Raw genomic sequence first — 57671 nt, forward strand, 5'->3', positions numbered from 1 at the left:
TTCACCACTCTTACCTTGAAAAACATTGAGGAAGAAAGAGCCCGGGAGTTTATCTGGGAAGGCCACCGCAGACGTGACATGATCCGTTTCGGGAGCTATTTCAACGAAACCTGGACCTTCAAAACCACCCAAACGCCTACCTGGCGCGGGATCTACCCAATTCCGGCAGAACAGATCGTGGCGAACCCGAACCTGAAGCAGAATCCTAACTACTAGAAGATACCCCAGCGGGCAGAGTACAGAAGGTGAAAAGCATTCTGTATTCTGCCCGCTACTTTTTACCGCAACCTTGAATGGAGAAAAGACTACTTACCCATAAAATCAGCACCGTAACCAAGACCGTTTTCAGAGGTGTCCTGCTTTTAGGCCTGCTCGTTTTGGCCTCCTTTTCCATAAACAAGCCCCAAAACAAAGTTAAGGTGTACCTCATCGGGGATTCTACGGTGGCGCATTATGAACCCCAACGTTACCCTATGCAGGGTTGGGGAATGCCATTTTCCTACTTCTTTGATTCAACCGTGACCGTCCAGAACAAAGCCCGGGGCGGCAGAAGCACCAGAACCTTTCTCTCCGAAGGGCTGTGGAAACCCATCACCGATAGCCTCAAAGAAGGAGATTACGTGTTCATGCAATTCGGGCACAATGACGAGGCCAAGGAACCACAATACGCCGCCCGCTACACGCCCGTGCCCGATTACCGCAAGAACCTGATCAAATTCATTTCCGAAACCAGAGCCAAAAAAGCCATCCCGGTTCTGATTACTCCTGTCACCCGGATGGTGTTTGATGCCTCGGGGAAAGCGCAAGAAACGCACACCGAGTATTCACAAGCCGTGCGGGAACTGGCCCGGGAACTGAAGGTTCCCATGATTGACCTGGACCGGAAAAGCCTGGAACTGGTACAGAGAATGGGACCGGAGCACGCGAAGGATTTGTTTAACCAACTGGAACCCGGCGAACACCCCAACTACCCCGAGGGCATCAAAGACAACACCCATTTCAGCGAGTTCGGCGCCCGCAAAATGGCCCAATTGGTTTTAGCCGAAATCAGAGCCCTGAAGTTGCCCTTAGCGGATAGAATTGTAAAGCAAACCCCTAAGTAACCCAAGTTCGCTTCTTGTTGGGTGCATTGAATTAGGTGTGTTTTCCGGAAAACAGTCTCTAAACTGAATAGCTGGAAGAGTCTGAGTTTTGCCTTTTCTCAGTTTTTGTTTTATAGGGTTCCTGGATCAAAGGGTTTCAATCATTCCATGCAGGTTAAGTCTTCGTAAATGAGTCAAGAAAGAATATGAAGAGCATTTTCGGGATCGTCGGTTTTTGTGCCGTTTTCTGGTTTTTAGGCCCAAAATGCTTTGCCCAAAATGCACCAGGGATTGACTCTATTGCCGCAAAAATTGACTTCTCCTACGCAGGATTCCAGGCTGGTAGCAGAGTTCCGCCCAGGGTCCCGGCAGTCCTACAGGTACGGCCCAGTGAGGGAGATGATACCCGCTTGCTTCAGGCCGCTATTGATTACGTAGAAGCTCTGCCCCTTCAGAAAAATGGATTCCGGGGAGCTATCCAACTCATGGAAGGCCGATATAAAATAGCAGGCCAACTGCTAATCAAAAAGGCTGGGGTTGTGATCAGGGGAGGAGCCAATCGATCCAAGGTAGTGTTGATAGCTACCGGAAAGGGGAGACGAGCCCTGATCAAAGTAGGTGTTGAAGACACCGCTGCGGTTATTTCTAGTGCCTTGCAAGTGAAAAACCTGGTGCCTGCGGGTGCACGGGAAGTAACCTTAGAGAACATCCCTGGGTTGCTGGTAGGAGATCATGTATTGGTAACCCGCCCCAGTACTGCCAATTGGATTGCTGACCTGGGCATGACCAAAGCCGAGGGGATGTTTGTGGCGGTTCGAGGACTTCGATGGCCCACCGGCTCCCGCGATCTCACCTGGCACCGAAAAATCACCCAGGTAGATCCGAAGACAAACCATATCACCCTGGATGGACCCATCACCATCGCTCTGGAACCGCAGTATGGCGGAGGCACGGTGCAAAAAGTAGTCTACCAGAATCTGGTGCATTCCGTTGGGCTGGAGGGGTTCACCATTGAAAGCGAATACAGTAAGGCCAATCCTCTGGATGAAGATCACGCTTGGATAGGCATCCATATAAACCATGCCCAGGATGTTTGGGTGCGCGACGTTACGGCGCGCCATTTTGTAAGCTCGGCCATCAGGGTAGGGGACCAGGCTCGGCAGGTAAGCCTTCTCAATTGCAGAAGTGAACAGCCAGTCTCAGAAATAGGCGGCTACCGGCGGATGAGTTTCCTGGTAGATGGCCAACAGGTGTTAGTGGAGAACTGCACTTCTGACTCGGGGCTCAATGATTTCGCGGTGGGTTTCTGTGCGGCGGGCCCAAACGCGTTTCTGAACTGCAAAGCGACCAATGCCTTGGGGGCGAGTGGTTCCTTTGAAAGCTGGGCCTCAGGGGTATTATACGAAAACGTCACCATTGAAAAGGCAGGCTTAAAACTGACTTATGATGAAGACCGGGCCCAAGCGGGCGGCTGGACCGCGGCTAATTCTGTCATCTGGAATTCCAAAGCCAAAGCGGTTGAAGCCTGGGGACCTACCAGTTACCAGAACCATGTGGTGCAAGCCAATTACTCGCTATACCAGACGCAACTCGCCAAACGATTAAGTAAAGCTAATACCGTTGCTAACAAAAAGACGATTGGTTACGGGAAGCAATCGGGTTCCCTCAAGGAATTCACTTTAAAAGAAGTAGGGCCCGAACCTGCTGTGGTGAAACCTGAAACGCATCCGCTTCAAATTGTGAATGGTCGTTTCGTGATAAATAGTAAAGTCATCTGGAGCGGAACCGTGGGCGACCAGTTCTGGCGAGGACAGGCATTTCCGGGCGGCGAGTTGAATTCGGGCGTTAGCCTTACCCGTTTTGTGCCGGGGAAAGACGGACCCGGTTTAACCGAGGTTTTGCCAAAACTAGCCCAAAACATGGTACAGCAGGATACCCGGTTTCACCAGGCCATGACCGGGTTGTGGTATGACCGGCGGCGCGATGACCATTCAATTAAGCCAAGGGAGGACGGGAATGTATGGGCTCCGTTTTACGAGATGCCCTGGGCCCGCAGCGGAAAAGGCAAAGCCTGGGACGGCCTCAGTAAGTTTGACCTTACTACCTTCAACCCCTGGTTTTTTGCGCGTTCTAAAGAGTTTGCCCGTCTTTGCGATGAAAACGGATTGGTGCTGTACTACAGCCTATACAACACGCATAACCTGCTGGAATATGTCACCCACTGGGTAGATTATCCGTGGCGCCCCACCAATGCCGTCAACAAAATCGATTTGCCGGAGCCACTTCCGGCAGAGCCCTGGGCCCGGTTGCACTTGGGCAACGAGTTCTATGACGCCACCAACCCAACCCTGCGCGACCTCCACCGATCGTATATTTTCCATGTGCTGGATGAACTGGGGACATCCCAAAACATCATCTTCAACCTGGGTTTCCAGTTTGCCGGACCCTTGGCGTTTCAGCGGTTCTTTTTGGAAACCATTGCCGAATGGGAAACCAGGAACCAGCGAAATGTACGGGTGGTCCTGACGACGAGCAAAGACATAACCGATGCTATTCTTGCTGAGGCTGTCCTGGCAAGACAAGTGGACGTGATCGATACCCGCTACTGGCAATACCGCCCGGAAGGGCTTTTCTCCAACGGTGATTCTCTGTGGGCACCTCCTGGCGGAAACAACCGGTCTTACCGCGAGATGGTGGGGGAAGCCTTTTTGCAGGCCAGTGATTACCCCTTGCCCACCACCCAGGAGTTGCTCTACCGTCAGGTACGGGAATACACCCGTCGTTTCCCTGACAAAGCGGTGGTGGCTATTGCCAATGACATCAGCCCTATTCCTGCCTTAATGGCTGGGGGAGCACAAGTGGTGATGGGCAGTTCTCCAAAAAGAGGCAACTGCCATGTTTCCTTCTCTTCCTTTGTGCAGCAGCATCTTGCCGAGGAGTTGATGAATTTAAAACCAAACGATGTGTTTCTTCAACGTTCTGAGCAGAATTGGTGCCTTGCCAATCCAGACAATTCCACACTGCTCCTTTACTCCCTTTCGGGAGCAGATATCCAGTTTTCTGAAGGTCTGCCTGATGGCGCTTACACAGGAACCTGGTATGACCCACTCTCCGAAAGCCTCCTGCCGAAGACCGAAGTGCAGCTGCTGCGGAGGGGAACATCCCTCAAAAAGCCTTCAAAGGCGAACTGGCTATTGCTCCTGAAAAGAAAATAGAAGCAGTTGCAAACCAACCTATTCCTGTTTCAAGCAGTACCTATTCCCCATTCCTAACATTCGTTAGCGGGTCCTTCCTAGAGAAATGAGTGTGTTTTTGAAAAATTTTCAATTTTAATCTAATTACTCATTGTGTTTTGTTAAATTAACATTTAACTTTAAGTTATAAGTAAAAATGGAAAGCAGGTGTTAAGCCTCTTTTTTTTACTTAATTGTGCAATCGTTTGCTCAAAGGGTGTGGCCTCAAGGAGACAAATAACACCTTTTTATATAGTCCGATTGCCTTAGATTTCACGGGAATGTCAGTTACAGGGAAGCCTTACTTGTGGAGTTCCTGATTACTCAAGGATATGAATGATGGTATGGCTATCTACTGACAGGAGATTTGAAGCGTATTTTTGATTGTGAGTTTTATTATTCAAACCCCCATGAACAATGAGTCACGTTATGCTCCCTTATTCTCAACTTAAACCCCCAACTGTTTACACCTTCAGAATTGTTTCAGTAAAAGCTTCACCACTAAGGCCAACCACATAAAGGAGGTATACCCTGTTAGAAGGTAGAACTTACTTTAGTACTATTACTTTGCTCTGCTTTTGGATTTCCTGAAGTATAATTTTCTGGAAAATTCCCTACTCTATACCCCTGCTAACCAGTCGTTATATATTATAAAAATAAGTAATAGAAATAACACAACAGGTTTTAAGGGCATCTTGTTGAATTTTCAGTAAACCAATTAGTTTATATTTATTCAATCCCCTTTTTGAAGGTTCTGGCAGAAAAGCTTTATTGAATTTATGCATTTAGTCATATTCCCCAAAGAAGATTTTGAATTGATAATGTTGTGCAAACGATTGCATTGTTAAGGTTTTTTTTGTCCAAACTTGATAGATCCTGTGAAAGAAAATCAGGTAAAACATTTCCCTTCACCGTGATCAAATGAATTGCTTACATCAATCACTTAACTAAGATTACCTATGAGAAGTATTCTACTTAGGCTACGGTATTTACTCGTGTTCTCACTGGTATTTGCCTGCGTTACTTCCGTCACTGCCCAAAGCCGAAGCGTTCAGGGAAAAGTTGTAGATGACAAAGGGGAAGCCCTGATAGGGGTTACCGTTCTCCTGAAAGGAACGGCTACGGCCGGGGCCACCGGGGTTGATGGTACGTATACCTTAAATGTGCCGGGTGACGCCGGAACCCTGGTTTTCTCTTACGTTGGGTTTAAAACCCTTGAGGTACCAATAAACAACCAATCTACGGTAAACGTGACGCTGGTTTCAGACACCAAAACCTTTGATGAAGTGGTGGTAATTGGATACGGCACGGTTAAAAAGTCAGATGTAACGGGGTCTGTGGCTTCGGTGCGCGGAGAGGATCTTACCGCTATCCCGGTTACCAATGCTCTTGGGGTAATGCAGGGTAAAGTACCAGGACTTGATTTAACGACTTCTAGTGGGCAGACGGGAGCCGCGTTGAACCTGAGCATCCGGGGGAACAGATCAGTGAATGCCAGTAACCGGCCATTGGTGTTGGTAGACGGCATCCGGTACGATGGCCCTTTGGATGTGAACCCGAATGATATTGCTTCTATGGAGGTGCTCAAAGACGCTACTGCCACTGCCATCTACGGTTCCTTGGGAGCCAATGGGGTTATCCTGATTACCACCAAAAGCGGGGCTGCCGGTAAACCAAAGGTGTCGTTTAATTCTTATTATGGCATCCAGAGCATAAACGGCTACGCCGATATCATGACCGGGCCAGAGTGGGTGCAACTGAGAAGAGAAGCCCGCAGGACGGTGGGGGAGTGGAGCAGCCCTTCCGATGACGAGAAAATTCTTCCGCCCGCTCAGTTCGAAAACTTCAGAAACGGTATTTGGACAGACTGGGCCGATGAATTGTTAAGTAATGGCAGTCAGCAGAACCACCAGATAGGGATTTCCGGGGGAACTGAGAAGTTGACCTATTATCTCTCCGGAGAGTATTTCAATGAGAAAGGCCTGCTTAAAATGGACCAGTTACAACGGTACAGCGGTAGGCTGAACATTGGCTACCAGTTATTGGATAACCTTAAAATCAGCACCAGCCTTTTGTATGCTCAGAGAGATCAGGATCTCAGACGTGATCCTTTGAACCAGGCGAATAAAATGAGCCCGCTGGGAAGGCCCTATGATGACGCTGGCAATTTCCAGATTTTTCCGGTAGGAGACGCCTCCACCCTGAACGCCTTGGTAGACGAACAGCCCGGCGCCTTTGAAAATAACGAGATTAACCGGCGATTCTTCGGGAATGTTTCCGTGGATTATACCCCCATTAAAGACCTCACCATCACGTCTCGGTTCGGGATTGATCAGTCCAACAACCGGATGGGTCTGTTTGCCGCTACCAATACCATTGATACCGGTCCTAACGGCCTATCCCTGGCCCGCGCTGATTTGGGTACCTTCTCCAGATTTACCCTGGAAAACTTTGCCAACTACACCAAGGCCTTGTCTGAAAACCATGAGATCTCAGTTTTGCTGGGAAGCAGCCTCTGGGGCGAAAGAACTGAAACCTTCGCTGCCCAAGGAAGGAACGTGCTGTCCTCTACCCTGAAATTTTATAACCTGGGCGCCTCTCAATCAGCGTACCAACTGGAGAGTAACCTGGTGGAAAGAAGCATGGCTTCTTTCTTCACCCGCCTCAATTATAAATTGATGAATAAGTACCTGCTCACCCTGGTAATGCGGACAGACGGAGCCTCGGTGTTGGCTACCGGTAAAAAGTGGGATTATTTTCCATCCGCCTCTCTCGCATGGATCCTGAAGGAGGAAAGCTTTTTGCAGAATGTGAATGCTATCACAGATCTGAAACTGAGGGTAAGTTATGGAGTTTCCGGAAACAGTCAGATTAGTCCTTATATGACTTTGGGCGGTTTAGGCAGATCTACCTACGCCTGGGATGAAACTCCTGCCTACGGGTACTATCCGGGTGCGCTACCAAACCCTGCGCTAAGCTGGGAAACAACGGCTACTGCCAACGTGGGGCTAGACTTTGGTTTTTTCAATAACCGCATTAACGGAGCCTTAGATATGTACCAGCAAGACACTAAAGATCTTCTGTTGGAACGCTTGCTGCCTACTACTTCTGGATATGAGCGGGTAATTGACAACATTGGAGAGGTGCGCAACCGGGGAATTGAACTCCAGTTGAGCACTGTGAACCTTGACAAATTGGACGGCTTTAACTGGAGCACAGATTTCAGCTTCTCAAGAAACAAAGAAGAGGTCCGGTACCTGGGAGATGGCGTGGAGCGGGACTTGAGCTTTGGTACCTTCGGGTTGCACGTAGGCCAACCCATCAACAGTTTCTATGACTACGAGAAAATAGGCATTTGGCAATTGGGCGAGGAAGAGGCTGCTTTGAAAAACCAGCAGAAGCCCGGTGATATCAAAGTGAAAGACCAAAACGGCGATGGAGTGATCACGCCAGATGATCGGAAGATTATTGGCAATGGGGTTCCTGACTGGACCTTGGGTGTGACCAACCGGTTCAGCTTCAAAAACTTTGATCTATCTGTGATGGTCTATGCCCGAGTTGGTCAGACAATCATCAGTGAAGCCGCCGGTTCTTATAAGGTAGATGGCTTGGAGAATGGCCCAGTAGTAGATTACTGGACACCTGAGAACCCTACCAATGCCTATCCTAGACCCAACGCCAGCACCAGCCGGGCCAGTACACGTTACTACACCACCCTGCAGTATGTAGACGGCTCTTTCGCGAAAGTGCGGGATCTGACCTTGGCGTACAATTTCCCCAAAACCCTGATCAGCGGTCTAAAACTTTCCCGCTTGAGAGCCTATGTGACGGCTAAGAACTACTTTATCCTGTACAGCGAAATCAAGCCTTATGACCCAGAAAGGGGAGGAGCCCTGAGCTTCCCCATGACAAGGCAAATGGTTTTTGGTTTGAATGTTGAATTTTAAGAACCGGAGGGTAAATCATGAAAAAGTTATTGTATAAAATTCTGTTACCGGTCAGTTTACTGGCGAGCCCTTCTTGTGATTCTTTCCTGAAGGAGGAAAATATCTCCGGCCTCACTGCAGACAGTTATTATAACACCGTTGAAGGGATTGAGAGCTTGGTGAACTCGCTGTACACGCCCATGCGCTTTTGGTACGGGAAAGAGAATGGCATTGCCATCACTGAACTAGGCACCGACATATTTACCCGTGGAAGCGGGATGGAAAGTCCGCCGCTGGCGCTTTACAACTCTGACCTTACGGGTGCTAATGCGGCCCTCAGTTTCTATTGGACTCGCTTTTACGCAGCCTTGAATGCAAGCAATGCGGCAGTAGCCAGAATTCCCCAATCGCCGCTGGCAGATAACCTTAAGCTGATCAGAGAAGGGGAGGCCCGTTTCCTAAGGGCTTTTTACCTGTGGCACATTGTGGAGACTTGGGGCGGCGTGCACCTTTCCACCACTGAAACCATTGGTGTGCAAACCACCGCAAACCGCACACCGGTGGAGGCGTTTTACTCCCAGATTTTCCAAGACCTAGAGTTCGCCGTAACGAATCTTCCGGTTACCTCCAATCAATATGGCAGGGTGACCAAACCCGCCGCCGAAGCCTTTAAAGCCAGAATGCACCTGTACCGCGGCCAATATGCAGAGGCAGCTGCCCTCGCCAAGAAGGTGATAAGTGACTACGGCTTCAGCCTGGTGCCCACCTACGCCGGACTTTGGGACATTGCGAGTATCAAAAACCCCGAGGCCATTTTTGTGGTGAACTTTACTGCCGACCTGATTCTAAACCGTGAGTTTGATGGATTAACCAGCTCTACCGCAGATGATATCCTGCTGCGTGACGGGGGAAACAACTCCCACCTGATGTTCCTGATGACCTATGACCAGTTGCCTGGCATGCAGCGTGACATCAGATATGGCCGGCCGTTTGCCCGCTTTATGCCTACCGCTTTCTTATTGGATCTTTTTGATGAAACCAAAGATGCCCGCTTCCACGCTACCTTTGAAACCGTTTGGTATTCCAATAAGCCCGGGAAAGCAAACGTACCTACTTCTACCGGTGCGGTAAAAGAAGTTGTTTTCAAAGCCGGAGATACCGCCATCTACGCTACCAAGTACGTAGTGCCAGCCGATGTGAAAGATGCCAAACCCTATACCATCATAGACCGCAGCCGGACCTACGCCCCAGATGGCACACCTATGGTGCGTGACAGGTACATGTCATTGAAAAAGTTCCTGGATCCCTTACGGTTGACAATTTCCCAGCAGCAGGGTCGCCGAGATGCGTTTGTGATCCGTTTAGCAGAAATGTACCTGATTGCGGCCGAGGCTGATATGATGCGGGGTAACACCAATGACGCTCTGCAAAGCATCAATGCCGTTCGTAGAAGAGCGGCCTTGCCCGGGAAACAAGCTGAGATGGAAATCACCGCAGACCAACTGACCATAGACTTCATCCTGGATGAACGGGCCCGTGAATTTGCCGGAGAACAACAACGTTGGTTTGATCTGAAGCGAACAAACAAGTTGGTAGAACGAGTGCAGGCCCATAACCCCGATGCCGCCCCTAATATTCAGGCATTCCACATGTTAAGGCCAATTCCGCAAGCCCAGCTAGATGTAATTACTAACCCAACGGAGTTTACCCAGAACGAGGGGTATAACTAAAAGGATTATAAAACTCTTTTAAAGCAAAAGGGAGATATCTCTATCTCCCTTTTGCTTTAAAAGAGTATACCTCTCAGAAAGTCCTTATTGGTTACCTTGTTTCTGCTTCACCAAACCAGAAACAAGGGAGAGCTAGCAGGTTTGCAGAGGTTGATTCTACAGATTTTTACACTAAAGTACCTGTATAACCACGCTGCTGGCCTACTTTACATAAATAAAATCAAAAATAATTTGTATTTTGTAAAAGCTAGAAAGCCATTCATAAGGTTTCTACTGCACCTGCCCGCCAGAATCTGAGATGACAGGACGTTTTCCTTTTTCAGATATAGACTTTGTCTTTTTGTTGAATTTGCAAGAGTCGAATATCCTGAGCAGAGGAGGAAACAGGTATGCATTACAAGCTATACGCACTTCTAAACATCAAGCCCTCTGAGTACAAGATAGTCCGGCAGCTGTTTTTGGTTCAGTTCTTTTTGGGTATTGCCACCGCTTTCCTGTTCACCAGCACCTTGACCATGTTCCTGCAGGCGTTCAAGGTAGAGCATATTCCGGAGGTCTACATTTTGGCGGCTTTCCTGTTACTGCTGGCCAACTGGGGCTATTCTAGGCTGGAGCACCAGGTTACCTCGCGCAAACTGCTGCAGAAAATCATTTTGTTTTCGGCCGGTTCCCTGCTTTTTACCTGGGTGACCATTTCTTTCCATGAGTTCAAATGGTTGCCTTTTCTGCTTTCCGCCTGGAACATGGTGGTGTACATGCTGGTAAGCTATGCCTTCTGGGGAATGGCGGCCATCATCTTTAACGTACGGGAAAGCAAGCGCATCTTTGCCGTAGTGGGCTCGGGTGATATTCCGGCTAAGTTGATGGGGTATGCCATGGTTCCCGTTTTAACCCCGCTCATTGGCGTCAACAACCTGCTCTGGATCTCGGTTTTTGCCTTTCTAGGGGCTTACTACTTTTTGGGCAGGTTCCAGCACCGGGTCATTGACCGGCCGGTGCATGCTCCTCACGCAGATTCTGTGCCGCCTTCCTCAGAAAACCGTTACTTCAGTTCCTCTCTGATTACCCAAATTTTTTATAACAAACTTATCTTTTCCATTGCGCTGTTTTCCCTGATTGCTTTCACGGTTTTCTCCCTCATTGATTTCACGTTGTTGGGCGAGGTAAAAGCCAGGTTTGCGAATAGCCCAGATCTGGCCATTTTCATCGGGATGTTTTTTGCCATTGGTCGGGTGATGGCCATCTTCTTCAAACTCCTGTTCAGCAGCCGGGTAATTAGCCGGTTGGGGTTAACTAATTCCTTGCTGCTATCGCCGGTGGTGGTTTTGATTTTGACCAGTGTGCTGTTGCTGCCTGGCGAAAGCCCTAATACCATTCTGTATGTCTTCGGGGTGATGGTGTTGCTTTCCGAGGTGTTAAAATCTGCCGTGCAGGAGCCTGCTTTCTTTATCCTTTTTCAGCCGCTGGAACCCCACGTAAGGCTTAAGGGGCATTTGATAGCGAAAGGGTACATGCTGCCATTTGCGCTCTTGGGAAGCGGCCTTTTCTTGATGCTTTGTTATCACCTGCGTGGGGGCATCAGCATTCAGTTTATCGCCCAGGTGCTTTTTGTCCTTCTGGTGGCTTGGGTGGGGTCGGTTTTCCTGGTGAAGAAAGAGTACTTCGGCACCTTGGTCATGGCTATCAAAAAAGGGTGGTTTACCGGCTCTGAGCTTTTCCTGAGTGACGGCCCTGTGCAGCAATTGCTTTTAAACAAAGCAACCAGTGCCAATCCCAAAGATGTTTTGCTAGCCTTGGAACTGTTGGAGAGATCGGGGTACCGCAGGTTGGAGCAGCTCCTGGAGGAACAATTTTACAGCCCGTTTTATGAAGTGCGGCGGTTTGTGTTGGGAAGCCTCATTCGGTTGCAGGGAAGGAACGTGCTGGGTTTGGTGCAGCAGCAACTGGCTAAGGAAGGAAACGATCCCCTGAAACCCGACTTACTGAAAGCCTACTACAGCCTAATCCCCGAAGTCACCGCCCCTAACCAGGAAGCGCTGCAAACCCTGGATGCCGAAGCGTACCAGGCCGCGTTGGTAGGCCTTCTGCAACGCCCTGAGGCAGAAACCCACAAAGTGGTGCACCAGGAACTGGAACCCTTGGTGAAGGACTTCGGGAATGTTCGGCAGCAACAATTAGTACTGGACATCCTTTCAGAGGCGTCTGCCACCGGCTTTCAGGAGGAATTGGCCCAATTGCTTGCTTCTGATTATGAGCAGATTTACAAAAAAGCGATCGAAACCATTGGCAAGGTGCAGGAACACAGCTTGTTGGAGTTCATGGTAGAAACGGCCAAGGCTCGGGAGGCCTGGCACGCCCTCCAGAAATCATTGGTGTATTTCGGAGACACGGTCTTCTCCGCGGAGGTTCTCCACGCCAGGGCACCGGCCGGCTTTGTGCGGGCGGTAGTTTTGGCCGCCGGCAAAGTTAGAGGAGAGCAATCCACGGAATTCCTGCTTGATTTGTTGACGGAAGAGGAAGGCCCAACCCCTGACGTTATTGAGGCACTTTGGCAAAAACAGGCTGAATTGACCTCCGAGGGCAAACGAACCCTGGAAGCCTGGCTTACCAGAACTCTGGCAAGCTGCCTGCAGAAAACCTCGGCCTGCCGAGACATCAGGCGGAAGGCTGTTCTCCAGCTTTTAGCCACCACGCTCACCCGCGAAATAAACCAGGAGGTGATGCTGTTGCTGAAAGGGTTTGCCCTTAGATATGACCGGCGGCAGATAGGCCGGGTGATGAATCTTTTAAAACTGCATGACGAACGCCGCATGGCCAACGCCATTGAGATTCTGGAACACCTGATTCCCAAACCTTACTTTCTGGCATTGGATAAGATCCTTGATTTCACCTTTGATGTGCCAGACGGAGGCAATGACCCCTACGTGAAAATCAAAAACGAAGTACCGGCTTCGGCCATGGTTGCGTCCATTATCCAGAACAGCCAGATGCAGTGTTCGGCCTGGACAAAGTCAGTGGCCTGTTACCTAATCCCCAAATTGGGCGGTCCCTCGGCTAGAATGATCCTGGCCGATGAGGAAATGCTGCCGCAGGATCATCTGTTTCAAGAGACGAAAGAGTATGTTTTATCCGCTGTTAAATAACCCGTTTTATGCTGCTGATTGAAAAGGTGCTGACGCTACGGGCCTCAGAGATATTTAGCGAAACCCCCGAGCCTGAGTTGGTTGAACTGGCCGGAGTGCTGGAAGAGATCCATTTGCCGCCCGGTTCCAATCTGTTCTCCAAAGGAGAGATGGGCGACTGCATGTACATTATTTACAAAGGGCGGGTGAAAATCCATGACCAGGAACACACCTTTGCCGAACTGGAGGAAAACGAATTGCTGGGGGAACTCTCCATCCTGGACACGGAGCCCCGTTCTGCGAGCGTAACCACCCTGGAAGACACCATTCTGCTGAAACTGGCACAGGAGCCGTTTTACGAGATTCTGCTCAACAACGCCGAAGTGCTCAAAGGGATTCTGAAAACCCTGTGCCGGCGCCTTCGGCAAATGGATGCCCGAATGGTTTCTACGCCCCTTTCCTCAGAAGTTGATTTGTACTAACCTTCAGCGCCTGTAGGTTGGCCTGTTTTCCTGCTTCGCGGTGCAGGCGGCTATACCGCGTAAAATAGCGGTGTTTCTCCAGAAATTTTATTTGAACCTGCCTCCATTCTTCCTCGGTCTCCAATAACCCCATGGCCTGCATTTCCAGGTAAAGCCGGTGCGCGATAGGGGAATAATCTTCCCGGCCCAGGTAGTCCAGGTCGGCGTCACAGATGACCTGCTCTAACATGGTACGGGGGCTCTGGGGGAGCTTAGTGGCCATGATCAGGCGGCAAATCACCTCGGTTTCCTCGGGGTTAAACCCAAAGCCGGGCAATTCACAGCGCGCAATGTCGCAGCCTTTCCTTTCATGGTCCTGGTAGGTTTCCAGGAAACCGCAGTCGTGGTAGAGAACCGCCACCTTTAACAGGAGAAGGTCCTGGGGAGATCTTATCTTTTCGGCGAGGGCAATGGTTTCTGAGCACCTCAGCACATCCAAGGTGTGGGCCAGGCAGTGGTACGTGAGGTGGGGGGAAAGCCCGTTGCGTAATTTGTGTTCTACGTGCTGCTGAATCTCCGGAAATGAGGTGTGCGCCATAGGGGTTTAAAGGTTAGTGCTGCAGAAGACAAAGGGGGTTTATAAGCCAGTTTCAGGAAAACAGGCCTAAAATGCTTTTAGGAAAGAAAATATCTTTTGGTTGAGGGCAGAAATTCACTTCCTCTATTCTCTTCTGTTCAACTTGGTCTGCACGAAATACATGTTTACCTCTCCTTTGTTTTTGGCGGGCACCTTGCCTCGGTAGAGACAACTGAACCACTCCTTGACGGCTTCAAACGTGGTCTCTGAAATGTTGATTTTACCGCCTTCGCCGCTTGATTCTATCCGGCTGGCCAGGTTCACGGTATCGCCCCAAATGTCGTAGGCAAATTTCTTGCGCCCCACCACGCCCGCTACCAGAGGACCCGTATGCACCCCAATGCGCAAATCCCACCGAACAAGCCCCCGGGCGGCCCTTTCCTCGTTCAGTCCATACATGTAGTCTTGTATTTCTATCGCCGCTAGAATGGCATCTACCGCGTGGGTTTGGTTGGAGACGGGAACCCCGCCGGCGCACATGTACGAATCACCTATGGTTTTGATTTTTTCCAGGTTGTTTTTCTCAATGATGGAGTCAAAGGCCATGAAGCAGTTGTTTAGCTCAGAAACCAGTTGGTTAGGAGAAAGGCCCTCGGCAATGGATGTGAAACCAACGAAATCAGTGAAAAGGACGGTGGCGCTTTCATAAAAGCGTGGGGTGGCTTCCCCTTTTTCTTTCAGTTCGTTGGCAACCTCTACCGGCAGAATGTTCAACAAAAGCTTTTCTATTTCTTCCTTTTGCCTATTCACCTGCTGGGTGCGTTCCTCCACCTTGTTCTCCAGTTCCTCGTTTGCTTCCTTGAGCTCATGGATCAGGTGTTTGTTGGTGCGGCGCAACTGAAACGCCTCAATGGCGTTGTCCAGGGTGATTTTGAGCTCTTCCTTGTCCCAGGGCTTTACAATATAGCGGTATACCTGCCCGGTATTGATGGCCTCAATGATGGATTCCATGTCGCTGTAGCCCGTCAGGATCAGCCGGATCATGTCCTTGTCATCGGGTAGGTTTTTAAGGAACTGCACGCCCGTCATGCGGGGCATTCGTTGATCGGTGATGACCAGGCTAGCGTCCAGTGATTTCAGGATCTCCAGGCCTTCCTCGCCCGACTTGGCCGTATGGACCTGATAATGCCGCCTGAACGCCGATTTGAACACGATCAGGTTATCCTCTTCATCATCTATGTATAGAATGGAAGGTTTTTCCGAGACTTCGGTGGGTGGCGAAATAACTTGTTCCAAGGTGAAGTTTTCCATGAGGATTTAAAGGATGGTCTGTTTTCAGGCTGTTTTATTCAACTGTCTCTAATTTCAGGTTCTGGGGGGCCGGGGAAAATTGTAAAGGGATTCTGATGGTAAACTCGGTGCCCTGGCCGGGTTGAGACTCCACCTCAATTTTGCCTTTGTGCTTCTCTATGATCCCGTAAGAAATGGAGAGGCCCAGGCCCGTGCCCTCGCCCACGTCTTTGGTGGTGAAGAAAGGTTCAAAGATGTGTTTTTTGACTTCTTCAGACATGCCAACCCCTGTGTCTCTGATTTTGATGACGGCAAAATCATCATCTGCGTAGGTTTTGATGGCAATAGTACCTTCCTCCGGGATTGCCTGGGCGGCGTTGTTCAGGATGTTCATGAAAACCTGGTTCAATTGGCCGGGGTAACAATTTACTTCCTGCAGGTCACCGTAGTTGCGCACAATCTTGATGCGGTTTTTCAACTGGTTGTTCAGAATGACCAGGGTAGAGTCAAGGCCTTCGTGCAGGTTGGCTTTTTTAAGGTTATCCTCATCAAGGCGGGTGAAGTTTTTAAGGCTTTTCACGATTTCCTTCGTGCGGGTGGCGCCATTCTTCACGCTGGAGAAAAGCTGCTCAGATTCCTGGATGAGTTCCTCCACTTCTATCTCTTTTTTGAGCTTTTCCAGCTTCTGCAGTTGCTGGGTGTTATCTGCGCCAGGTTTTAGCTGAAAGTATCCGGTGGCCACTTCCATGATATCGGTGAAGTTAGCACGCAGCGATTCTATACCTGCCGAAACGAAGTTGATAGGGTTGTTGATCTCGTGGGCCACCCCAGCCGTCAACTGACCCAAAGAAGCCATTTTCTCGGATTGCACCAACTGATCCTGGGTATTAAGCAGGTTGTTGTACGTTTTCTCCAAGTGGTCCCGCTGGGTGGCTAATTCTTCTTTCTGGGCATTAATCTCGTCATTTTTGTGCTGGAGCAGTTGGTTGGCCTTTACCTTGTTCCGGATGTTAAAGAACAAAACCACCGCTATGATAAGGATGAGCCCCAATACCGCTAACAAGGCATTCCTGAAAACCTGCTGCCGCTCCAGACTGGCTTGTTTCAGCTGGCTGTCTTTGGTGAGGAGGTCAATCTGGTTTTGCTTTTTCTCACTTTGGTAAGCGGCTTCCAGGTTGTTTATTTTCTCTTTGGTCTCGGCGTTGTACAGGGTGTCTTTGATGCCCAGCAGCAGCGATTGGTATTGATACGCTTTCTGGTAATCGGAGAGCTTCTGATAAGACTGCGCCAGCCCCGCGTAGGAATCTTTCAACTCATGGTTAGCCCCTAGGTCAGTAGCGATGCGCTTGGATTGTTGGAAAGTGGCCAGCGCCTGATCGGGTTTGTTTTGCTTAAGGTTGATCTGCCCGATGTAGTTCAGGGCCTGCGTTTCCTCTAGTTTGGCTGCCACCGATTTCGCGATGACTCGGGCTTTCTGGTGCTGTTCCATCGCCTTGGCTAAATCTCCCCGGGCGGCATACACTTTCCCGATGTTGTTCAGGGTATAGGCGACTTTGTCTTTACTTTCGGCCGCATTTAAGATTCCCAGGGCCTCCTGGAAATAGGCAAGGGCTTTCTTGTGATTTCCCTGGGCAAAGTAGATCTCCCCGATGTTCCCGGTGAGGGTGCCTAACATGCTTTGATCGCCAATCTCTTTGCTCAGCGGTAAGGCTTTTAAATAATAGGTGAGGGCTTTATCTAGAGTAGCGGGGTTGTTCCCGTATTCTACCCCTATGTTGAGCAGGGCGGTAGCAATACGTAATTTATTTCCGCTTTCTTCCCCTTCTTTAAGGGCCTTAAGGTAAAACTCGATTGCTTTGGCCTCCCACCCCTGAATGGAGTAGATAACCCCAATGTTGTTGAGCATGTTACTAGCCCCCACCTTATCACCCAACTGGTTGAAGATAGCCAAAGACTGTTCCCAATAACGAATTACCTCAGGGTAGCCTCCTTCGTTTACGTACGCCAACCCTAGGCTTTTCAGGGCATACGCTTCGCCTTTGGGGAAATTATGAGTTCGGGATTCCTCCAGCGCCTGTTTGGCAAAAGCAATCGCTTTGGCCTGATCAGATCCGTTGTGGGCTTTGCTTAACTCAAGTAGAAGATTTACCCGAGAAGTATCCCTGGCTGTTTTGAGAAGGGCCTGCAGACTGTCCTGAGGAGCCGTTTGGGCAAACAGCACCTTAGACAGTAGAAAAGCAAGCAACAGCACCATTGACTTTTTCATACCTCATGCTTTTATGTGCTTTTTGGAAAATCAAGCCTGAAACGTACCATAAGTGATGCCTCAAGCTCCGTTTTTGCCAGAAGTAATTACTCTCTTTTCACCAACCTGATGGATCTTACCGCCTCACCGGACTCTATTTTCAGCAGGTACACCCCAGAGGCCAGGTGCCGGGTGTTTAAGTGGTGGAGAGAAGTTCCAGAGGGTAGCGTTTGCCGTTTCAGGGCCGTTTTCCCTAAAACATCAGAAATAGAGATGGTTACCTCTGTGCTTTCCAAACCGCTTACATCAAGGGATACTTCGTTCCCGATGGGATTCGGAAATACCTTAATGGCGTCTGCGGTTTGGTCAGGAATAGCCTCCAAGGTGCGGGCGGTTACGCCTTGTAAGGATGTGGTGTTGCAAGGAATAGTTATAGGAGTAATGGATTTGCACCTGCCCGAAGTTGAACTGGCTTGGGTAGCGACAGCGGTTTTTTTGGTGACTTGGTAACTACTTACCTCCCAGATGACCTTAGTGCCGTCAAACTCTACCGAGAAGGCGTAGTTTTTGCCTGGCAGAAAGACCCTTGGAATCTGGGTTCCGTTTACAAAACAAGGGGGTTGAGAACCGGCGTAAGTCAGTTTGTTTTCACTGTTAAGCGGTAACCCCACGGTTTTGGTATTTGGGTTCTCATACCAGAAGTGGGCGATGTAGTAACCGGGTCTGGACGATACCTGCACGCATTCAAGGATGGGTTTCACTGCCCTCACGCCGGTTCCTATGGGGTTCACATATAAGTTGCCGGGTTCTCCGTAGGTCACGTTTACGTTAGGGGATAAAATAGATGCGGGAGCCCAGCGGTGCGACCCCAGGGTATATCCCGTGATCAGGTTAATGGAATAAAGTTTTGAAATAAGCTCGTCTGCTGCGTTCAGAATAAGAACCGATTTCTCATTGTTAGCTGGGCCAATGGTATTGCTATTGAGCACCCGGCTGCCATTCAAGATCCTGCTCCCATTCATGATTCGGCTACCGTTCATGATCCGGCTCCCGTTCAGCAGGAAGGTAGAATTGATAATGGAGGTGGCTTCTAAATCATTCGCATTCAATTGGTTCAATAAGGAACTGCCAATGTTGAGAACTCTGCTGCCGTTTATTATCCTGGAGCCGTTGATTTCCGCTAATTCACTGACCAGAAAACTCCGGTTCCTGATAGATTCCAGGTTCAGCAACTCGGGCTCGGTCACCAACGCCACCTTGCTGGTCTGCAAGGCCAGATGCGTTTGGGCCAGGCTGTTCCGCACCAACTCAATCCGGTCTGTGGTGTTCCTGACGGGCGTAGGAAAATTGAAGTTGTAGGAAAAGCCGGTGAGCGGAGCACCTTCGGCAATGGCGACATCGCGGGCACTTAGTTCCAGGGCAATTTTCTCTATCTGCAGAATACCTTGTTCAAAAACGAACTCATAGGTGTTCGTCTGCGCCAGAATAGGATGGCCCGCCACGATGGAGGGTGTGATGATGTAAGCGCCAACATCGCTTAGGTCGGTAGCCAGGGTGGTGTACCTGATATCACTGACGGTTAAGCCTGGTATGGCAGGAGTAAGCGTTGCTGTGAAAGTGGGCATTTCATCTCCGTAGGGTTTGGTGAGGTTTCCCGCCTTAACCATGATGACCGTTTTGGGGAAGAGGTACAGGGGCTTGGAGCAACCGCCGTCTCCTCCCTTGATGCTAGTGGAAGGGCTGCAGACCTGGATGGAGGGATTTCCGGTATAGGATGGAATGACTGCCTGTAGTTCAGTTTCGTTGACAAAGGTGGTGGCTAGGTCTGTGCCGGCAAACTTAATCTTGGAGATGCTCCCTTGGGCGGTTCCCTTGAAATAATGCCCTTTCACCACCAGTTTCTTCCCGGTTGTCACTCCTTCTGGGGTAGAGACGCTGAGGGCAATGGGCGTGGGGGTAGCAAAGGTGGAAATAGCATTGTCTGGCCGGATAAACCCGCTCCCGCTGGAGAGATCGGGTCCGGTTGGACCCATGTCCAGAGCCGAAGATTTCAGCAAGTTCCTGACGGCTGTTGGGGCCAGGGTTGGGCCAGAGAATTTCACATGCGCCTCCAGCAGCAACGCCGCCGCCGCCGCCGCATGAGGAGCCGCCGCAGAAGTCCCAAAAAAGTTAAAAAAAGAATCCCCGTCTCCGTACTGAACCCCTATTGGGACGGTGGTATTGCCTCCATTGGGAGCAACAAAATCGGGTTTACTCCGGGTAGCCCCACCCGCATCTAGAAGGGGAGTGCCCCCTCTGGAAGAAAAAGAAGCGATGGTTGGCAGGGGAGTGTTAAAGCGGGGGGTGTTGGAGAACAAAACCGCTCCCACCGTCATGGCACCGGCAGCATTGGCGTGGCCCGTGATGGTGGAGGTACCCGTGCGATACTCGGCAATGCCCGCCGGCCCCCTGAAGATGATGTATTTGAAGATTACGTTTGCCGCTAGGGTAGGGCTGGCATTCTCCACCACTATATTCGCCATGGCGCCTCCCGCGGATACTTCAAAGGACATTTCCTCAAAGGGGAACGTACTGGCTCGGTTATAGCCTACAATGATGCTCCCATTATCATCGGTGAGGTAAAAATCCAGATCCTGGCCGGTAGAACTAATCCACTGTAACCCCAGGGTGTAAGTTCCCTCGGGCAGGAAAAGTCGTTGCCGTACGTCTCCTCCGCCAAAATTATGCTTCTGGTTGGTGGCCGGGTCAACAGGGGTGTACACGCCTTGGTACGACAGTTCCCCAAAATTTCCGGCTGCGGAGAAATAGGCTACACCCTGGGCTGCTACCTCGTCTACGGCCTGCGCCACAATGCCGTCTTTGAAGAAGGGGTCATCAATGTAGGTGATATCATCTACAATGATGTTGCACCCAGCCGCCTTCAACTCCCTAATGCCTTGCGCCATATCAATGGGCCCATCAAACCCAGTCCTGAAGGCAAGGGCCGCCATAGGGGCCACATCGTGGAGAATCTGCAAGATGGCCCGACCCTCGTCTGTTCCCAGGCCTGAGCTGGGAGCAAGGTCTTTGAGCACCTGGACTGGCACGGAGTTAAGGATATTCCCCACGCCTGGTAAATCGCCTTGCCTTACGTTGAGTAAGGCCTCGTTGCCCAGCCGGGCATTGTAACTGTCAGACAGCACGCCAATCTTATTCCCAAGACCTTGTACACCAAAGGCGGTGCGGAGCAGATCGGTTCGTTGCGCGAGGTCTCCCTGAGTAGTAGTGGCTCCTCCGTTGATGATCGGGGTGAATACCGGCATCGCCAGGTTCAGGCTTGCCAACCCATTCAGGTTGGGAATCTGAGAAAAAGGAAACCAACCTGTGATATGAAGGTCCTTTACTTTAGGGTCTATTAACCCCATGGTCTTCAGGGTAGTCAGTAAAGTAGACACGCCTCCCTCCACGGCAAAAAAACTGATCAATACGTAATTTTGACCGTTAAACTGGTCTATTTGATAGATTTCATTGCTTTTCAGGAGCCCGGAGGCCGGCAGGATGCTGAGTTCTGACCCAACCTTGGTGAAATTTTTTCCCGGCGAGCTGATGATGGGTGTGATGTTGCCATTGGTGGCGCAAGCGGTGGAACTGCTGCTGGCCGAAACCGATCTGGGTTTACCATTTGGCCCTATCACCGTCCAGACAAGCTCCGGGCAATCAAACTTCACGGAAAATGCTGAGAAAACCCGACCGGGCTTAAAGACGGTGGGGACCTGTCCGGCAATAATCTGGGCGTCGCAGGAAAGTGAGCTGTTGGTGGGCGGAACCGAAATCTCTGTTTTGCTGGGGTTGTTGTACCCAAAGACAGCTTCAAATTTACCCTCGGCCGGTACCCACCTTACGCACTCCAGCATAGGTATTATTTCAATTTCGGTAGTAGGGGTTTGGGCGATACTTAGAAAAGGTAAATAAATGAGGAAATGGAAGAAGGTGAACACCAGAAGAGAGGTCCTGACGGACGCAAAAAGTTGCCGTTTTCTGATTTTGACCTGAACAGGTACAGTATTGGTAGCTATCATGAAGTGTTTCAATAAGATAATGAATGGGGGACCAATCAAGAATTGAAAACGCCTTCTGATTGCAGGGGGAAGGAGGGCGTAACCTGGAGGGAAGGAAAACGGGAGAGCCAACGAAGCCTTCGGCTGCGTAAAAAAATTAGATAAAGGATCAGGATGAAGGGACAGTATTACTGCCAACGCTTACTAGCTGAGGGTTCTTTTACAGGAACCTTAACTCTTTAAACAGGAGTATTTTAATAGGTTCTTTCCTGAAATGTGCTTAAAACCGTATCCAAAGAGGAAGAACAGTAGTGGAGGTTCTTGATATCTTTAAAACCTACTTAACTAAAAAGCAGGAATTTTATAAAATGACATGACAATGTACTAAATAAATAGGCTACTTCTAGGGGAAAGCCTTAACAAAATAGGGGTGCTCGGTTTCTTCTGACTCTATTTGCAAATGAGGCAACTACAGACCGGCTTAATTCCAGGTAGATAACCTAGTTTAGACCTGGTTTTGCGAAAAGGAGCCTTAAACATGTCTTTAAACAGAATCCTTTCCCATTGAACTTCTTCCAGGAATGCTTTACCAATCTAGGTAAACGCTACAGCAAACCTTTAGGCAACCTCCGCTTTTTCCCTTCTTTTAATTCCCAGCGCATCTAGGTTGGCGGTTTTAAGGAACTCCTTCCCGTAAGAATACCCAATGGCATTGATGGCGTCAAAGTTCTTCATGTCCAGCAGGCTGAAGTTGGAAAGAGGCGGATTCATGAAAAGCTCCAGGTCATTGATTTGCTTTCGCTGGTGCTCCATGCTGGAGAGAATGGTAGATTTCAGCATAATGGCCGAGATGCTGGGGCTTCTGTAACGCTTCAGGAAGGGAAAGAAACGGGAGAAGAAAAGATGCCACCCACCCGGCAGGTTGGTGTAATCCAGTTTGTATTCCTTGTCTTGTTGAAGGTTGACACCGATGAGTTTGCCCCCGTATCGGGCTTTCATGACATCTACCGGAAAATTGTTGAAAGAGGCGCCGTCTATGAGCAGGTTGTTCCCGTCCACCACCGGCGGCAGAACGCCCGGAATGGAAACGGAGGCGGTCACGGCCTTCCAAAGCGGACCCCGTTCGTGCACCACCATTTCTGAGAGAGTATAATTACTGGAAATGCAGAAGAAGTTAAGCCACAAATCCTCTATGTGGTTCTCCCCAAAATATTTGCGGTTGGTGTTCTGCAACTTATGGCCTTTGATGAGCGAGAGAACCGGCAGGGTGTAATCACTCAAGGGTTTATCGGTGACAAAGGCGCTTCTTCCTTTCTGGTAAATCACCTCGGGGGACCACTCATGGGCCACCGCCGCTGCAAAGATGGCGCCTATGCTGGTGCCACAGACCATGTCTATGGGAACGTCTGCCTCCTGCAAGGCCCGGAAAACCCCAATATGGGCAAAACCTTTGGCTCCACCGCCACCCAACACCAAGCCTATGCCTTTGTTCATGAGCATGCGGGCCAACCTATGCAAGTGACGTTGGTCCTGCAACCGGATGTTGTAGTGGCGGGACACTGGCCGAAGCGCTAGCAAGTCATGGGTTTGGATAGGGTGCTCCGTGCTGTTTGGGTAAAGAAACGCTACCTCGGTGGCTTTATGTAGTTGCTGGTCCCCGGTGGAGAAAAGGAATTGCTCCAGGTCTGAGAGGGCGGGTTCGGGGGAGGCTTCCGTCAGGAGCAGGATTTTATCGGCTTGGCGCAGGCAGTGCTCTGTCCAATTCAAGTCTTCGGGGTCAGCCTCAAAAATGACGTATCCGCGTTCCACTTCCTGCTCCGCCATCCAGTTGTGGATTTCGTAGAAGCGTTCCTCTTCTGGCAACGAACCGTTCTGCAAGTGCAGCGGAAGTAACTCTTTGTGGACATGCCGGATGTGGTACTGCTCGTTTAAGACTTTCAATAATTGGCTAATGAATACTTTGGTGACCGCACTGGAAGCAGCGGGTAGCAAGACAAAATTGGTGTTTTTGGCCGGTACCCGGGTATGATGCATGGTAAAGGTGAGCCGGTCAATGATGCGTTTAGATAAGGTGACGGCTACCTCGGGGTGCAGGGCCACTAAGTCATCGAAGTCTGATTTTAGCAATTTGGCCAGCATGCAGGTGCGCATAGCGGTGATGGTGGCAGTGCGGGCTTCACCGGTAATCAAGGCCATTTCGCCCACGCTTTCGCCCTGGGCAATCTCACCTACCTCTCTGGCTTCACGGGTATTAAAATTTACCCAAGCCTTCAATCTGCCGGAGACCAACAGGTACACGCAATCTCCTACCTCCCCTTCATGGCACAGGATTTCTCCCCGGTTTAATTCTACCCAACTGAATTTCAGCAGCAATTCGTCAATGACAGGTTCTTTCAATTGGCTGAACTGAGTACAGATGAGGTGCTTCAATCTAGCCAGCCGAGACCCTTGAGGTTGTTTCTCCTGCAGTGGCTCTGAAATATAGGTTTGGTCCATAGAAGAAGGGCTTAGAAGATTAAAATATTGAAATAAAGCTAGTTAAAATATAATAGGAATAATAGCAGTGGTTAGGGATTTAACATAAACCGCAGTAGGATCTACCTACAAGTTTTGTGTTTTTAGAAAGTAACTTCCTTTCTGGGACTATTAGGAAGAGGAGATCTTAGGCAGATTCCTAGAAAATAGGCCTAAAACAGGTTTAACTGCGGAGTTGAAAAGCTAAGAAAGTGCTCCAATAAACCCATCTGCTATTTAGCAGTGACGAACCAAAGGGAAGCCGAGACGTTAGGGCTGGTAGTTTCCGGCTCGTTTTTCCCAATCCATCCCAAAAACTGGTTTAATAATTTGCTTTTGCTGAGTTGTATGTCCATATTTAAGTACTAGGATAGAAAAGGAGAAAAGCACTAGCAGTGCTTTTTTTAGAGGTGGATGCGCAATCGATTGCATTTATAAGTAAAACACCTGTCATGTAGGCAGGAAAGCTTTTTACTAGTTGATGAGGCCTGATTCCTTGAAGTCTGGTAGAGTTTCGCTGATAAATAAGAGCCAGCCTTTATAAATTTAAAAAGGACCTCCTAATAAGAGATACTGTATGAAATTAGAACACTTAGCACTGAACGTAGAAGATCCCCAGGCTATGGCTGATTGGTACACCCAACACCTGGGCATGCGGGTAGTGCGGAAACAGAAGGAAGCCCCATACACAACTTTCATCGCCGATGACAGCGGCCGTATTCTGGTGGAGATCTACCTTAACCCCGCCTACGAGGTACCGCCGTACCGAACCATGAACCCCTTGCTGGTACACCTGGCCTTCGTGTCTGAAAACCCTACTGAAGATATGGAACGGCTCTGTGCCGCCGGGGCAACGCTGGTGTCTGACCAACACCTGGAAGACGGCTCGCATTTGGTTATGCTCCGCGATCCCTGGGGCTTGGCGCTGCAATTGTGTAAAAGAGCTACCCCCATGCTGGCCCGGGTAGATTGGTGACCAACTTTGTTTTACGCCTTTATATTAGAAAATGACCCTTAAACCCTACCTGTTAAAAGCTGTACTGGCCCTTATAATAGGAGGGATGGCTGCCTGCCGAAGTAAACCTATGACCCAAAGCCAAACCGCAGTTGAGACAGATCCGTGGGGGTACGTCCAGAAAGTACTGCAGGAGATCACCCCGCCCACTTTTCCTGAGAAGGACTTCAACATCACGGCTTATGGGGCAGTAGGAGACAAAACCACCGATTGTTCTTCGGCCATCAAGCTAGCCATAGAGACGTGCCACAAAGCCGGCGGCGGAAGGGTGGTGGTACCCGCGGGTAACTACCTTTCTGGGCCCATTTACCTGAAAAGCAACGTAAACCTGCACCTAGAAAAAGGCGCCACTATTCTTTTCTCCACCGATCCGGAGAAGTACCTGCCCATGGTGCATACCCGTTGGGAAGGCATTGAACTGATGAACTACTCGCCGCTCATTTACGCGTTTGAGGAGAAGAACATCGCCATCACCGGTGAAGGAACCCTGGACGGCCAAGCCTCAAACCAGAATTGGTGGCCTTGGGCCGGCAGCGACTATTACGGCACCAAAGAAGGCATGATCACCCAACGGAGCCCCGGTAACCGAGACCGCTTGTTCCAACTCGCTGAAGAAAATGTGCCCGTAGCCGACCGTAAGTTTGGCCGAGGCTTTTTCCTGCGCCCTCAGTTTGTGCAGCCATACCGGTGCCAGAACGTGTTGATCCAAGGCGTAAAGATCCTCAACTCGCCCATGTGGGTCCTGCACCCGGTGCTGTGCACGAACGTGACCATCCAGGGCGTGACTGTAGAGAGCCTGGGCCCAAACTCAGATGGCTGTGACCCGGAGTCAAGCCGAAATGTGCTCATCAAGGACTGCTACTTCAATACCGGCGATGACTGCATTGCCATTAAATCGGGGCGCAACGCCGATGGAAGACGCCTCAACGTGCCCAGCGAGAACATCATCATCCAGGGATGCACCATGGTCAACGGGCACGGTGGCGTGGTGATCGGGAGCGAGATTACCGGTGATACCCGCAATGTCTTCGCCGAGAATTGTACCATGAACAGCCCGCTGCTGGACCGAGCCCTCCGCATCAAATCGAACTCAGCCCGGGGCGGAGTGGTGGAGAACGTGTACCTGCGCAACATTGAAGTAGGCCAGATAAAGCAGCAGGTGGTGCAGGTGAACATGTTCTATGATCCGGGCGAACCCAAGGGAAATAACATTCCGGTGGTGCGCAACATTGAGGTCCGGAACATGACCGTGCAGAAAGGCGGACAAATAGGCGTGCTGCTGGAAGGCTATGAACAGGCTCCGGTAGAGAACCTTCGGCTGATCAATGTGGAGATAAATGGGGTGAAAAAGCCCTACTCCTTCTCTAATGTAAAGAACATTCAGTTTGAAAATGTGCGGATCAACGGCGAAAAGGTGTCGTTGCCGAAATGAACTCTTAACCTCAATTGTATATGACATTTAAATCCATTCTCCTGCTTCTGGGTCTGGGCTGTCTGGGGCTCATGTCTTTTCTCTCGTTTGAAAAGCAACCCGTGACCGTGTACCTCATCGGGGACTCCACCATGTCTATCAAGGAAACCAAGGCTTATCCGGAGACCGGATGGGGAATGCCCTTCGTCTACTTTTTTGATAAGACGGTGAAAATAGAAAACCATGCGAAAAACGGGCGAAGCACCCGCACCTTCATTGAGGAGAAACTCTGGCCACCGGTCGCCACCAGCATGAAAGCCGGCGATTACCTGTTCATCCAGTTCGGGCACAACGACGAGGTAAGCACCAAGAAAAGCTATACCACCGAGGCCGACTACACTGCCAACCTGGAGCGTTTCGTTTCAGAGGCCAGAAAGAAGAACGTCAACCCGGTGCTCATCACGCCCGCGGCCCGGCGCAAGTTTGACGCTTCTGGCAAGATCGAAGAAACCCACGCCGTCTACTCCAACCTGGTGCGTTCTGTGGCCAAAAAACAAAAAGTAGCCCTCATTGACCTGGACCGAAAAAGTCAGGAACTACTTCAGAAACTAGGCCCCGAGAGCTCCAAACTTCTCTTTCTGCATCTTCGGGCGGAGGAGCACCCCAACTATCCGCAAGGCAAAGAAGACGACACCCACTTCAATGAACTAGGTGCCCGCGAAATGGCCCAAATTGTGTTGGCCGAACTCAAAGCCCAGAAACTTGACCTGGCAGACCGGATTGTGAAACCGCAGGTAAAATAAAGTCTCTGAACCTTTCTGCCGCCCAAAGAAGCCAAAGGAAATGTACCCACGTAAAATAGAAGGAAACGCGGGAGGGGAATTTGCCATTTTTTTGGCTGCCTTTTTCAGAAAATAGCCCTAAAATGAACGCCTTCAAAAACCACCCCTGCTAAATGAAAAAACCTGCCTTTCTGCTAAGTTGCCTGGTGACGGTGGTGCTTTCTTCCTGTGCCTCTGTAAAGCCCGTGTCCTGGAACTTGAACAACCTGGCACTGGTAGGCGGGCACCCGACTACGGTGGTGGGAAACCCCGCCCAAATTCAAGGAAAAAGGGGAATTCAGGTGTTGGGATTTGATGGGGTAGATGACGGGCTTTTGGTAGATCATAATCCACTCGCTGGGGCCGAGGAGTTCACCATTGAGGTTGTCTTCAAGCCTAATGCCGCCTGGCCCGTAAACGTAGAGCAACGATTCCTGCACCTGGAAGATATGGCCACCGGGCAACGCCGCATTCTGCTGGAACTCCGCCTGAACAACCGAAACCAGTGGTACCCCGATTTCTTCCTACGTACCGAGAAGGCTTCCCTCACGCTCATTGATTCCACCAAAACCCACCCGGTGGGTGAGTGGGCCACCATGACGCTCACCTACAAAGACAAGCAGCTGAAAGGCTATGTCAACGGAAAACTAGAGCTATCCGGAGAGATTGAGTACCTGCCCATTCCTTCCACCGCCAAGGTTTCCCTGGGTACCCGCATGGACAAACGTTCCTGGTTTAACGGGGAAATTGAAAGTGTGAGGTTCTGGAAAACAGCCCTGCAGCCTAAGAAGTACTCAGATTTCCTGTAAACTTTTGGGTCTAGGTAAGACCAATGGGAAACGAGTTAAAACAGAAAGCCGCTTTGGGGGTGTTTTCCGGAAAACACCTCCAAAGCGGCTTTCTGTTGTTAAGGTAATAATTTAAAGCGTCATGTACTTCCGCACTTTCTCAATCATTTCTGATGACCCAATTACAAGCGGGCAACGCTCGTGCAAGGCCGTTGGGGTCTTGTCCAGGATTCGCTCGATGCCATCGGTGGCCTGGCCGCCAGCTTGTTCGGCAATAAAGGCCAGGGGGTTGCACTCGTAGAGTAGGCGTAGTTTGCCAGTTTGGTTTTTGGCCGAGGCTGGATAAAAGTAGATTCCTCCCTTCAACAGGTTGCGGTGGAAATCAGCGACCAGGGACCCAATGTAGCGAGACGAGTATTTCTGTTCGCGGCAGAAAGCCAGGTAGTTCTGGATGCCTAACGGAAAATTACTCACGTTGGCATCGTTGCAGGAATATTGTCTTCCGCCCTGGGGAATTGTGATATCTGGGTGCGACAAAAAGAACTCGCCCAGTGAGGGCTCATACGTGAATCCGTTTACTCCCCGTCCGGTGGTGTAAACCAGAATGGTAGATGCGCCATAAAGAATATAGCCCGCCGCCGCCTGTTGCGTTCCTTTCTGCAGACAGTCTTCTAAGGTTCCGTCTTGCCCACCATCAGACAATCGCCGGTAAATGGAAAAGATGGTGCCAATGGGAATATTCACGTCAATGTTGGAGGAGCCGTCCAGCGGGTCCATAGCCACAATGTACTTGGCGTTCCGGTTACCGGTATGGATGATGTCTTCCTCTTCCTCCGAGACAATGGTGCAAACCTCGCCGCCGTTTCTCAGGGCTCTAATAAACCGGATATTCGCGATCAGGTCCAGTTTCTGCTGGTCTTCTCCCTGCACATTCTGCTGCCCGTAACTTCCCAAAGTGTCCTGGTCGGCCCGGCTGATTTCCCGACTCACAATCTTGGCGGCCAGCGCCATGTCACGCAGCAACTGAGACAATTCACCGGTGGCGTACGGGAAATCTTCCTGTTTGCGCATGATAAACCGGTCCAGGGTGGTGCCAACGGGGAGAGCTAATGCATCATTCATACAGGTAAGGTTAGTGAAAAGGGTTAGCTGAAAAAACAGGAAAGAGAAAGGCCCTGCGCCTTCTCCCGCGGTTGCCAGCAGGGCGTAAGCGGTGTTAAGGAGCAGGGCCTTCGGGTACTGCACTGGCCCGAAGGCCAATCTTCTATTTCAATCTTCTTACAAAGACACGCCCCGTTTCCAAGGAATAAAGTCGTCTTGTTGCAGGATCTTTTCTTTGGTCTCGATACGGCCGCTGGCTACCTCAATAATGAAATCTAGCACGTCTTCGCCCATCTCTTCAATGGTTTTCTCGCCAGAGATCACGGCACCGGTGTCAATGTCAATGATATCGGGCATACGCTGCGCCAACTTGGTATTAGACGAAATTTTGATTACTGGCGCAATGGGGTTTCCGGTAGGGGTGCCCAGGCCGGTAGTGAATAGCACGATGTTGGTGCCCGCACCTACCAAAGCGGTAGTACACTCCACGTCATTGCCAGGGGTGCACAGCAGGTTCAAGCCTGGCTTGGTGGCATATTCTGGGTAATCCAGTACGTCTACGATAGGAGAGGTACCACCTTTCTTGGCCGCACCCGCCGATTTAATGGCATCGGTGATTAAGCCGTCGCGGATGTTGCCGGGGCTGGGGTTCATGTCAAAACCGGAGCCAACCGCCTCGGCCGAGGCCGCGTAGGCGCGCATCAACGAGGCAAACCGCTCGGCTGCTTCGTTTGATTCGCAGCGGTTGATCAGTTCCTGCTCCACGCCGCACAACTCAGGGAACTCAGAGAGAACCGTCTTCCCGCCCAAAGCTACCAGGATATCGGAGGTATGCCCAATGGCCGGGTTCGCGGAGATTCCGGAGAATCCGTCTGAACCGCCGCACTCCAACCCAATGGAAAGTTTGCTTAATGGCGCTGGTTGTCTTTTAAGTTTATCTGCTTCAATGAGTGCCAGGAACGTCTGCCGGATGGCCTTTGACATCATTTCTTCCTCGGTGCCTTCTTTCTGCTGCTCCAGTACAATAACCGGTTTAGAGAAGTTGGGGTCCAGGGCTTTAATCTTGCTTTCCAGGATGCTCACCTGCGCGTTCTGGCAACCCAGGCTCAACACGGTGGCACCCGCCACGTTAGGGTGGTGGATGTAATCGGCTAGGAGGGCGCACAGCATGTCAGAATCTTGTCTGGTGCCGCCGCAACCGCCCTGGTGCGTCAGGAATTTGATGCCGTCTATGTTCTCAAAGATGCGGCGCTGCGCCGGAGCCGTGGCCTTTTGTAAGGTAAGCGTCTGGATGGCCTCGGTGTTGCCAGACTGGTACAGGTCTACCATCTGCTGCACATACGACTTATAGACATCGCGCTGACCAAAGCCCAGTTCGTCCAGGAACGCCTGTTTGATGATGTCCACGTTTCTGTTTTCGCAGAACACCAGCGGAATCACCAGCCAGTAGTTGCCGGTGCCCACCTGCCCGTCTGGGCGGTGATAGCCCATGAAGGTGCGGTTTTGCCATTTAGACACATCGGGGGCTTGCCAGCCAATGGTCTTGGTTTTGCCGGTAAAGCCGTTTACCTGGTGCTTTACGTTTGCCGTGGTTAAAACACCGCCCACGGGAATATCATACACGGCTTTGCCCACCAGAGAACCGTACATGAGAATCTCGTCTCCGGCCGCCAAAGGTCTATGGGCAAACTTGTGTTTGGCTTGAACGTCGTCAACCAAAACAATGGCCTCACCGTCAAATTCAACGGTGTCGCCTTTCTTTAAATCCGTGAGTGCTACCAGCACATTATCATTCGGATGGATTTTCAATAATCTGTGTAACATAGCTATGGACGGCTAGAATGTGCAATCGATTGCGCAAGATATCAATATTTACGAAACATTGAAAAATTCTGAAACAAATATTCTTGAAAATTAAAGTTTTAGAATAGAAAGAACCCAAATTAGGGCTGCTTTTTCATTTTCGGAAAACCCGGTGGTAGCCTAAGCCCCAATTTTGGTGTCTTTAGACCAAGTTCTTCCTCCTTGTTTCACTTAAGGTTGCCCTTGCATACTTCCTGAACTATAAGGATGGGCAAAAAATTCCGGCGGCTGGTTTTGAGGTGGTTTTCCTGAAACAAGCCCAAAACCAGCACCGAAATAAAAAAACTAAATTTATTTACCTACTCACTATCTGGTCCATCACCCAAGCCGTACGAGCCCCTGATTCACCGGTGCTGGGGCATTTTCCCTGGCCGGTAAGTTCCTCCACTATGGTTTGGATAAACGGTTGCTGGACGTGGGGTGGGGGCGGAAGAAAGAATTCCTCATGGCCAACTTCTGTCTCCAGTCTGATAGGTTCCAGGGCAAAACAGGGAAACGTGATACGGTCTTTGCTCCCGATGAGCTCTATCTGGTCTTGAAACTGGGAGGGAAGTACCGTGAAGCACCAAGTGCCCGTTCCCAAAGCGCCATTGGCAAACTTGAACTGTGCGGTGACAATGTCTTCGGCAGGGTAGAGGCCAGCCTGGTTGGCGGTTTGCCCAGAGGCAGCCGTGATGGGGCCCAGCAGGTAGTCCAGGTAATCTAGTTGGTGGGGTGCCAAATCAAAGAAAAGTCCACCGCCGGCAATCTCGGGCTGGACCCGCCAGGGAAGATCGTTTTGGTTCAGGTTTTCCTGCGCCGGATGATAAAGCCGGATGTTGACCAGTTTCACCTCTCCAATGGCTCCAGCGTCCACTAATTCTTTTACTTTAAGGAAAGAGGGGAGCCGGCGCCGGTAATAGGCAACAAACAACGGGACTTGGGCTTGCTGGCAGGCTTTTACCATTTCCTGGCACTGCGCGTGGTTCAAGGCCATGGGTTTCTCTACGTACACCGGTTTGCCCGCCGCGGCAACCTGCAGGGTATACTCGGCGTGGGAGCCGGGAGGGGTGGCAATGTAAACCGCATCTACCTCGGGGTCATGGATCAGAGCCTGGGCATTGTCATACCACTTGGGCACATTGTGGCGCTGGGCATAATCTTTCGCTTTTTCGCCATCGCGGCGCATGACGGCCACGAGCTGGGAATTAGGTACTTTCTGAAAAGCCGGTCCGCTTTTGACTTCGGTGACGTCGCCGCACCCGATGATGCCCCACCGGATGGTTTTTGTAGGTGCTTCTGCCATTCTGTTTTAAGCCGGTTTTCTAAAATCCGGCCCTTAAATGTAGGAGAGTTTTCATTGAAAGAGAAGCACAAAAACTATAAGGTAATTTGAATGTTAACCGCGAAAGTAATGGTCCTCTTTTCTCTCTTTCTAAGGAGTTAAGACTATCTCTACAGAGGGGTTGGCGCTACTGACGGTTACTTCCTTGGTCGTAAACCCGGCTTTAGAAACCATCAACATTGCCTGTCTTTTTTGAAGATCCAGGTAAAATTCTCCCTCTTCGTCCACCAAAGCCTGAACGCCAGAACCCTTCACAATTACGGTAGCGTTGGACAAAGCCTTTCCCGAGGCATCTACTACCTGGCCTGTGAGGCGCCAAGTACCAGTGGTTTCGGTTGATTGCCCCTTTTGGCTTTCTGGTTTGGCAAAGTACTGGTGGTAGACCACTTCGCCAATGGCAAATAGCAAAACCAATATCACCGCAGCCGTCTGCCAGATGGGCCATTGGAAGACCCTTCTTTTGCGCTTTTTCTGGGCCAGCAGGTCTTTCAGCCGTCCACGGGTTTCTCGTACCGCCGACTTCACGCGGGTAGGTTGCGATAGGGACATGCCTTCCACTAAATCAGAGCAGAGTTCGCAGGAAACCAGGTGCCTTTCAATCTGGTGGCTGAGGTGAGCGGAAAGGTCACCGGTTTGGTACTGCCGCAGCACGTCCAGCGAAGGATGCTCTTCGGAGTCCCAGGTGTCGGAGAGGTTATTCCTGCTCATAGTTTTTGGTCATGTAGTTTTTAAGGTTTCGTTTGCCATTCTGGATGTGGCTTTTCACTTGTCCTATGTCATAGCCGGTAAGATCGGCCACTTCTTTGTAGCTTTTTTTCTGAAGGTAGAACAGCTCTACGCAGGTGCGCTGCTCGGGTCCCAGGGTGGTAAGGGCTTTGGAAAGAAGCTGCAGTTCCATTTCCTGGTCAGTTCCGTCAGAGGAGTAAGACGCGGCCGCTTTCTCCACCAACGGCAAAGACTTTTCATCCATCAGGTCCACTCCCCGGCTTTTCTGGGTTCTTAACTGCATGAGGCAGTAGTTCTTGGAAAGCACGTGCAGCCAGCTTTTGAAATTGGCTATCTCATGTTTGTGCAGCGCAGAGATGAGGTGCTCAAAAATATGCATGGTGGCGTCTTTGCTCTCATCCTCATTTTTCAGATACTTCAGGCAAACCAGGTACACCATCTCTGTGTAGCGCTCAAACAGCTGCCCAACCAATGCCACATCGCCGGTCTCCCGATACTGTTGTATCAGTTCCAGGTCTTGCGGAGGCTTAGAGCGGGAGAATAGCTTTAAAAACATGCAGCGGAGTCAGTGAGCGTGTATAAATAAAGGAATTTTAATCTTCTGGTAAAACATAAGGAAAGCGTCTATTTTCTTCTTTGAAGAGAAGATGCAGAACTCGGGCGAAATCCATAAAACCCAAAGTAAAAAACCTGGGAAAAATTTGTGCAGAAAAGGCCCTGCAGTCAACTAGGGAGATAATCAACTGAAAATCAAGGGTTCCTTTTAGGGCTCCATTTTGGAAAAAGGGCTTGAAAATAAATCGATGTTTCAACAAAGGTTCCGGATGTTTTTGGAGGGGCGGTTCACCCATCTGGCAGAAACAACCGTATTTATTCGCTCAGAATCAGGGTAACTCTGTTTAGTCGCCTACGCGTATTGCAGAAGGTTATGAAAAAAGAAGAGATCTATTTCCCGGATTGGCAGCGTCTCCTGATCGGAAATACCCCCTGGGAGTTTATGTTGGAGGTGTTCATCCGGACAATCATTATCTATGTGGCTTTGCTGATTATCCTGCGCCTGATGGGCAAACGGATGAATGCGCAGTTGACCATCTCTGAACTAGCCGTGATGGTAACCCTGGGGGGGATAGCCTCGGCACCCATGCAGTTACCAGACCGGGGCATCTTACTGGGCATCGTGATTTTCATCTGCGCCTTGTTTTTCCAGCGGGGCCTGAACCTGTGGGCTTTCCGGAACCCTAAAATAGAAAAGCTCACCCAGGGGCATTTGTCGTTGGTAGTAAAAGAAGGCGTGTTGGTTATTGGCGAGATGGAGCGGGCCCGGCTTTCCAAAGACCAGGTGTTTGCTGCCCTCAGGACCCACAACATCCGGCAATTGGGGCAGGTGAAACGGGTGTACATGGAGGCGTGTGGCTTGTTTAGCGTCATCAAGGAAAAGGAGCCCAAACCAGGCCTTTCCATTCTGCCGGCCAAAGACAAAGCCTTGGTAGAATCCCTCCCGGAAGATAAAAACCACCTGGCCTGCACCCGATGCGGTAATCTGGCCGAATCAAACCAGGCACAAGGAAACACTTGCCCCAACTGCTCCTGCGACGAGTGGATTCCCGCCACAACCTAATCAGAAGAACATGAAACCAGAAGATATTCAAATCACCGATTGGCTCCGCATTGTCTTGGGCGAGGTGCCCTGGAGTTTCCTGTTTGAGGTAGTCATCCGGATTGCCATCATTTACTTTATCCTGATGTTTGCCATGCGGGCCATGGGCAAGCGGATGTCCTCCATGCTAAGCCGCACCGAAATGGCCGCCTTGGTTTCGTTGGCCGCCGCCAACGGAGTAGCCCTGATGGACCCTTCGCGTGGGGTTCTGCCCATCGTGATCATTGCCGTGGTAGTGGTAGGAGTGGAGCGCATTATTGCCTGGCGCAGTACCCAGGACGCAAGTTTTGAGCGCAAGCTGATGGATGACATGGACATCCTGGTAAAAGACGGAGCCCTGCAACTAAGCGTGATGGAACGTACCCGCATTACCCGGGAACGCCTGCTCGCCCAGTTTCGGCACGAAGATATCTTCAACCTGGGCAAAGTGCAGCGCACCTACATGGAAGCCAACGGCTCCTTCACCATCATGCAATTCCCAGATGACAAGCCTGGTCTCTCCTTGATTCCCGAGATTGACCAGGAACTAAGGCAACAGCAGAAAGTAGAACCAGACACGTACGCCTGCGCTACCTGTGGCCACCTGGAAAAGCAAGCACAGAAGCCCCAGATAGAATGTCCTAACTGCGGAAACGAGGAATGGAACCAGGCCGTGCTTTCCTGATTTAAGCCTGATTTTGGGAAAAGGAGCCTAAAGCATCAGGCGGATTCTCCGTTTCCAGATCCTGAATTCTACTTGAATTTTAGATGGCTGCTTTCTGAGGAACGGGGCGTTTGTTCAGGTCCTGGTAAGAATTTGCCGGCAAGGTTAACAAAGGGACGAAGGCCTTCAAGGCTAGCTGTTTTGTCACGCTGTGGTGGAAAAGGCTTTCCAAAAAGTCCCGGTCCTGGATGGAGACCGCTAGAACATCCATGTGGTTCTCCTGCACAAATTCTTTCAGGCCGGCCACCACATCCGGGTGTTTAAGTTGCGCAATGCTGTACTTCTGTTGCGGGAAATGCTTTTGAATGCTGGTCAGAATCTGGGCATCGGGCACAATGTTAAGGGTTTGCTCACTGCTGATATTGATGATGTTCACCTCAGAACCCAGGTGGGAAGCCAACTGGAAAAGCTGCTTCAGGTAAGAGGTTTCCTCGGTTTCTAGGTCAGAGGCATAGGCTATGTGCTGAATAGGCCGGAATGAGACCTGAGCTGGCACTACCAACACCGGGCAAATCGCTTCTTTGATATAGGTGGAGGTATAGGTTCCAATCAGGCGGTCCAGGTAATTGCTTGCGCCTTTGGTGCCCATCACCACCAGGTCCACCGCCTGGGTTTTCACCTGTTCGTTCAGCAGCGGAATCAACGGCCCGAAGAGGCAGAACGTCTCCACTTCAAACCGAAACCCAAACTCATTCCTTAGTTCCTGGGCAAGCGAGTCTAGGGCTTCCTCTGATTCTTCTATCAAAGGAGCCTCCACTGGGAGCAGGGGCACACCTTCCGGCGAAACCGAAACCGTGTAATCAAGGGTATGTACCAAAAGTAACCTCCCGCCTTTTTGCTGAATAAGTGAGGCCGCATAGTGTACCGCATGGATGGCGTTGGGGGAAAAATCGGTGGGTACTAAGATCGTTTTCATGAGAGCTGAGCGGTTAAGGAATCTAATGGTAAGGACCTGAATCTGATACAAAACTACCTGCTCTTTCTAGCCATTGGAATGACCCGCGTCAAAGTCGGAAGTGACTTTCGTCAATAGGCTTCTACCCGAGGAAAGGAGCCCAAACCTTGGCTGAAGGGAAAATTCAGTCTACTCCTATTAAGAAAGGATTCCTTTTGTGGCCATTTTCCTGAAAACCTGCCTAAAACCACGGCGTACTTATGCTTACTATCCAGAGAAGTGATGAAAGTCATTGAAAAAAGAACTCCTAGTTCCTACTTTTATAAAAATAACTTGATTTGGAAGAATCCTTGCAGCCCTCCTCCCAGCAGAACCTGGATGACCAGGCCCGCCTGAAAGCCATCATTGATACTGCTATTGACGGCATCATCACCATTGACCAACGCGGGACCATAGAAACCGTGAACCCCGCGGCTGCCCGTATCTTTGGCTACGAACCTGCCGAGGTCATCGGGCAGAACATCAAAATGCTCATGCCGGAGCCCGACCATAGTCGGCACGATGGGTACATTGAGAATTACCATCGTACCGGCGAGCGAAAAATCATTGGCATTGGTCGAGAAGTGATGGGCATGCGCAAAGACGGAAGCGTTTTTCCGTTTCTGCTCAGTATCAGTGAGGTGAAGCTGCAGGACAAGATTATTTTCACGGGCATTATCCATGACATCTCCCAGCAGAAAAAAGCCGAGCAGGCCCAACGCGAAAGCGAAAACAAAATCAACTCCATTATCCAGGCGGCTGTAGACGGCATCATCACCATTAATGACCGCGGCATCATGGAGATGGTGAACCCCTCGGCGGCTAGGTTGTTCGGGTATCAGGAAGAAGAACTCCTGGGCAAAAACATCAGCCTGCTCATGCCGGAGCCAGACCACAGCCGGCACGATGGGTATATAGAAAACTACCACCGCACGGGGCAGCGCAAGATCATTGGGATTGGTCGGGAAGTGTCAGGGTTGAAAAAAGACGGCACCATTTTTCCGCTGTATCTGAGCATCAGCGAAGTGCAACTCACCGACCGCAAGGTGTACACCGGCTTCATCCACGACATCACCAAACAGAAAGTAAGTGAGGAACGCTTGCGCCGTTACGCCGCCGAACTGGAGCGCAGCAACCGCGAACTACAGGATTTCGCCTACGTGTCGTCGCATGATTTGCAGGAGCCGCTTCGCAAGATTCAGGCCTTCGGGGACCGTTTGAAAATGAAGGAGCAGGCCAATCTTAGCGACCAGGGCAAAGACTACGTAGACCGAATGCTCAATGCTGCGGTGCGCATGCAGAACCTCATCAATGACCTGCTCACCTTCTCGCGCGTCACCACCAAATCAAAGCCTTTTGAAAAAGTAAACCTGGATACCATCCTTGACGGGGTGTTGTCTGACCTGGAAATCACCATTGAGAAAACCGGTACCGTTATTGAACGATTCCCGTTGCCTACCCTGGAAGCCGAGCCCACCCAAATACGCCAGCTTTTCCAGAACCTCATCAGCAATGCCATTAAATTCCGGAAAGAGGATACCACGCCGGTGGTGCGCATTACCTCGCGCAACGGGCAGCGCAGGGCCCACCTTACCTCAACTCCTGGCGATGAGCACGTAACCATAGAGATATCTGACAACGGCATAGGGTTCGATGAAAAGTATCTTGACCGGATTTTTAATATATTTCAGCGCCTGGAAGGCCACAAATACGAAGGCTCAGGCATTGGGCTGGCTATCTGCCGCAAAATAGCCATCAGGCACGGCGGTGACATCACCGCCCGCAGTAAACCCGGCGAGGGAACCACCTTTGTCATTACCCTTGCCACCAGACACCTTCAGGATTAAGCCTTAGAAAACTATGAGCCCAAACAAAAGAACCATTATCATTCTCATTGCCGATGACGATGCCGAAGACCGCATGTTGGTCAAGGATGCCCTGGAAGAGAACAGGTTAACAAATCAGATCCAGTTTGTAGAAAACGGCGAGGAACTGATAGACTACCTGCACAACCGTGGCAAGTTCACCGATAAAGCCAAGTATCCTACGCCAGGCCTAATCCTGCTAGACCTGAACATGCCCAAAAAAGACGGCCGTGAGGCCCTTAGGGAAATTAAGTCTGATGAGCACCTGCGCGTGATCCCCGTGGTGGTACTCACTACCTCCAAAGCCGAGGAAGACATCCTGCGCACCTATGATCTGGGCGTGAGCTCCTTCATCACCAAACCCGTGACCTTCGCAGCCCTGGTAGACGTGATGAAAACCCTCACCAAATACTGGTTCGAAATTGTGGAGCTGCCCAAGCCTTGAAGAGTGAGTGAGTGAGTGAGTGAGTGAGTGAGTGAGTGAGGCCATTTCCCTTTTTTGTCATCCTGAAAGGATCTTGTGGGCGAACTGGAAAGGCTGGAGGAAACAATACAACCGCTTACGCACAAGAGCTTTCCAAGCTGACAAATGCCCAGGTTCATCTCATTATCTCAAGAGAATACCTACACCTGTTTCTTGCCCGTTTTTCAGAAAACAGACCTAAAACGTTACCAAGTTGCCGCCGAAAGTGGCGAAAAGATAAACTCCGATGCCTGATAAAATCAGAATTTTGTTAGTGGATGACGATGAAGATGACTTCGTGATTACCCGCGACATCATTCAGGATATTCCGGGCCGGCAATACCACCTAGACTGGACGCCCTCTTTCCCGGAGGCGCTTTCCCTTATCCGGGAAAAGAAACACGATGTCTACCTGGTGGATTTTTTCCTGGGTGCCCATGACGGACTTGAACTGATTACCCAAGCCGTTGCGGAAGGTGCCGCCGGTCCGTTTATCCTGCTCACTGGCCAAACTGATCGCGAAACTGATGAGAAAGCCATGCGGGCCGGGGCTCAGGATTACCTGGTGAAAGGCACCTTCAACCCTTTTGACCTGGAACGGTCCATTAGGTACAGCATTGAGCACGCCAAGAGCCTCGCCGAGATCCAGTCTCTAAATGCCCAACTGGAGCAACGGGTGGAAGAAAGAACCCAGGAACTGGCCGAGGCCATCCAGAAACTGGAGAACACCAACCGTATTCTCTACGAAGCACAACTGGATATTGAGAAGGCCCTGCAGAAAGAGAAAGAACTCAACGAGCTCAAATCGCGGTTCGTGACTACGGCCTCCCATGAGTTTAGGACGCCCTTGAGCACGGTGCTTTCCTCGGCCTCTATCATCGCGCGCTACAAAACCACCGAGGAAGACGACAAACGCCTGAAGCACGTAGACCGCATCAAATCTGCGGTGCAGAACCTGACGGTGATCCTCAATGATTTTCTGTCCATCAGCCGCATTGAAGAGGGCAAAGTGTACAATATTCCGTCTACCTTTAACCTAGTGGCGTTTGTGAAGGAAAGCGTGGAAGAGATGCAGGCGCTGGTGAAAGAAGGCCAGAGAATCATCTACCAGCACCAGGGCGAGCAGGAGTTGGTGGAACTGGACAAGCAGTTGCTCAAGAACATCCTAATTAACCTGCTCTCTAACGCCAGCAAATATTCTGCCGAGGGGAGAACCATTCATTTGGCTACCATCATCACTCCGGAAACTGTGACCATTACCGTGCAGGACGAAGGCATCGGGATTCCGGCGCAGGACCAGACGCACTTGTTTACGCCGTTTTTCCGGGCGCAGAATGCCACCAATATCCAAGGCACGGGCCTCGGGCTAAATATTGTCAAAAGATACGTAGAAGTCATGGACGGCACGCTTGATTTCCAGAGCGTGCTGGACAAAGGAACCACGTTTACCATCACTTTCCCGCAAACACTGTAGCTATGAAGAAAATACTGCTGATAGAAGACAACCAGGAAATAAGGGAGAATACCGCCGAGATCCTTTCCCTCGCCAATTACGAGGTAGTGGAAGCCGAAAACGGGAAAGTAGGCGTAGACCTGGCCCGCAAAGAACAGCCGGACCTTATCATCTGCGACATCATGATGCCCCAACTGGACGGCTACGGCGTGCTGCACCTCCTCAGCAAGAACCCCGATACTTCCAGCATTCCGTTCGTGTTTTTGACGGCCAAATCTGAAAAAGAAGACTTCCGGAAAGGGATGAAACTGGGTGCTGATGACTACCTCACTAAACCCTTTGATGACCTGGAACTGCTGGATGCCGTGGAAATGCGCCTCAGGAAAAACGAGATCCTGAAAGCCGAGTTCCAGAAAAGCGTACAGGGCCTGGACGAGTTCATCCAGGAAGCCAGAGGCTACGAAGACCTGAACAAACTGATCTCAGACGAGCGCCGCGTCACGGTGTTCAAGAAGAAGCACAACCTCTTCCTGGAAGGCAATTATCCCAACGCGCTGTATTTCCTGAGCAAAGGCAAGGTAAAAACCTACAAAGCCAACGAAGACGGCCGTGAGTACATCACCAATCTCTACAAAGATGGTGACTTCATCGGCTACCTTGATCTGCTGGAAGAAAACGCCTACCGCGAATCTGCCATGGCGCTGGAAGACTCTGAGGTGTACCTCATCCCCAAAGAGGACTTCTTCACACTCCTGCACCAGAACCGCGATGTAGCCAACAAGTTCATCAAAATCCTCTCAGACAACCTCGCCGACCGTGAAGACCGTCTCTTGAAACTTGCCTACAATTCTGTGCGCAAGCGTGTAGCCGAGGCCCTGATTCTGGTAGAAAAACAATACCAGCAAGACGGTAACAACGTTACTGAGATGTCCATCTCCCGAGAGGACTTGGCCAGCATTGTGGGCGCCTCCAAGGAAACTGTCATCCGCACCCTCGCCGACTTCAAAGATGAAAAACTCATTGACACCCGCGGCAGCAAAATCTTTATCCTCAACTCCCAGAAGCTCGCCAAAATGAGGAACTAGGTAGTTGAGTGAGTATTTTAGCTGTTTTGAGAAAAGAGGGCTGAAACCAGGTATTCTGGTAACAAGCCAACTTACAGTGTAAATTATTAATAAGGATTGTTTTTCACTGGAGCGAGCCTCTGGCTGGCGTCTTCGCGCATTGCTGAATGCTCCACACTCTTTTGTCATCCTGAAAGGATCCTGTAGGCAAACGGTAAGGTGTTTCTTCCATGCTTTTCTAGCTCGCCCACAAGATCTATTCAAAATGACAAATGGGAAAATTTCAAATGGAATCAGCTAGGATACCTGAACTTTAAAATCTAAAAGCTTTCGTGTGGGTGCGGACAGCCAGAGGCTCGCGCCAGCGTGAAAGCTATTCACTTCCGTTCGTATCAAATCTCTTACATTCGCAAGTTGTAAACTTGCGCCAAAGTAGCTCCAAGGTGCAAACTTGAAGCATGAATCTATAAGCGAAGCAACGAAAAGACGCCTGCTCAAATGAACTTGTAGTGTCCGAAGGGCCTACGAGCGTCTCTCCCAAAACCGTTTCCAGGCCATTTTCCGCAAACCGCCTCCAAAACCATCCTCCAGGTACTGACAAATCACTGCTCCAAAACTGACCTGCATCATATTTCCAAAACCAGCTACTGCCGAGATTTGCATTGGAATAAAGTCAAGACGATGCAGACATCTTTCAAAGCCCTCACTCTTTCATATAAACATGCTCCCATTGCGGTGCGGGAAGCTGTGGCCTTAAATGAAATCGGGTGCCGGAACCTGTTAGATAAAATTAAGGAATTCACTTTGGCGCAGGATGTGCTCGTGCTGTCCACCTGCAACCGTACCGAGGTGTATTATGCCGCTGAGCAAGACTACTCCAAAGAAATCATCAAACTGATTGCCCTGGAGAAAGGCTTTATTGCCACAGGCGAGATTGGCCCATATTTCATGCACCTGGACGAAGGGCAGGAGGCCGTGCAGCACCTGTTCAACGTGGCCATTGGGTTGGAGTCACAGGTGGTGGGCGACATGCAGATCATGAACCAGGTGAAGAACGCCTACCAATGGGCCGCAGATGCCAACATGGTGGGCCCTTTCCTGCACCGCCTGCTGCACACCATTTTCTTCACGAACAAACGCGTGGTAAACGAAACCGCTTTTAAAGACGGAGCTGCTTCGGTCTCTTATGCAACGGTAGAATTGGTGGAGGAACTCACCCGCAAGATTGAGAACCCCAACGTGTTGATGCTGGGGGTAGGGGAAATTGGCGCAAACGTCTGCGATAACTTCCAAAAATCCGAGGTCCGGAACATAACCATCGCAAACCGCACGCACCATAAAGCCTTGGAACTGGCGCAGAAATGCAAGGCCACTGCTATTTACTGGGAAAACGTGTGGGAAGCCATGGCAATTGCAGATGTGGTGATCTCCTCGGTACCCGGTGACTGTTTCTTTGTCAGTAAGGAAGTGGTGGAGAAAATGGGGGAGAAGCGGCCCGCGTATTTTGTTGATTTGTCCATGCCTCGCAGCATTGACAGCGCCCTGGAAGAACTGGCAGGCACAAAAGTGTTCAACGTTGACAATATCAAAAACCGGGCGACTGAGGCCTTGGGAAATAGATTGGCCGCCATTTCGGCTGTGAGAGAAATCATCACCGAAGCCATGGACGAGTTCCAGGCCTGGACCCGTGATATGGGTATGTCTCCTGCCTTGCAGCAGTTCAAGAATCGCCTGGAGGAAATCAGGCAGCGCGAGTTGGCCCGTTACATGAAGCAGTTGGGTGATCAGGAAAGAGAATTAGTGGAGACCATCACTAAAAACATTCTGAACAAGATTGTGAAAATGCCTGCCCTGGAACTGAAAGCCGCCTGCCAGCGCGGCGAGTCTGAGGCTTTGATTGAAGGGCTGAGTGCCCTATTTAACTTAGAGAAAGCACCCCAGTTGGTTTAAAGTAGCCGTGCATTCTCCAGTGGTAGTCTTATTAATAGAGGAAAGAGGAAGTTGTTTAAAAGTCTTCTTCATCCATAACGTTTTCGAACCTAATGAATAAAATATGAGATAAAGAAAGTTGGAAGTGAGTACATTACAAAACTAGAAAGCCAGGCTAAGCAGCCTGGCTTTCTAGTTTTTAGTTTTATAGATGTTTAGATAAAATGAGCGCTTTTCAGCCGCAGATTTAATTTTGATAGGAATAAGATTTGCGTTTTTAAGGCAGGAAAGCAGGTTGCTTAGACTCTTATTCTTTTGGCATGCACCAGTAAAAGAGGTAAGGGCAGGGGATGGTTTTCCTCTGAACCAGAACGGAAAAGATGTGCCCAAGAATCGGTGGTATGAGCACCCATTACCAGCATATCGGCGCGGTTTTTCCGGCAGAACTGGCTGATTCCCTCCGGTATGGAGGCATTTACTTCTACATGGTGGCTTACCCGTTGGTACGAAATGCGTTTGCTTAATCTCTCCAGCTCTTCCATGGAAAATTTTCGGGCCATGGAATTTTCCTTCGGCAACACGTGCAGCAGTTGTATCTGCGCCCCGAAATAGCTGGCCAGTTTCAGGACCACTGACATATCGGCCGGACAGAATCCGCGGAGATCAGTGGCCACTACGATGCGGCGGAGGGGTTTGAAAGAAACTTTGTTCGGGATCAACAAAACCGGGCAGGACACTTGCTGGGCCACCTGGTCAGCCAACGAGTGGGCCGAAAGGTTGTCAAGGCCTTGGGGCTCTTCGGTGCCTAACACCACTAGGTCAGCTTTTTCTTCCTGGGCCAGGTGGGTTATTTTTTGCTGGGCTTCCCCGTACCTGATCTTTGTTTCATAGGAAACCGAAATGCCCCATCCGTTATCCTCCAAAGACTCTTTCATTTCTTTCAGCTTGGAGAGCTTTTTCATTCTTCGTTTTATCTCATCCTTAGTCGGATAACCCGATTCTTCTCCGGTAGTTGAAAAGGCAGATGAAACAGGCTCTGAGATGGTATGGCATAAGAGAACATGCGAAGTCATTCGCTGCGCAATCTCATCGGCGTATTTAATGGCGTTTTTAGAACCTTTGGTGAAATCAGTGGGGCATAGAATAGTAACCATATAAAATAGTATTATTTAATTGCAGACGTAATTTCAACCTTTAAAAGTTCCAGAATTATGACGGAAATCAACAATAACTATGAACTTGGTCAATTTTGAGACCTTTAGTTACTATTTTTTTGAGGTTGGTATTGGATGATAAGGTTGGAGGTTCATACTGGTGAGCAAAGTATAAGGGGTTCCGTTTCCGGGCTGTTCTTTCAAAAACAGCCCGGAAACGGAACCCCTAGTAGGATGAGGAAAGGAACTTGGTTTAACCTTGAAGCCTTAATTGTTCCAGCGCCACTCGCCGGCTATTTTCAAAGGCTCTTTGAGGTTGTTCTGGAGGAGGAAAGCTTTGGTTTCTTCGTCATTGAGGCGTTTGGCCGGAATGGAAGCCGCATCGGCGAGGCCGTACAACAGCATGCTGCTGAACCGTACGGTATTCTTCAGGCCTTGTTCGTCAACCAGGTCGAAGGAGTCGCAGTCGGCGTGGTAGCAGTCTCCGGCTCCGGCAGGCAATTTACCGCCAGAGGATCCGCCCGTAGGAATTCCCTGCAGCATGAACGGTTGGTGGTCTGAGTGCAATCCCGCCCGCGCACTGAAGCTGTTTTTGAACGTGGTGTCAATTTGAGCTGCAATGGCCCCAATGGATTGGAAAAGCGCTTTGCAGGATTCTTGGCTGGCATTGTACCCTTTCGGGTCATTGGTCATGTCGTAGTTGAGCATGAAGGCCAGTTGGTTCACCGATTTATTTTTGATGGCTTCCTCTAAATAGGCCTCAGAGCCCAGCAACCCTTCTTCCTCTCCCATGAATAGGACAAATTCAACGGTACGTTTGGGTTTCAGCTTCAAGACTTGAAACGTGCGGGCCATATCGATGACCGAGAAAGACCCGATGCCGTTGTCTATAGCTCCAGAAGCCAGGTCCCAGCTGTCCAGGTGACCGCCAACCACCACTTTCTCATTGGGCAACCCAGAGCCTTTGAGCGTGGCAATGACGTTGCGGGCCTTGATCTTGCCTGAGAAATTAGTCATGTCAATCTTCGCCGATAACGGACCCTTCTGCAGTTGTTCTTTCAACCGCATCCCGTCTTCGCGACCAATGCAAACTGCCGGAATCGGAATAAGTTTGCCAGTCACCGAAGCCGTGCCGGTGAGCAGGGTTCCGCCCGCTACGGTGTTGATGATGATGAGGCCAGTAGCTCCATATTTAGTAGCCAAAGCGGTCTTTTCGGAGCGGTGCAGACTGCGGGTGCCTTCCGGTGAGCCAGGCAACACTCCCAGGTAAACCAGCGCAATCTTTCCCTTCACCGCATTGGGTTTAGCCTGGTAATCTGCTTCCAAACCATTGCCCATGTCTACCACCTGGCTGGTCAGGTTGGCCTTCACCGGTGAGTGCGCTAGCGAAACCGATTTGATTTCCTGGAGGTGCGCGGCATCAGGCCCCACTTTCAGGCTCAGAGAACCCCGACTCCAACTTTCCACTTCAAAAGGCTGGTACCGCACATCGGCGAAGCCGTACGACTTGAACAGATTGTAGGCAAACTCCTCGGCTTTCTTCCCGTTGGGCGAACCCGTCATGCGGTGCCCGATGGTTTCGGAGGCCGTTTTCAGAGAACTATAGGCTTTTGAATTCGTCTGTACCTCGGTGTTGATCTTCTGGAAAATACCCGTCCAAGCCGGATTACCTTGCCCGAAACTCTGAAGGGAAACAGACACCGCCAAGGCTGCCAGCGCGAAATACTTCTTTTGAAACATACACGAATAAATGAATGGAAACCGGAAGATAGAAGTTTGCCCGGGAGATACCAACCTGATCTACTCCCTCGGAGGTTCCCTAACGCAGAAATGGAAATTCCTTCATCTGTGTTTTGGGTCTCATTTACCTAAAACAGGTTCAAAACGGATAAGGTCAATCTAAGCTAAATGAATTTGCATTTGCCATTTAGGTTTCGCTGCCGAAGTCAAAAAAAGTAGGGGCAATCCCTTGTGGTTGCCCTTTGGCATTCCTGCTGAAACTAAGTTGTTGGTGATAACACCAACCACGGCAAAACGAACATCAATAACGGCTACCAACTGACGACTTTCATTTTGGCGAAGAAAATGAAATAGGAGCGGAAAGGCTTTGGCTGTTTTCAAGGCATTTCCGGAAAATAGGCCTAAAAGGAAAGGTACTGAATCACCAGCTTCTAGTCGATGAATTTGACGGTGACGTAGCTGTTGGTGTTTCGGCCCTGGTCATCCAGGCAGGAGATTTTGAGTTTGCCGCTGCGTTCTGGTTCAAAGAAGACAGGTTGGTTGCCGGGGGCAGCTTTCAGGAACTTGTCGTTAACGTACCAGTACACTTTTTTAACTTCGTTGTGCGTGTTGCACTGCAGCATGAGTTTCTGGTGATCGGCTTTCTCCAAGAGGTATTCCATACCCGCGGTGGGCGATGCAATGATGGGGGCAAATTCCTGGAAAATGCGGCTACAGCCCGGATTATGCGCCGGTAGGCTCACATAAGGCAAACCCTGCGAAACAAAATACGTGAGCATCTCGGGTGAGTGGTTCGGAAACCATTTCTGCTGGTAATCGCCCTCAGGCAAACAACTGGTGCAGTAGGCAAATCTACCATCCACCGAAATTGGTACCTTCTTCAGGTGCGCACATCTGGCCGCCGATGAAATACCTGGCAAATAGGTGTCTACCACCAGGTCATGGCAGAAACTGTTACCGGGTAGCCCACTTTCCAGACACACCTGCCGGGTTCCAATGCTCTTTGGCGCGGTGTACCATTGGCTGGAACTGTTGTAGTCAATGGTGTTGAAGATGGAGAACAAAAGGGGCGTGGCGGTGTCTGTACCGTTTAACTCCGGTACGCCCTCTCCGGAAAAGTTGCCCACCCACACGCCCACGGTATATTTCTGGTTGTAACCAATGCTCCAGGCATCCTTCCGCCCGTAGGAGGTGCCCGTTTTCCAGGCGATTTTAGGTAAATGGGCACTATTCAGGGCATTGTGCGGCAAGTCGGGGCGTTGTAGCTGCGTTAGAATCTGGTTCACCATGTAAGAGGCTCCCGGAGATAACAAGGTTTTCTTTTGCGAAAGGGTGTCCTGTTGAAGCCAGCGGATGGGAGCGTAGGTGCCCTGTCGGGCGAAGGCGGCGTACAAGGAGGTCAGTTCCTCCAGGGTTACCCCGCAGCCTCCCAGAACCAAAGATAACCCCAGGTGATCGCCTTCTTTTCTCATCTGCGAGAACCCCGCCTGTTTCAGCTTCTGCACAAAGGTGTTCACGCCCACCTGGTCCAGCAGGTTTACCGCCGGAATGTTCAGCGAGGTTGCCAAAGCCCGTTCCACCGAGGTGTTGCCGCTGTAGGTGCCAAAATAGTTTTCGGGCCGGTAGCCTGCGTAATCAATAGGAACATCAGAAACTATGGTTTTTGGGGTGATCAGGCCTCGTTCAAAGGCGGTGGCGTACAAAAAAGGCTTCAACGTACTGCCCGGCGACCGGATAGCCCGCACCCCGTCAACCTGTCCGCCGTGTTGGGCATCAGAGAAATCGGCGGAGCCGAGGTAGGCTTCCACGGCATTGGTTTGGTTGTTGATCACCAGCACCGCCGCGTTGTGGATGTTCCGGTACTTCAGTTGCTGCAAATAATTGTAGGCCAGTTGCTCTACTTTCTCCTGCACGGCCGGATTCAATGTGGTTTTCACAAGTGCTTCCCGGGGATGCTGCCGGTACATGCGGTAGGCGAAATGCGGGGCTACTTTGGGCGCCTCCTGGCGTTGCGCATTCAAGGGTTCCCGCAAAGCATCCTCTAGGGCTTCTCTGGGAAATGCCTCCTGCTGGGCGAAGTACCGCAGCCATTTGTTCCGGAAGGCCACAATCTTCTGGTTCTGCCAGCCAATGCGTAACGAAGAAGGTTTATTTGGAATGACCGTGAGAGCCACCGCCTGGGCCAAACTCAGATGTTTGGGCAACTGCTGAAAATACAGCACCGAAGCCGCTTTCACGCCTTCAATGTTTCCGCCGTAGGGCACCAGGTTGAGGTATAGTTGCAGAATCTCATCTTTGCTGTAACGCCATTCCAGTTGCAGCGCCCGGAATACCTCCGTGAGTTTGTGCCCATATGTCCGTTCGTTGGGGGACAGCAGCCGCGCCACCTGCATGGTAATACTAGACGCCCCAGACGTCGTTTTATTTTGCACTACATTTCTGAAAAGGGCCCTCAAAATAGCCACCGGGTTTACCCCAGGATGATAATAGAAATACCGATCCTCCTTCAATAAAACTGCTTTCTTAAGGATCGGGCTAATTTCCCCCGGTTCAAGTTGCATCCGCCACTTGTCATCCTTGCTCAGGAAGGAATGCAGAATGCTACCATCGGCCGCCGTGATGACAGGGGAGTAGGAGAGGTTGACTTTCAGAGGGAAAAGGAGGTTCAGAAGCATAAACAAACCCGCAAACGCGACAAGCATACCACCCGTAAAGCGCAGCCATCCGCTCCCTTTTCTAGAAAGAGAAGTGGATTTTAAACTTTGGAGTTTGCTATTGATTTTCATGTTTGAAGAGGCGGAATTTCTTGCTTCTTTTTGTAGGCTGATGAATCTCTGTACCTACTCCTTCGTCCCCCTTAGAAGGGGGTAGGGAGATGATTACTCGTGCAGAGAATGGCAATTCTCGAGAATCATATTCCTAATATGGCGCAGAAGTTACTGCCGTGACTTTCTAAATGTTCATTAGTCCCAGAAGTAACTTCCGCGCCATAGTAGATGCTCCTTAGCATTAGCAATTCGGTTCTTCAACTGCCTTGTCATCCCCCTACCCCCTTCAAATGGGGACGGAAGGCGTGGAAAATCTATTTTGGTTCAGTTATTCATTTTATTGCTCATTTCTTTAAAACACCTCCAAAACTACCGCACCTTTACAAATCCGGCACCGTGGTAAGAGTGGTACTCTGCGTTGTACATGGCATCGGCTCCTACGGAACCTAGTTGGAAATCACCCTTAGAGACAGCCCGCACCTGATAGAAAAAGTACTGGGTTTTCGGTCGGGCGGTGGTATAGAGGTTGATGCGGTCGTCTCGGATGTCAAGGTACTCTGGGGTGGCAGGAACCATGGCTTGAAGCCAGTTGAACTCCCGCGAGGCCATGAGGCGCGGATTCTCTATCTCGAACCCGGCCGGCAGCAGATCGGTGATGGCAACGTTGGGGATGGTGCGGCCATCCAAAGACTGCAACTCGAGGCGCACTACCACCAGGTCATTCTGCTTGAAGGTACGGGTAGAGATTTCTTTACCGTCACGGGTGAAGAAGGCTTTGCGCACCTTCAGAAAACTGTCTTCCTGAACATAGCTGCCGCTTTGGCTGATGCCTTCGGTTTCCCAGAAGTAATACAGGGTTCCCTGGCCTTTGCTTTGCAGCGAGATAGGGGCAGCGTCCATTTTGTTTTGGAGGGTGAGGTCTTTTCCGTTGAAGGTACCTATTGCTTTGCCGTTCTGCAGCACCTGAGCCGTCATGTTTCCGCCGCTCCTCCGGGCCTGTTTTCCCAAGGCCAGCAATGCGAAGGAACGTTCCTGGGTGTTGAACCAGCGCGAAGACCGGAGTTCCTGGGAAAGGTGCCGCACCAGGATAGGTACCTGCGGATGGTCTGGATTGGCTTCCAGAAGGCTGTTCAAGGAAAGGGCCATGTCACGGAGCGGGGAGTAGAAGGAACCATCCAACGCCCGAACCGAAGTTTCCCCGGCAAAGGACTGTGGCATGAGTTGCCGGGAGCTTTGATGGCCGCCGTTCAGGGCATAGGTGCTGGCCAGCACATAGCGTGCATCAATGGATAGCAGGTCAGGTTTGGTTTTGTAGAAGTTCATGGTAGGCCAATCGGGTTTGCCCGCCAGGCTGAGCACGTAAAGCGAGTAAGCCGTTTCATGGGCCGCAATGACCTTTTTCTGTAGTTTTCTAGAAACGTCGTAGAAACGATACTCTTCAGTGCCTTTGGCTTTCACCATCCGTTGTAGGTAAGACTGGGCACGGGTGAGCACCTGCCCATTTACCGGGTATCCGGCCTTCTTGGCTTCCAGCAGAAAATGCACGGCGTAGGCACTGCTCCACCAGTCAGTATCAGAACCACCGGGCCAGTAGGTGAACCCGCCGTCGTACTGTTGCATGCCTTCTATTTTGGTAATGGCTTCCTGCACCAGGTATGCCGGGTTGAAGCTTCGTCCTTTCTGGCCTTGGTTCAGGGATTTTGCCAGATCTGCGTAGTACAGCAGCGGGAAAGCCGTGGAGGTGGTTTGCTCCAGACAGCCATGCGGATAGCGGAGCAGGAAGGTGATGTCATCGGTGAACTGTGCCAGGGGCGAGGCACTCACCACCAGTTTTGAAGCTACGGAAGACGGCAAAAAGTCATGCGCTGGTTTGATCTGCACCACCGCGGCATTCTTCAGGGAACCAACCTGGGTGACTTTGGCCAAAGGCGCCGTAGGCCTCACCGAAAGCTCGGTGGTGTTGCTGAACTGTTCTCCCAAAGCTTTCACCACAACCTTTACCGAAGCCTGCCCGATGGCTGGCAAAGCAACCAACCGGTAAACGACCTGCTTCTCTGCGTTTGACCCTGAGGCTGCCGTAACCATGGCAGAACCCACCACTTTCAAAGGCCCCGTTACCGAAATGGAACTGTTGAAAGAAACTGCCTTCGCCGTAGTGTTACTGATCGTGACAGGTACCAGCAAGGTATCTTTAGGACTCAGAAAGCGAGGAAGGGCCGTACTGATGACCATAGGATCGGCGACCCGCATCATTTTATCGGCGGAGCCGAAGGCATTGGCTTTATAGGCCACCGCCATGATGCGAACCGCCCCGGAGAACTCAGGGATTTTCACTTTCACGGTAGCCTCGCCCTTTCCATTTGTTTTTAAACGGCCACTCCAGAGAGACACCAGTTTCACTCGTTTAGACGTCAAGGGGTTGATGCGCTTCTCCAGGTCATAGCCATCGCCGCCCACGCTGGAACGGCTGCCGTGGAGCTCAGGAAACAGGAACGGATACAAGTCAAAAGCCTGTACTTCCAAAGCTCGTTTCTGATAAAAGAATGCGTGCGGGTCTGGGGTTTGGTAATCTTTCAGCTGCAGAATGCCTTCGTCCACCACTGCTAAAGTCACCTCCGCGTTTGGGGCGGTTTTGATGGAAACAGGCTGTAAACGGTTTGAGCGGGAAGACTCCGGCGTAGAAATCAGGACTTCCAGTTTTGTCTCTTTCTTGGTGACTTGGATTGGTTTAAAGCCTCGGGCAATGGTTAGCGGCATTTGGTTATCTTTCACCTGGCGTAAAGCTACCGCTGATACATAAGCCGTGGGCAGGTGTTCATTTGAGATGGGCAGTGTAAGCGAAGCCGCTTTCTTATCGGTTTTAAGATAATGGTAGCTAAGCACCTTGTTCTGCTCTACGGTCACCAGAATCTTGCCGGCAAACGGAGACTTGAACAGGATTTTGGCTTCGTCCCCCACTTCATAGCTTTCCTTATCCAGCGCGATGTCTACTTCCCCTTCGGTGTTCACCTCAAAGGAAGTGCTCTCTGTATCGCCCCAGCCGTAGGCGTAGAATTCCTGGGCCACGTAATTGTAGGCGCCCGGACGCATGATGCGCAGTTCGTACTCACCCGAGGTTGCCGGAAGGAATCTGACAGCCGTGCCTCCCTTGCCTATGGTCATTACCGTGTTCAGGAGGATGCTCTGGCGCCGTTGCGATTTGTAGTTGTAGTTCTCGGTGGCCCGCTCCATCACGGTTTCGTACGTATAGCGCACCACCTGTACCTGCACTTTGGTGGCCATAGGTTGTCCCTTCGCGTTCAAAGCGATGATGGGCACCTGCATTTCCTGCCGCGTGCTCACATAGGAGTCAAATTTCTTCAGTCCGAAAAAAGCCTGCTGGGTGCTCACGTTGAATTTATTCAGGCGGTTGACCGGCCTGCCCGTTTCATCAAACACGGTGGTGAACAAAGAGCCCTCCAGCAGCCCCACATCCTGAAAACCCTCCAGAGTAAAAGATTCATGGCCTTTGCCCCGCGCATCGGTTTCGCCCTGGCGTACGCTGTTCTGCAGGTTCACGTCTCCGGCGTGGTTCAGTTCAAAGGAATAATCTGGGTACTGAGGAGCTTCAAAGGTTTTCTTTTTCAGGCTGAGTTGAACTTCGTAGGTGCGTCCAGAGGCGGGTGGGCCAAAAAGGTTCTGCGCTGTTAGGTTCACCTGTACGTTTTCACCGGAAGCGAAATCAGTTTTGTTCAGGAGGGTGGTTACTTTCAGGCGGTCGGGCATGAATTCCTCCACCCCAATTTTGCGGGAGTTTAAAAGGACATCGTTCCCGGAATACACTTCCAGGGTGTAAGTGCCCGTGACCGTGGCGGGACTGAGCACAAAAGTGGCATCGTACGCGCCTTCTAAATTAAGAGTGCCTTTCTGGCTGCGATATTCTTTTCCGTTGGGCAGCAGCAGTTTCACTTTTACGGGTAAACCACTGACGGTTTTCCAGCCTGGAGTACGCACCACGGTATTCACGTGAACAGTGTCGCCGGGACGGTAAAGATCGCGGTCGCCGTAAAGAAACGCATCATAGTTAAGATCGGCCAGGCGTTTACCGCCCACGTCAAAGCGCGAGGTATTGACTTCGGTTTGGCTGTAGGGGAGGTAGTTAAAGTCATTTTCCTGACGGGCGGTGATAAGGCCGATTTTAAACCCATCAGCGGTTTTGTTCAGGTCTGGAAAACGGGCTACACCGTCTTTATCGGTGGTAGCGGTGTGCACCACCTGGTTATTGGTACTGATGAATCGGACTTCTACTCCAGGCAGCGTTTGGGCCGATCGGATGGAATTGGCAAACACCAATACCTCGTTTTTGCCTTGTTTGGCGATGAGCCCGATGTCTGAAACAGAGACGATTTTGGAATCCTTGAGCCAGTTCTTGTCAGTGCTGGAAACGGTGATGACATAGAGGCCTTTGAAGTGGCTATCGAAGTCCAAGTCTTCTAACCGAAGGTTCAACAGGTGGTTTTTGCCTTGTTTGGGCAAACTGTTTGCCTCATACTCGCGCTCGAAAATGGTTTTCCCGTTGGTTTCGTTTACGTCATAATAGGCGTTCTCATGGTACTCCTCGGTTTCTTCATCAAAGTGCCCGTCAAAGGTCTGTCCCTCCTGAAGATACCGTTGAATATTGTTCTCAAATACTTTGCTGATGGTGACTTTAACCCGCGGCACCTGATTTAAATTCAGGGCGATGTTGCGGGCTCCCTGGCTGCTGAGGTAAATGCTTTTTTTGTTTACAAACGCAACGGTAGGCACCGCCGAGGCAAACGTAACCGCATGTTGGTACGCTTTCCCCAAAGGCTGACCCATGACACCGCTCAACTCCCCAGAAACCCGAAGCCGCAAGATTTGGGACTGAGCAAAGTTGCCGCTGAGGACCATTCCGTTTTCAATCCGTTCCACAGCATAGTCTTTCCCGGGGCTCAGGGATACCAGGGCATTCAGGTCTGGGTTGGTGATGGGTTGGGTAGTGAGCACGTAGATTTTGTCCTGGCCTTCTTCCTGCACGGTCACTACCTCCATGATCTGCATCCGGTCACGGCCTGGTACGGTAACGGTCTGTTGCAAAGGCGCAGGGGTTTGGTAGGTGCTTCCGGGCGTAGAAAGTCCCTTTTCCAGCAAAACCCTAACCGGTAACGCGGCGGTACCTGCCGCTTGGTCCAGGCCTTTCACTTTGATGGAAATGTTCTCTGGACTGCCGCTCACCAGTTCAAACGGAAGTTCCTGAGAACCTCTGAATACTTTCAGCTTCTCGCGGAGGGTCTGGAAAAGAACGGGGTAGTTGAAATCAAACAGCAGGTTGGCTTCCAGTTGGGTAGGGTTGTTTTCGTTCTGGGTCCAAAAAGCTTTGGTGGATTTCAGGCTAAGGTAAGGAGTATGGAATTTCACCTCCTGGCCAGCAGGAATCTTGAACTTGGTAGGAGAATGCCGAAGGAGCTGAGGAGTAAGCTCAGCGGTATAGTCGGTGCTGGGGGAAAAGGCCTGGGCGGGAGAGAAAACCAGTTCATCTGGAGCCGTCCACTTGAATTTGCCCTTTACCTTGGGGGTAAAGGTGAGGTACGGAATGGTGTCCCACTGGTTCAGAAGGGAATCAGCGACTAGCTTCTTGTCAAAGGTAAACACCAGGTTCTGTTCCTGCGCCACCTCGGCCTCGAAATTCCTTTTTTCCAGCCGCAGCTCATCGCTTTTTCCCTGGCAACTCAAGAGGTGAATAAAAAGCACAAAGCACACGAATTTGAAGAGCAATGACCCGGCGGAAACAGCTTTTGGGGGAAACATAAGGCAACGGAAAAGAAGTGATTTTCTTCTCTAAACATACAAATAGTTTAGACGCTTTACATAGAGGAATGAAAATATTTTAAAGCGCTGTATTATAGGTGTTTGTGGTTTGTTTGAGACTGGAAAAGAGTAAGCAAAGGTATTGATATAGTACCGTTTACATCCCAGGGTTAACCAATCAAGTAAAAGTGGGAGCAAACCATTGTTAGGCGGGAGGAAAGCAAATGAACTGAGGTCTGGAAAAAGCCTAAAGAAGGAAGACTTTTGAGGCTCTTTTTCCTAAAAGAGTCTCAAAACAGGCAACTGATTTTCCAGGAGAGAAAAGGTATTCAGACAGCCAAATTCAATAGGCTAATTCAAGGCCGTGTTCAGCATCTGGAAACTTGTTCCATGCAAAAGGAGACCCCAGGAAATGAAACGGAACGGTGTTGAAAGTCTGAAGATGCTTTATAGAGAATTGTGCTCCTGGCCAAATTCAGAGAAAAGCCAATCAAGGGCAGCCTCTTTGCTGGTGAAGGATTCGAACTGTGTTTTTACCTCTATCTCCTGCTCATCGGTGAGGGAGCTGTAGATGCGGTGGATATCTAGAAGGCTGATGCTCTCCATGGAGGAAAGTCGGGCATATTTCTTCAGGGGAGACGTCATCAACAAGGGTTTCATCTCCCGGAGAACCCAATTCTGGTCGGCAAAGTCAAGGAAAGGAATAGGGCGCGCATCGCTCAGCCAATACTGGCACTTCTGCTGCAGCGAAATCTCGCCGGCTAACCGAAAGGAATGCCGGAACTCCTCTGTACCCGGAGACTGCAGCCACTCTACATAGATGTAACTGGCATTGGGGTCTACCTCTACCTTAAGGTATTCGTCTTGGTGTACGAGCTGCGGTTGTAAGTCGATGTGCATGGGAACCTATGCCTTTTTTTGGGGGATAAAGGGTTAAAACCAAAATGACATTGTCGCCGTCTGTTGGGGCAAGTTATATATAAATATAAATTTTTACCTCCTTTCGTTGGTAAAAAGAACACAGAAAAGCTCTTTTCCCCTTTTTTTACAAAAGGAAAAAATCCCACGCAATTCAGTTTTAAATGAATCTGAAAGGCTTCCAACTTCCTATTTGCCAGCCAGAATCCTAAAAGAGAAAAGTGGGTTGAATAACCTGCGGCAGCATGCTATCTTGCAGATTGATAAAACTCTAAACCAAACAAATGAATAACAGGATTACCAACTTCTTCTTGGCCGGCGTGTTATTTCTGGTAGGCTGCGTAGGAGCCAGGCCCATTGATAAAAAAGCGACTCCTGAGACCCGAGCCCTTTACCAGAATTTAGGAAAGTTGGCTAAGAAACATACGTTGTTCGGCCATCAGCACGCCACGGAGTATGGGCATGGTTGGTTTAACGGCAAAGACCGCTCAGATGTAAAATCTGTGACGGGATCGCACCCGGCAGTCATTGGGGTAGATTTCAGTGGTTTCTCCGGCCGGTCGCCAGAGGCCATCCAAGCCGCCAAAGAAGAAGTTCGGCAGAATGTGATTGACACCTACAACCGGGGCGGCGTAACCACTGCGGCCTGGCACTTCTCTAACCCGGTATCTAAAGGCGGTTTCTACTGGGTTGATTCCCTTTCTTTGCCGGCCGTAAAATACATCATTCCCGGTGGCGAGGCTCATGACCAGTACAAGGAAATCTTGCGCGGAATAGGAGAGTGGGCGCACAGCGTGAAAGGCGCCGATGGCAAACTGGTTCCTATCATTTTCCGGCCGTTCCATGAGTTTGACGGCGGGTGGTTCTGGTGGGGCAAGCCGCACACTAGCCGTGAGGAATTCATAAACGTGTGGCAGTTTACCGTTTCATACCTCAGAGACAGCCTGAACGTACACAACTTCATCTACGCCTTCTCCCCCGATAACCGGTTTCACTCAGAGGCAGAATTCCTGGAGCGCTACCCCGGCGATAAATGGGTAGACATGGTAGGCATGGACAACTACGGCGACATGGGCCGCGACCGCTACGCCATAGACACGGCTGCCTATAAACTGAAAATCCTTTCTGACTACGCCCGGAAAGCGAAGAAACTGGCCGCCTTCACAGAGACCGGCCTGGAGTCCATCCCCAACACCACCTGGTGGACCAACACCCTGCTGCCGGTTATGCGGAAATACCCCATGCGCTTGTCTTACGTGCTGGTTTGGCGAAACGACACCCGGAGCCCAACCCATTATTACGCCCCTTTCCCCGGTCAGGTAAGTGAGCAGAACTTCCTGAAGTTCTATAACGATCCTTACACTCTGTTTGAGAAAGACCTGAAGAACATCTACAAAAGGAAGCGGTTTCTGGGCGTTTTCTAAATCAGGTCTATCCAGAAAATAGCTACATTTTATTCCATAAACGAAGAATCCGTTTTGGAGCCGTTTTCAGAAAAACGGCTCCAAAGCGGATTCTTCGTTTTAGTTTGTCAATGGTGGTCGCCTCAGATAAGAAGATTCAATTGCTAATTTTAAGGTAAAATAGCCTGTTCAAACGACCAAGTATGTAGCCGTTCAAGCCCTAAAAGAGAAGGTCCGGCAATACTATCCTAGTCCATAATTAGGTATCCTTTTGCCCATTAAACAATTTTAAAATTGTCCTAGATTTTAGGCCTGTTTTCTTCAAAACGAACCTAAAATGAACGGTGAGGTGATTAATCACAGAACTGATAAGCTTTAGAGCGTTCGTTGCTTTTGCCAGTGGAGATGATTACATGTTCCTGTGTTTTTCGGCCAGCTCGTACATCGTTCAGAAAATCAACTATTATTTGTGGGGTTTTATAGAAGAGCTCACCGCTGAACTCATGACCTCCGTCACAGTAAGTGATTAAACGGGTGTTACCGTTG

At 50.4% G+C, this 57671-nt stretch carries 37 protein-coding genes (2 of these 37 only partly in view); 19 read left to right on the forward strand and 18 right to left on the reverse strand.

Annotated features, from left to right (window positions below; all coding sequences use genetic code 11):
- The 7 genes from EFB08_RS22805 to EFB08_RS22840 form a co-directional block, all read left to right on the forward strand.
- Positions 1-216 carry the final stretch of a RagB/SusD family nutrient uptake outer membrane protein gene (locus EFB08_RS22805; RefSeq protein WP_123129292.1) on the forward strand. Its footprint begins 1296 nt before the window's first position, so only the last 216 of its 1512 coding nucleotides appear in the window; its start codon lies off the left edge, out of view; its stop codon occupies positions 214-216.
- 77 nt (positions 217-293) lie between these two features.
- Positions 294-1103, forward strand: a complete 810-nt coding sequence (locus EFB08_RS22810) for a rhamnogalacturonan acetylesterase (RefSeq protein ID WP_123129293.1) — start codon at positions 294-296, stop codon at positions 1101-1103.
- A gap of 185 nt (positions 1104-1288) precedes the next feature.
- Positions 1289-4297, forward strand: coding sequence for a DUF6298 domain-containing protein (locus tag EFB08_RS22815; protein ID WP_123129294.1), 3009 nt, complete (start codon positions 1289-1291; stop codon positions 4295-4297).
- A gap of 977 nt (positions 4298-5274) precedes the next feature.
- Entirely contained in the window at positions 5275-8262 is a 2988-nt protein-coding gene (locus EFB08_RS22820) for a SusC/RagA family TonB-linked outer membrane protein (RefSeq protein WP_123129295.1), read from the forward strand.
- A gap of 17 nt (positions 8263-8279) precedes the next feature.
- Positions 8280-9971, forward strand: a complete 1692-nt coding sequence (locus tag EFB08_RS22825; protein ID WP_123129296.1) for a RagB/SusD family nutrient uptake outer membrane protein — start codon at positions 8280-8282, stop codon at positions 9969-9971.
- 389 nt (positions 9972-10360) lie between these two features.
- On the forward strand, positions 10361-13114 hold the full coding sequence (locus tag EFB08_RS22835) for an NTP/NDP exchange transporter (RefSeq protein ID WP_123129298.1): 2754 nt from the start codon (positions 10361-10363) through the stop codon (positions 13112-13114).
- An 8-nt stretch (positions 13115-13122) separates the two neighbouring features.
- Entirely contained in the window at positions 13123-13575 is a 453-nt protein-coding gene (locus EFB08_RS22840; RefSeq protein WP_123129299.1) for a Crp/Fnr family transcriptional regulator, read from the forward strand.
- Here EFB08_RS22840 and EFB08_RS22845 read toward each other — a convergent pair.
- From EFB08_RS22845 to EFB08_RS22865, 5 genes are all read right to left on the reverse strand, one after another.
- A complete protein-coding gene (locus tag EFB08_RS22845; RefSeq protein WP_123129300.1) occupies positions 13541-14152 on the reverse strand; it encodes an HD domain-containing protein in 612 nt (203 codons plus the stop codon). The two genes, EFB08_RS22840 and EFB08_RS22845, sit on opposite strands and share 35 nt — an antisense overlap.
- Before the next feature lie 123 nt (positions 14153-14275).
- Complete coding sequence (locus EFB08_RS22850) at positions 14276-15442, reverse strand: adenylate/guanylate cyclase domain-containing protein (protein ID WP_227006448.1); 1167 nt, start codon at positions 15440-15442, stop codon at positions 14276-14278.
- 34 nt (positions 15443-15476) lie between these two features.
- Positions 15477-17687, reverse strand: a complete 2211-nt coding sequence (locus EFB08_RS22855; protein WP_123129301.1) for a tetratricopeptide repeat-containing sensor histidine kinase — start codon at positions 17685-17687, stop codon at positions 15477-15479.
- An 86-nt stretch (positions 17688-17773) separates the two neighbouring features.
- Entirely contained in the window at positions 17774-21559 is a 3786-nt protein-coding gene (locus tag EFB08_RS22860; RefSeq protein ID WP_165865004.1) for a S8 family serine peptidase, read from the reverse strand.
- Between the two features lie 762 nt (positions 21560-22321).
- Positions 22322-24199, reverse strand: a complete 1878-nt coding sequence (locus tag EFB08_RS22865) for a patatin-like phospholipase family protein (RefSeq protein WP_123129303.1) — start codon at positions 24197-24199, stop codon at positions 22322-22324.
- 595 nt (positions 24200-24794) lie between these two features.
- Here EFB08_RS22865 and EFB08_RS22870 point away from each other — a divergent pair.
- From EFB08_RS22870 to EFB08_RS22885, 4 genes are all read left to right on the forward strand, one after another.
- Entirely contained in the window at positions 24795-25193 is a 399-nt protein-coding gene (locus EFB08_RS22870; RefSeq protein WP_123129304.1) for a VOC family protein, read from the forward strand.
- Between the two features lie 109 nt (positions 25194-25302).
- A complete protein-coding gene (locus EFB08_RS22875; protein WP_227006449.1) occupies positions 25303-26664 on the forward strand; it encodes a glycoside hydrolase family 28 protein in 1362 nt (453 codons plus the stop codon).
- A gap of 20 nt (positions 26665-26684) precedes the next feature.
- Positions 26685-27446: a rhamnogalacturonan acetylesterase gene (locus EFB08_RS22880; protein ID WP_123129306.1), complete on the forward strand. Its 762-nt coding sequence runs from the start codon at positions 26685-26687 to the stop codon at positions 27444-27446.
- Between the two features lie 152 nt (positions 27447-27598).
- Positions 27599-28273 (forward strand): LamG domain-containing protein, encoded by a 675-nt coding sequence (locus EFB08_RS22885; protein WP_123129307.1) that lies wholly within the window; start codon positions 27599-27601, stop codon positions 28271-28273.
- A gap of 111 nt (positions 28274-28384) precedes the next feature.
- Here the strand turns inward: EFB08_RS22885 and fbp are convergent, their stop codons facing one another.
- The 5 genes from fbp to EFB08_RS22910 form a co-directional block, all read right to left on the reverse strand.
- Positions 28385-29374: a class 1 fructose-bisphosphatase gene (gene fbp / locus EFB08_RS22890; protein WP_123129404.1), complete on the reverse strand. Its 990-nt coding sequence runs from the start codon at positions 29372-29374 to the stop codon at positions 28385-28387.
- Positions 29375-29530: 156 nt separating this feature from the next.
- Positions 29531-31177, reverse strand: a complete 1647-nt coding sequence (locus EFB08_RS22895) for a UxaA family hydrolase (RefSeq protein WP_123129308.1) — start codon at positions 31175-31177, stop codon at positions 29531-29533.
- 334 nt (positions 31178-31511) lie between these two features.
- The gene (locus EFB08_RS22900; RefSeq protein WP_123129309.1) at positions 31512-32501 is read right to left on the reverse strand and encodes a Gfo/Idh/MocA family protein; all 990 of its coding nucleotides are present in this window, start codon (positions 32499-32501) and stop codon (positions 31512-31514) included.
- 129 nt (positions 32502-32630) lie between these two features.
- Positions 32631-33248, reverse strand: coding sequence for a carboxypeptidase-like regulatory domain-containing protein (locus tag EFB08_RS22905; RefSeq protein ID WP_123129310.1), 618 nt, complete (start codon positions 33246-33248; stop codon positions 32631-32633).
- Positions 33235-33822 (reverse strand): RNA polymerase sigma factor, encoded by a 588-nt coding sequence (locus EFB08_RS22910; protein ID WP_123129311.1) that lies wholly within the window; start codon positions 33820-33822, stop codon positions 33235-33237. Before EFB08_RS22910 ends, EFB08_RS22905 begins: the two co-directional genes overlap by 14 nt.
- A gap of 372 nt (positions 33823-34194) precedes the next feature.
- Here EFB08_RS22910 and EFB08_RS22920 point away from each other — a divergent pair, with 372 nt between their 5' ends.
- Positions 34195-34884, forward strand: a complete 690-nt coding sequence (locus EFB08_RS22920) for a DUF421 domain-containing protein (protein ID WP_123129313.1) — start codon at positions 34195-34197, stop codon at positions 34882-34884.
- A 10-nt stretch (positions 34885-34894) separates the two neighbouring features.
- A complete protein-coding gene (locus tag EFB08_RS22925; protein ID WP_123129314.1) occupies positions 34895-35587 on the forward strand; it encodes a YetF domain-containing protein in 693 nt (230 codons plus the stop codon).
- A 79-nt stretch (positions 35588-35666) separates the two neighbouring features.
- Here the strand turns inward: EFB08_RS22925 and EFB08_RS22930 are convergent, their stop codons facing one another.
- Positions 35667-36542 carry a universal stress protein gene (locus tag EFB08_RS22930; RefSeq protein WP_123129315.1) on the reverse strand — a complete coding sequence of 292 codons (876 nt, stop codon included), beginning with the start codon at positions 36540-36542 and terminating at the stop codon, positions 35667-35669.
- Positions 36543-36859: 317 nt separating this feature from the next.
- Here EFB08_RS22930 and EFB08_RS22935 point away from each other — a divergent pair, with 317 nt between their 5' ends.
- From EFB08_RS22935 to hemA, 5 genes are all read left to right on the forward strand, one after another.
- On the forward strand, positions 36860-38407 hold the full coding sequence (locus EFB08_RS22935; RefSeq protein WP_123129316.1) for a sensor histidine kinase: 1548 nt from the start codon (positions 36860-36862) through the stop codon (positions 38405-38407).
- Positions 38408-38420: 13 nt separating this feature from the next.
- Entirely contained in the window at positions 38421-38870 is a 450-nt protein-coding gene (locus EFB08_RS22940) for a response regulator (protein WP_123129317.1), read from the forward strand.
- Positions 38871-39135: 265 nt separating this feature from the next.
- Positions 39136-40362, forward strand: coding sequence for a hybrid sensor histidine kinase/response regulator (locus EFB08_RS22945; protein ID WP_123129318.1), 1227 nt, complete (start codon positions 39136-39138; stop codon positions 40360-40362).
- Between the two features lie 2 nt (positions 40363-40364).
- Positions 40365-41426 (forward strand): response regulator, encoded by a 1062-nt coding sequence (locus tag EFB08_RS22950; protein ID WP_123129319.1) that lies wholly within the window; start codon positions 40365-40367, stop codon positions 41424-41426.
- A 660-nt stretch (positions 41427-42086) separates the two neighbouring features.
- Positions 42087-43355 (forward strand): glutamyl-tRNA reductase, encoded by a 1269-nt coding sequence (hemA, locus tag EFB08_RS22955; protein WP_123129320.1) that lies wholly within the window; start codon positions 42087-42089, stop codon positions 43353-43355.
- 278 nt (positions 43356-43633) lie between these two features.
- Here hemA and EFB08_RS22960 read toward each other — a convergent pair whose 3' ends face one another.
- From EFB08_RS22960 to EFB08_RS22980, 6 genes are all read right to left on the reverse strand, one after another.
- Positions 43634-44488: a universal stress protein gene (locus tag EFB08_RS22960; RefSeq protein ID WP_123129321.1), complete on the reverse strand. Its 855-nt coding sequence runs from the start codon at positions 44486-44488 to the stop codon at positions 43634-43636.
- A 267-nt stretch (positions 44489-44755) separates the two neighbouring features.
- Positions 44756-46228: a M28 family peptidase gene (locus tag EFB08_RS22965; RefSeq protein ID WP_123129322.1), complete on the reverse strand. Its 1473-nt coding sequence runs from the start codon at positions 46226-46228 to the stop codon at positions 44756-44758.
- Between the two features lie 159 nt (positions 46229-46387).
- On the reverse strand, positions 46388-46609 hold the full coding sequence (locus EFB08_RS23390; protein ID WP_125077839.1) for a hypothetical protein: 222 nt from the start codon (positions 46607-46609) through the stop codon (positions 46388-46390).
- A gap of 50 nt (positions 46610-46659) precedes the next feature.
- Entirely contained in the window at positions 46660-48903 is a 2244-nt protein-coding gene (gene pbpC, locus EFB08_RS22970; protein WP_227006450.1) for a penicillin-binding protein 1C, read from the reverse strand.
- Between the two features lie 462 nt (positions 48904-49365).
- Complete coding sequence (locus tag EFB08_RS22975) at positions 49366-54804, reverse strand: alpha-2-macroglobulin family protein (protein ID WP_123129323.1); 5439 nt, start codon at positions 54802-54804, stop codon at positions 49366-49368.
- A gap of 447 nt (positions 54805-55251) precedes the next feature.
- On the reverse strand, positions 55252-55704 hold the full coding sequence (locus EFB08_RS22980) for a hypothetical protein (RefSeq protein ID WP_123129324.1): 453 nt from the start codon (positions 55702-55704) through the stop codon (positions 55252-55254).
- Between the two features lie 302 nt (positions 55705-56006).
- Between EFB08_RS22980 and EFB08_RS22985 the strand changes: the two genes are divergently transcribed.
- On the forward strand, positions 56007-57146 hold the full coding sequence (locus tag EFB08_RS22985; RefSeq protein WP_123129325.1) for a glycoside hydrolase family 26 protein: 1140 nt from the start codon (positions 56007-56009) through the stop codon (positions 57144-57146).
- Between the two features lie 332 nt (positions 57147-57478).
- On the opposite strand, the gene EFB08_RS22990 is transcribed toward EFB08_RS22985, so the two are convergent.
- Positions 57479-57671: the 3' portion of an alpha/beta hydrolase family protein gene (locus EFB08_RS22990; protein ID WP_123129326.1), read on the reverse strand. 734 nt of this gene lie beyond the right edge of the window; 193 of the gene's 927 nt are visible here — the last part of the coding sequence; the start codon falls outside the window, past its right edge — the gene reads right to left on this strand; it ends in the stop codon at positions 57479-57481.

Source organism: Rufibacter latericius (genome assembly GCF_003721515.1).
Taxonomy (GTDB): Bacteria; Bacteroidota; Bacteroidia; order Cytophagales; family Hymenobacteraceae; genus Nibribacter; species Nibribacter latericius.

Coding starts and splice junctions, on each gene's coding strand:
- EFB08_RS22810 (WP_123129293.1), top strand. CDS start 294: ATGGAGAAAAGACTACTTACCCATAAAATCAGCACCGTAACCAAGACC.
- EFB08_RS22815 (WP_123129294.1), top strand. CDS start 1,289: ATGAAGAGCATTTTCGGGATCGTCGGTTTTTGTGCCGTTTTCTGGTTT.
- EFB08_RS22820 (WP_123129295.1), top strand. CDS start 5,275: ATGAGAAGTATTCTACTTAGGCTACGGTATTTACTCGTGTTCTCACTG.
- EFB08_RS22825 (WP_123129296.1), top strand. CDS start 8,280: ATGAAAAAGTTATTGTATAAAATTCTGTTACCGGTCAGTTTACTGGCG.
- EFB08_RS22835 (WP_123129298.1), top strand. CDS start 10,361: ATGCATTACAAGCTATACGCACTTCTAAACATCAAGCCCTCTGAGTAC.
- EFB08_RS22840 (WP_123129299.1), top strand. CDS start 13,123: ATGCTGCTGATTGAAAAGGTGCTGACGCTACGGGCCTCAGAGATATTT.
- EFB08_RS22845 (WP_123129300.1), bottom strand. CDS start 14,152: ATGGCGCACACCTCATTTCCGGAGATTCAGCAGCACGTAGAACACAAA.
- EFB08_RS22850 (WP_227006448.1), bottom strand. CDS start 15,442: ATGGAAAACTTCACCTTGGAACAAGTTATTTCGCCACCCACCGAAGTC.
- EFB08_RS22855 (WP_123129301.1), bottom strand. CDS start 17,687: ATGAAAAAGTCAATGGTGCTGTTGCTTGCTTTTCTACTGTCTAAGGTG.
- EFB08_RS22860 (WP_165865004.1), bottom strand. CDS start 21,559: ATGCTGGAGTGCGTAAGGTGGGTACCGGCCGAGGGTAAATTTGAAGCT.
- EFB08_RS22865 (WP_123129303.1), bottom strand. CDS start 24,199: ATGGACCAAACCTATATTTCAGAGCCACTGCAGGAGAAACAACCTCAA.
- EFB08_RS22870 (WP_123129304.1), top strand. CDS start 24,795: ATGAAATTAGAACACTTAGCACTGAACGTAGAAGATCCCCAGGCTATG.
- EFB08_RS22875 (WP_227006449.1), top strand. CDS start 25,303: ATGACCCAAAGCCAAACCGCAGTTGAGACAGATCCGTGGGGGTACGTC.
- EFB08_RS22880 (WP_123129306.1), top strand. CDS start 26,685: ATGACATTTAAATCCATTCTCCTGCTTCTGGGTCTGGGCTGTCTGGGG.
- EFB08_RS22885 (WP_123129307.1), top strand. CDS start 27,599: ATGAAAAAACCTGCCTTTCTGCTAAGTTGCCTGGTGACGGTGGTGCTT.
- fbp (WP_123129404.1), bottom strand. CDS start 29,374: ATGAATGATGCATTAGCTCTCCCCGTTGGCACCACCCTGGACCGGTTT.
- EFB08_RS22895 (WP_123129308.1), bottom strand. CDS start 31,177: ATGTTACACAGATTATTGAAAATCCATCCGAATGATAATGTGCTGGTA.
- EFB08_RS22900 (WP_123129309.1), bottom strand. CDS start 32,501: ATGGCAGAAGCACCTACAAAAACCATCCGGTGGGGCATCATCGGGTGC.
- EFB08_RS22905 (WP_123129310.1), bottom strand. CDS start 33,248: ATGAGCAGGAATAACCTCTCCGACACCTGGGACTCCGAAGAGCATCCT.
- EFB08_RS22910 (WP_123129311.1), bottom strand. CDS start 33,822: ATGTTTTTAAAGCTATTCTCCCGCTCTAAGCCTCCGCAAGACCTGGAA.
- EFB08_RS22920 (WP_123129313.1), top strand. CDS start 34,195: ATGAAAAAAGAAGAGATCTATTTCCCGGATTGGCAGCGTCTCCTGATC.
- EFB08_RS22925 (WP_123129314.1), top strand. CDS start 34,895: ATGAAACCAGAAGATATTCAAATCACCGATTGGCTCCGCATTGTCTTG.
- EFB08_RS22930 (WP_123129315.1), bottom strand. CDS start 36,542: ATGAAAACGATCTTAGTACCCACCGATTTTTCCCCCAACGCCATCCAT.
- EFB08_RS22940 (WP_123129317.1), top strand. CDS start 38,421: ATGAGCCCAAACAAAAGAACCATTATCATTCTCATTGCCGATGACGAT.
- EFB08_RS22945 (WP_123129318.1), top strand. CDS start 39,136: ATGCCTGATAAAATCAGAATTTTGTTAGTGGATGACGATGAAGATGAC.
- EFB08_RS22950 (WP_123129319.1), top strand. CDS start 40,365: ATGAAGAAAATACTGCTGATAGAAGACAACCAGGAAATAAGGGAGAAT.
- hemA (WP_123129320.1), top strand. CDS start 42,087: ATGCAGACATCTTTCAAAGCCCTCACTCTTTCATATAAACATGCTCCC.
- EFB08_RS22960 (WP_123129321.1), bottom strand. CDS start 44,488: ATGGTTACTATTCTATGCCCCACTGATTTCACCAAAGGTTCTAAAAAC.
- EFB08_RS22965 (WP_123129322.1), bottom strand. CDS start 46,228: ATGTTTCAAAAGAAGTATTTCGCGCTGGCAGCCTTGGCGGTGTCTGTT.
- pbpC (WP_227006450.1), bottom strand. CDS start 48,903: ATGCTTCTGAACCTCCTTTTCCCTCTGAAAGTCAACCTCTCCTACTCC.
- EFB08_RS22975 (WP_123129323.1), bottom strand. CDS start 54,804: ATGTTTCCCCCAAAAGCTGTTTCCGCCGGGTCATTGCTCTTCAAATTC.
- EFB08_RS22980 (WP_123129324.1), bottom strand. CDS start 55,704: ATGCACATCGACTTACAACCGCAGCTCGTACACCAAGACGAATACCTT.
- EFB08_RS22985 (WP_123129325.1), top strand. CDS start 56,007: ATGAATAACAGGATTACCAACTTCTTCTTGGCCGGCGTGTTATTTCTG.